Below are 57547 nucleotides of genomic sequence, written 5' to 3'. Positions count from 1 at the left end.
GAGCCTCGATCTGCTGCGTACCGCCAACGAGGCCGGGCGGTCGCTGCAGCGCGGGACCGTCGGGGACAACGTCATGTATTTCGAGACCGGCCAGGGTTCGGCGCTGAGCGCGCACGCCCACCTGGGCAGCGGTGGCCGGCCGGTCGATCAGCAGACCCTGGAGACCCGGGCCTACGCGGTGGCCCGCGAATTCTCACCGCTGCTGGTCAACACCGTGGTCGGGTTCATCGGACCCGAATACCTCTACGACGGCAAACAGATCGCTCGGGCCGGGCTCGAGGACCACTTCTGCGGCAAGCTGCTCGGGCTGCCGATGGGGGTGGACGTCTGCTACACCAACCACGCCGAAGCCGATCAGGACGACGTGGACACCCTGCTCACGCTGCTCGGCGTCGCCGGGTGCAACTTCGTCATCACCGTCCCCGGAGCCGACGACGTGATGCTGGGCTACCAGAGCATGTCCTTTCACGACGCGCTCTATGCGCGACGAGTGTTGGGCCTGCGCCCCGCGCCCGAGTTCGAGACCTGGCTACAGGGGATCGGTATCGCCGATGAGTCCGGCCGGGTGCTGCCCAGTGCGGTGGAGCGCTCGCCGTTGCGGTCGCTGGCGGCACCGGCATGAGCGCCTTGCATTCGAAGCCGCCGGGTTCTTGCGGCGGTCCCAGCTTCGGCTCTCCTTCGTCGAGCCTCGCTGAACCGCCGGGTTCTTGCGGCGGTTCCAGCTGCGCCTCTCCTTCGTCGAGCCTCGCTAAACCGACTGAGTCGCAGGACCTCTGGCAGGACCTGCGCCGCCACACCCAGGCGCGGATCGGGCTCGGGCGTTCCGGCGACGCCCAGCCGACCCGCAGCGTGCTGGAGTTCCGGGCGGCGCACGCCCTGGCCCGCGATGCGGTGCGCCAACCATTCGACGTCGGGCGGCTGGCCCAGAGGGTGGCCGGCGTAGGGCTCGGCGAGCCCGTGGCGGTGACCAGTCGAGCGAGCAGTCGCGAGGAGTATCTGCGGCGCCCCGACCTTGGTCGCCTGCCCGATGATTTGACTGAAATCCCATGCAGTACAGCGCAGGTGGGCTTCGTGCTGTGCGACGGACTGTCCCCGGCGGCGCTGACCGAACACGGTGTTGCGTTACTGCGCGCGCTGACCGATGTGGTGGGTGCTCACCGCACTATCGCCGCACCGGTGATCGCCACCGGGGCCCGGGTAGGGCTCGGCGACCATATCGGCCAGGCGATGGGCGTGCAGACCGTGGTGGTGCTGATCGGTGAGCGACCGGGATTGTCGGTGGCCAGCAGCCTCGGGCTGTATCTGACACACCAGCCGCGGCCGGGACGCACCGACGCCGAACGCAACTGCGTGTCCAACGTGCATCCTCCGGACGGTCTGGGCTACCTCGAGGCGGCCCGCGTCGTCGACGCCCTGATCACCGGTGCGCGCAGACTCGGTCGATCAGGAGTCGACTTGAAAGCCACCTCGGTGGCTGCGCTCGACGGGCTAGGTTCATGCGGCGATCCCGGCTTCGCCTCGCCTCCGGCGAGCCTCGTTTAACCGCTGCGGCTCGATCGAACCGGTCTCGACGGGCTGTTCTGTACTGACACGCTTGCTGGAGTCATTACGGCGCCCCGCTTCGCCGGCTCCGACGCGCTTGCAATGGCCTGCAGGAGTGTCGAACGACTGGCTGCGGTGGGGTAGTCGGGGTAGCAGGGCGATTTGGACCTTGAAGTCTTCGTGTTGACGTGGCAGCTGGGCCGTGTCGTCACCAGGTACCGGCGTTGTCGGTGGGCCGTGGAAACCAAACCAACAAAGTTGTTCGACACGCTTTAAGATCGGGCACCATAGACATCAACACGCGAAAGTTGCGCCACTTCGTGGTGGCTGCTGAAGAACTGCACTTCAGTCGGGCGGCAGCGCGTGTCTTCCTGGCGCAGCAGGCACTGAGCCGCCAAATCAAAGAACTCGAAGACGAACTCGGCGTCAAGCTGTTCGAACGGACCACCCGCAACGTGGCGCTCACGCCCGCCGGCGAGGTCTTCCTGGAGGGAGCGCGCACCGTCTTGGCCGCACTGGACGGTGTGGCCGCCGCCGCCCAACAGGCAGCGCGCGGGGTGGTGGGCACGCTGCGGCTGGGCTACGTACCGGGCGCCGCGCTCGAACTGACCGCACCGATCCTCGCCGAGTTCCGGGAACGTCACCCCGAAGTCACCATCGAGATGCGGGAATTTCAGGTCAGCGATCCGTCGGCCGGGTTGGCGTCGCGGGCCACCGATGTGGCATTCCTGCGGCTGCCGCAGAGCACGCCGAACATCAGCACCGAGATCCTGGCAGTCGATCCCGTCGTCGCGATGGTGTCGACCTCGCACCGGCACGCCAGACGGAAGTCGGTGTCGGTGCGGGACCTTCTCGACGACCCGATCACCCAGTCGTCCAGCGTCGACCAGGCCCATCACGCGTTCTGGAGCCTGGCTGCGGCGCGGACCGCTGCGACGAAGGTGCACGTGGTGCGCTCCGATTCGATCACCGAGGAGGCGCAGGTGGTGGCCGCCGGAGCGGCCATCGCCATCACCGGTGCGGCGGCCGCGCACTTCATGCCGTTGAGCGGGGTCCGGTTCCTGCCGATCGACGACTGGCCCGGCTCGGCCATCGCGGTGGGCTGGACCGACGGCGAGCCGTCGCCGCTGGTCTCCCGCTTCGTCGACGTCGCCTGTTTGGTGCGGGACAGGGAGCGGGACATCGTGCACGGCATCGAGCACCGGCTGTTGGCGGGTTCACCGTAAAATCGAGGACGGCCGTAGCTGTTCGAAGCAGGAGGTGAGCACCCGTGGGCGTGGCTGATGATCGCCGCCTCGAGGTACTGCGTGCCATCGTCGCGGACTTCGTTGCCACCAAGGAGCCGATCGGCTCCAAAGCCCTGGTCGAACGGCACAACCTGGGGGTTTCGCCGGCCACCGTCCGCAACGACATGGCCGTGCTGGAGGCCGAGGGGTACATCGCCCAACCGCACACCAGTTCCGGGCGGGTGCCCACCGAGAAGGGCTACCGGGAGTTCGTCGACCGGATCGACGACGTCAAGCCGCTGTCGGCCGCGGAGCGCCGGGCGATTCTGTCCTTCCTGGATTCCGGTGTCGATCTCGATGACGTGCTCCGCCGCGCGGTGCGCACCCTGGCGCAGCTGACCCGCCAGGTGGCCGTCGTGCAGTACCCGACCCTGTCGGTGTCGACGGTGCGCCACCTCGAGGTGATCGCGCTGACCCCGGCGCGGCTGCTGCTGGTGGTCATCACCGACTCCGGCCGGGTCGATCAGCGCATTGTCGAACTGGGCGAACCGATCGACGAGCATCAGCTCAGCCAGCTGCGGGAGCTGCTCGGCGCCGCGCTGGAGGGCAAGCGGATCTCGGCAGCCTCCACCGCGGTCGCCGAACTCGCCGGGCACCTCGACGGGCGCAGCGGGCTGTCGCCCGGCCTGGCCAACGCGGTGGGTCGCTCGGCGACCGTGCTGCTGGAATCGTTGGTCGAGCACCGCGAGGAGCGCCTGCTGCTCGGCGGCACGGCCAACCTGACCCGCAACGCCGCCGACTTCGGCAGTTCACTGCGGTCGGTGCTGGAAGTTCTCGAAGAGCAGGTTGTGGTGCTGCGGCTGCTCGCCGTGCAGCAGGAAGCCGGTAAAGTCACGGTGCGCATCGGTCACGAGACCGAGGCTGAGGAGATGGCCGGCGCCTCGATGGTGTCCACCGCTTACGGGTCGCTGGGCACCGTCTACGGGGGCATGGGGGTGCTGGGTCCCACCCGGATGGACTATCCGGGAACGATCGCCAGTGTTGCAGCTGTTGCTATGTACATCGGTGAAGTGCTCGGGGCTCGCTAATCTCCGGCTGGCAGAAGTTGGGAAGGGCTAGGCGTGGCACGCGACTATTACGGCTTGTTGGGCGTCGATAAGGACGCGACCGACACCGAGCTCAAGCGCGCCTATCGCAAGCTGGCGCGCACCTACCACCCCGACGTCAACCCCGACGAGGCGGCGCAGGCCAAGTTCAAGGAGATCAGCGCCGCCTACGAGGTGCTGTCCGACCCGGAGAAGCGCCGCGTCGTCGATCTCGGCGGCGACCCGTTGGAGAGCGGCGGCGGCGGTAACGGCTTCGGTGGCGGTTTCGGTGGCGGTTTTGGGGGCCTCGGGGACGTGTTCGAAGCGTTCTTCGGCGGCGGGGCAGCTTCGCGCGGCCCGATCGGACGGGTCCGGCCGGGTTCGGACTCGTTGCTGCGCATGCGCCTGGACCTCACCGAGTGCGCAACCGGGGTGACCAAGCGCGTCACGGTCGACACCGCGGTGCTGTGCGACCGCTGCCAAGGCCGCGGAACCCACGCTGACTCGCGCCCCATGACGTGTGACACCTGCCATGGCCGCGGCGAGGTGCAGAGCATGCAGCGCTCGCTGCTGGGCCAGGTCATGACCTCGCGGCCCTGCCCCACCTGCCGCGGCGTCGGAGAGGTGATTCCGGACCCGTGCCACCAGTGCGGTGGCGACGGCCGGGTGCGCTCGCGCCGTGAGATCAGCGTCAAGATCCCGGCTGGAGTCGGCGACGGCATGCGCGTGCGGCTGGCGGCCCAGGGCGAGGTCGGCCCGGGTGGGGGACCGGCCGGTGACCTCTACGTCGAGGTGCACGAGCAGCCTCACGACATCTTCGCCCGCGACGCCGACGACCTGCACTGCCACATCTCGGTGCCGATGGTCGACGCGGCGCTGGGCACCACCGTGACCGTGGACGCGATCCTCGACGGTGCCACCGACATCACCATCCCGGCCGGCACCCAACCGGGGGCCACCATCGTGCTGCGCGGCCACGGCATGCCGCAGGTGCGGACCGGTGTGCGCGGTGACCTGCACGCTCACATCGAGGTGGTGGTTCCCGAGCGCCTCGACAGCCACGACACCGACCTGCTGCGCAAGTTCAAGCAGCACCGCGACCGCGAGATCGCCGAGGTCCGCTCGGCGCACACGCAGAACAGCGGCGGGCTGTTCAGCCGACTGCGCGAAACCTTCACCGGCCGCTGAGCCCGCGGTGGCAGGCCTGTTCTATGTCGACGCGCTGCCCGAGGTGGGTGCGCTGGCCGTGCTCGGTGGCGACGCCGGGTTCCATGCCGCGACGGTGCGCCGGATCCGGCCCGGTGAGCAGCTGACCCTCGGTGACGGCGCCGGGCTGGTGGCGCAATGCCAGGTCGAAGAGGTCGACCGCGGTGGGCTGCGGGCCCGGGTGCTGGAGCGTTCCCAGTTCGCGCCGCCGGCCCCACCGGTGACCGTGGTGCAGGCGCTGCCCAAATCCGAGCGTTCCGAGCTGGCGATCGAGCTGGCCACCGAGGCCGGCGCCGACGCTTTCATGGCGTGGCAGGCCGACCGGTGCGTGGCCCGCTGGGACGGCCCGCGAGCCGATAAGGGACTGCGGCGCTGGCAGGCGGTGGCCCGAGCGGCCGCCGGGCAATCCCGCCGGGCCCACATTCCGCCGGTGGATGGGGTGCTCAGCGACGCCGAGCTGGTGTCGTGGGTGCGCGACCAGGTGGCCGCCGGCACGACCGTGCTGATGCTGCACGACGCGGCCGGCGTCGCCTTGGCCGACGCGGTGGAGCCCACCGCCGCGGCATTGGCGCTGGTGGTGGGCCCCGAGGGCGGGATCACCGAGGCGGAGCGGACAGCGCTGACCGGCGCTGGTGCCGTCGCCACCCGGCTCGGTCCTGCTGTGCTGCGCACCTCGACCGCGGCGGCAGTCGCGCTGGGCGCGCTCGGGGTGCTGACGCCGCGCTGGGGGAGTGAATAGCCGGGCGGCCTCGGTGCCGTCGCTGAGCATCAGCGACGGCTACGCGGTGTATCGCGGCCCGGTGGGCGGCGGCGGCCCGATTCACCGTCACGGGGCCTTCCAGATCGTGGTGGCCGGGCGAGGCGAAGTGACGATGGTGGATCTCTCCGGCAGCTGCCATCAGGCCGCCGCACTGGTGGTGTCACCGATGGCGCCGCACCGCATCCTGGCCATCCGCGACCTGATCACCTACTTCATCGAGCCGCATTGCCTGTTCGCCGATCGGTTGCGGCAACGCTACGACGCCGGGATCGCCGCAGCCCCCGAGCTGGGCGAGCTGCGCGAGCCCGATGTCGCAGCCGCCTGCCGGGGCCAGTCGGAGGAGCTGGATCCGCGCCTGGTGTCGGCGCTGGCCCTACTGGCCGACAGCAACATCACGATGCCGAGCCTGGCTGCCGAGATTGGCCTCTCGCCGCAGCGCCTGCGCGCGCTGGCGCGCCGGGAACTGGGGATGCCGCTGGCCCGCTGGCGGGTCTGGTCGCGGCTGCGTCGCGCCGTCGAAGCCCTGCAGTCGGGCATGCCGTTGGCCGACGCCGCCATTGCCGCGGGGTTTGCCGATCAGGCCCACTTCACCCGCCAGATGCGGGAGATGATGGGCCTGACGCCGTCGGTGGTGCTGAACGCCCTCGTGTGATCACTGTTTGCGGGCGGTATAGATCGAGATCGTTCCGTTGATGGTGGCCACCACGTCGGCTTCGCGAACCTCGGTGAAGCCGGCGGCCGAAATCAGCTCCGGGAGAACACCATCGGCATTCGGTTGGGTATCGGTCTTGCCGTCGGCGAACTGGACGAACCGAAACGCCAGGCGCATCAGCGGCGTCCGTTGCAACCCGAAGTCGGCGATCACCAGCCGCCCGCCCGGCCGCAGCACCGCGAACATCGACGCGAGGATGGCGCGCTTGATGTCCATCGGACATTGGTGCAGTACCAGAGAAGACGTCACGCCGTCCATCGATTCCGCGCCCACCGATGCCACCAGGTCGTCGCCCATCCCGGTCAGCCAGCGGACCCGGCCGGCTGACTCGGACTCCGCATCCTTTTGCCGCGCCACCGCCAGGATCTCCGGATCGGGGTCCAGGCCCACGATGTTCGCCTGCGGCTCCACCCGAGCGGCCAGCAGCGCCAACGAACCGGTGCCGCAACCCACGTCGAGAATCGTGTCGCCGGGACGCGGCGCCAGGTGCATGACGGTCAGGCCTCGCCACAGCCGCTCGCGCGTCAGCGCCACCACGTAGTCGAAGAACCGGGCCGGCGCCAGGCGGCCCAGGGCAGGGGTGAAGGTTTCCTCGCTCATACCCGGCAGTTTCGCGCGCGCGGCACCGCCTCGTCTTGAACGAACCGCTCATCGGTGACGGTAGGCGGTAGACTCAAGCGTCCGACTCATCGTCGTACCCACGGCACAAACCCCCAGGAAGCAGGCATCGGAAACCCCGTGACGCCCCGCGATACCCCCGCTGCCGGGCCGGCCTCGCAGGTTCGCAGCAGCGTCGATATTCCACCCGACCTGGTCGTGGGCCTGCTGGGTTCCGCAGATGAGAACCTGCGCGCCATTGAACGCCTGCTCAGTGCCGACCTGCATGTGCGCGGCAATGCCGTCACCATCTCCGGAGCGCCGGCCGATGTCGCCCTGGCCGAACGGGTGCTCTCCGAGCTGGTGGCGATCGTGGCCGGCGGGCAGTCCCTGACGCCCGAAACGGTGCGGCACAGCGTCGGGATGTTGGTGGGCACCGGCAACGAATCACCCGCCGAAGTCCTCAGCCTCGACATCTTGTCGCGGCGCGGTAAGACCATCCGGCCCAAGACGCTCAACCAGAAGCGTTACGTCGACGCCATCGATGCGCACACCATCGTCTTCGGTATCGGGCCGGCCGGCACTGGCAAGACCTATCTGGCGATGGCCAAGGCGGTCAAAGCGCTGCAGACCAAACAGGTCACCCGCATCATCCTGACCCGGCCGGCGGTGGAAGCCGGTGAGCGGCTGGGGTTTTTGCCCGGCACCCTGAGCGAGAAGATCGACCCGTATCTGCGCCCGCTGTATGACGCGCTGCACGACATGATGGACCCGGAGCTGATCCCCAAGCTGATGAGTTCCGGTGTCATCGAGGTGGCGCCGCTGGCCTACATGCGCGGCCGGACCCTCAATGACGCGTTCATCATTCTCGACGAGGCGCAGAACACCACCGCCGAACAGATGAAGATGTTCCTGACCCGGCTGGGCTTCGGCGCCAAGATCGTGGTCACCGGTGACGTCACCCAGATCGACCTGCCCGGCGGGGCGAGATCCGGGTTGCGGGCCGCCGTGGACATCCTTGACGACATCGACGACATCTACGTCGCCGAGCTCACCAGCGTCGACGTCGTGCGGCACCGGTTGGTGTCGGAGATCGTCGACGCCTACGCCCGCCATGAATCCGAACAGGTCCAGCCGGGGCTGGCCATGAACCGAGCGTCGCGGCGCGCATCGCAAGGCAGGTCACGCCGATGAGCATTGAGGTCTCCAACGAATCCGGTCTCGACGTCTCCGAGGTCGAGCTGGTCAGCGTCGCCAAATTCGTGCTGGCCAAGATGGACGTCAATCCAGGGGCCGAGCTGTCGATGGTGCTGCTGGATACCGCCGCGATGGCCGACCTGCACATGCGCTGGATGGACCTGCCCGGGCCCACCGATGTCATGAGCTTCCCGATGGACGAGCTGGAGCCCGGCGGCCGCCCGGACGCTCCCGAGCCCGGGCCATCGATGCTCGGCGACATCGCATTGTGCCCGGAGTTCGCCGCCGAGCAGGCCGCGGCGGCCGGGCATTCCCTGGGCCAGGAGCTGGCGCTGCTCACCGTGCACGGCGTGTTACATCTGCTCGGCTACGACCACGCCGAGCCGGACGAAGAAAAAGAGATGTTCGCCCTGCAGCGCCGCCTGCTCGAGGAGTGGGTCGCCGACCAGGTGGAGACCTACCGGGCCGAGACCCAGAGCGAGAAGGACCGCCGACTCCTCGACAAGTCCAGGTATTTCGACGAATCGTGACCGGAACACCGCTGCTACTCGGCGTGATTGCGCTGATCGGTCTGGGTGGGTTGTTCGCGGCGATCGACGCCGCGGTCAGCACCGTCTCGCCGGCACGGGTGGAGGAACTGGTCCGGGCGAAACGGCCCGGTGCGGTCTGGTTGGTCAAGCTGATGGCCGAACGTCCTCGCTACATCAACCTGGTGGTGTTGTTGCGGATCACCTGCGAGGTCACCGCGACCGCGCTGCTGGTGTATCTGCTGAGCGCGGTGCTCGGCCTGGACTGGGGACTGTTCGCGGCCGCGGCGGCCATGGTGGTGGTCAGCTTCGTGGTGATCGGGGTGGGGCCGCGGACTCTGGGCCGGCAGAACGCCTATTCGATCGCGCTGGCCGCAGCGCTTCCGCTGCAAGTCTTGTCGGTGTTGCTGGCCCCGATCAGCCGCGTGCTGGTGGTGTTGGGTAACGCGCTGACCCCGGGGCGCGGGTTCCGCAACGGGCCGTTCGCCTCCGAGATCGAGCTGCGCGAAGTGGTCGACATGGCGCAGCAGCGCGGGGTGGTGGCGGCCGACGAGCGCCGGATGATCCAGTCGGTCTTCGAGCTCGCCGACACCCCGGCCCGCGAGGTGATGGTGCCGCGCACCGAGATGGTCTGGATCGAAAATGACAAGACCGCCGGGCAGGCCACGTCTTTGGCGGTGCGCAGCGGGCATTCCCGCATTCCGGTGATCGGCGAGAACGTCGACGACATCCTCGGTGTCGTCTACCTGAAAGACCTTGTCCAGCAAACCTATTACTCGGTCACCGGAGGGCGGGACACCACGGTGGCGCAGGTGATGCGCCCGGCGGTCTTCATGCCCGATTCCAAGGCGCTCAACGCGCTGCTGGAAGACATGCAGCGCAGTCGCTATCACATGGCCCTGCTGGTCGACGAATACGGCGCCATTGCGGGTCTGGTCACCATCGAGGACGTTCTGGAGGAGATCGTCGGCGAGATCGCCGACGAGTACGACCAGGGCGAAGTCGCCCCGGTGGAGGAGCTGGACGGCAACCGATTTCGGGTCTCGGCGCGGCTGCCGATCGAAGACGTCGGGGAGCTCTACGGGGTGGAGTTCGACTCCGGTCTCGACGTCGACACGGTCGGTGGGCTGCTCGCGCTGGAGCTGGGCCGCGTTCCGCTGCCGGGTGCCGAGGTAGTGTCACACGGCCTGCGCCTGCGGGCCGAAGGCAGCCGCGACAGCCGCGGGAGGGTGCGGATCGGCACGGTTCTGGTCAGCCCCGTCGAACCCACCGGCGAGGAGGCCGCAGTTGAGCAGTGACGCACACGTTGTGCGCGCGTCGAACGTGCGCCCAGCGCGACAACGCATCCGAAATCTCACGCTGAGAACACGTTCGGCGAAAGGCGGCTCGTGACCGAGTTCCATTCCGGCTTCGTATGTTTTGTCGGCCGGCCAAACACCGGCAAATCGACGCTCACCAACGCCCTGGTGGGTGCGAAGGTGGCGATCACCTCGAACCGCCCGCAGACCACCCGGCACACCATCCGCGGCATTGTGCACCGCGATGACTTCCAGATCATCCTGGTCGACACCCCCGGCCTGCACCGTCCCCGGACGCTGCTGGGCAAGCGGCTGAACGAATTGGTCAAAGACACCTATTCCGAGGTCGACGTCATCGGCTTGTGCATTCCCGCTGACGAGGCCATCGGGCCGGGGGATCGCTGGATCATCGAGCAGATCCGTGTCGTCGCACCCAGAACCAAGCTGGTTGTGGTCGTCACCAAGATCGACAAGACCACCCGCGACAAGGTGGCCGCGCAACTGGTGGCGGTCGGCGAGCTGGCGCCGGAAGCCGAGATCGTGCCGGTATCGGCGATCAGCGGCGAGCAGGTCGACGTGCTGATCAACGTGCTGGCCGCCGCGCTGCCCGTGGGGCCCGCCTTCTACCCGGACGGTGAACTGACCGACGAGCCCGAAGAGACCCTGATGGCCGAGTTCATCCGGGAAGCCGCCCTGGAGGGGGTGCGCGATGAACTGCCGCATTCGCTGGCGGTGGTGATCGAGGAGGTGCGCCCGCGCGACGATCGCGAGGACCTGATCGAGGTATATGCGCTGCTGTACGTGGAGCGCGACAGCCAGAAGGGGATCGTGATCGGTCGCGGCGGCGCCCGGCTGCGCGAGGTGGGTACGGCCGCGCGCACTCAGATCGAGAAGCTGTTGGGTACCAAGGTCTTTCTCGACCTGCGGGTCAAGGTGGCCAAGAACTGGCAGCGCGACCCCAAGCAGCTCGGGCGGCTGGGCTTCTAGAGTGGCGGCGGATCGGCGCGGATCGCGCCCGAACGCCGATGGCCACCGCCCGCGGCCGGGGAATCGGCATTGGTAGATTCCTTGGATGCCCGTACGCAAGTCATTGCTTGTCTCCTCGGTTGGCTTCCTCGTGTGTGCGCAAGCACTGGCCGGCTGTGGGGGATCCCAGAAGCCGGTCGACACCACCAAGCTGTTCAACGTCCAGTCGACGTTCGGCTCGGATTTCAAGACCCAGACCAAGGGTCCCAACGACATCGACCCGAAGATCCTCGGGCCGCAGAAGATGCCGCCCGGCGTCACGTTCGATCCCTCTGACTGCGCCGAGTACGCCGCCAACACCGGCCGGCCGCCGAAGGGCATCCGGGGCAAGATGTCGATGGTCTCGATCCTGGGCAACGGCAACCAGCTGGTGGCGATCGCCATGCAGGCCGACCAGGACCTGCCGTATGACGATGCCGACGCCGAGAAGTGCAAGCACGTCTCGTTCAACGCCGGGAAGCTCACCGGTTACCTCGACGACGTGGACGCCCCGAAGATCGACCACGCCAAGACGGTGGGTTCACACTCGGAGATCGAGATCACGGGCAAGGACGGGCAGCAGCAGTCCCGCGAGTCCTACACCTTCACCGCCTACCTGGGCAGTGCGCTGGTGCAGGTCACGGCCAACCCGCAACCGGTCCGCGGCCAGCCGCCGAGCATGGTCGACGCCGACCGGGCGCGCCAGTTGCTGGTCGACGCGGTCGCGGCGTTGCGCGACTAGCCCATGCCGAAGAAGCAGTCGGTCGGCAACGCCCGAGTGCTGATCACCGGGGGCGCCCGCGGGATCGGGGCGGCCACCGCCAAGCTGCTCGCCGCTCACGGTGCACGAGTGTGGATCGGTGACGTCGACGAAGACGCCTGCCTGCACACCGCCGCCGAACTCGGCGTCTGCGGCGGCCGGCTCGACGTGACCAGCGCGGCGTCCTGGCGGGACATGCTCGCGCGCATCGAGACGGACTCCGATGCCGGCGGCCCGCTGGACATCCTGATCAACAACGCCGGGGTTATGCCGCTTGGAGCGTTCGAAGCCGAGACAGAGCAGGTCAGGGACCTGATTCTGGACGTCAACATCCGAGGCGTGCTCAACGGTATGCAGGCGGTGTTGCCCGGCATGGCCCGACGTGGCCGTGGACATGTCGTCAACGTCGCCTCGATGGCCGGCATGATTCCGGTGCCGGGCATGGTCACCTACAACGCGAGCAAATACGCGGCCCTGGGCGCGTCGCTGTCCGCGCGGCGCGAGTACGCCGGAACCGGTGTCGCGGTGTCGGCGGTGCTGCCCTCGGCGGTGCGGACCGAGCTGACCTCGGGTGCCCCGCTGGGCGGCGGGATGCCCACGGTCGATGCGGATGATGTGGCTGCGGCGATCTGGGCGGTGCTGCGAACACGTGCCGCTCGCCGGTCGGTGCCCCGTTGGGTGGCTCCGGCGTGGTCGATGACGGCGTTTGTGCCCGAGTGGCTGCAGAGTCTGGCCCGGCGGCTGATCGACGACCGGCGGGCCTTGACGTCCATCGACACCGCTGCGCGCAGTGCCTACATCGAGCGGGTGGACCGACAGGCCCGCACACATCATGACGAGACGGCGTCGTGACCGGGCGTGAGCCCCGCGTCATCATCATCGGGGCGGGCGTCGCGGGTATCACCACCGCCCACGTCCTGCGTGAGCAGGGTTTCACCGATATCACCGTGCTGGAGAAGGGCTCCGACGTCGGCGGGGTCTGGTACTGGAACCACTATCCGGGTCTGCGGTGCGACGTACCCTCGCAGATCTATCAATTCGGGTTCGCGCCCAAACCCGACTGGCAGCATGCCTGGGCCACCGGCACGGCTATTCAGCGCTATCACCGAGACGTCGTCGAGCAACTCGGTCTGGCGGAGCTGATCCGGCTCGACACCGAGGTGACCGACGCGCAATGGGACGAGCGTCGGCACTGGGTTGTCACCACTGCTGCCGGTGAAGAGTTGGTCGCCGACTTTCTGATCTGCGCGACCGGCGTCCTGCACCACCCGTTTGTTCCCGACATCCCCGGACTGGCGGACTTCGCCGGCCCGGTGGTGCACACCGCCCGTTGGGACGACGCGCTGGAGACCGATGGAAAGCGGATCGCGGTGATCGGCACGGGTTCCACCGGCGTACAGGTGGTCTCCGCCCTGCAGCCCGATGCCGTATCGATCGATCACTATGTTCGTTCGGCGCAGTGGATTCTGTGGGCGCCCATGTCGCTTCGACAGTTTCCCGGCGTCGCCGCCGTCTTGGCACGGTTCCCGACGTTGCATCGCACGCTCTACCGGCTGATGGCATTCGGCGGTTCGCGAGTCTTGACCGACGTCACCACCCGTCCGACCTGGCGGCGCCGGGCGGTGCAGGCCTACGCCCGGGCCTGCCTGCGAATCCAGGTGCGTGATGAAGCGCTACGAGCCAAGCTCCGGCCTGACTATGAGCCGCTGTGCAAACGTCAGGTGGTGTCGGGAAGCTACTACCGGGCCATCCGCGCCGACAACGCGGAGTTGGTCACCGACGGCATCGCCGAGGTCACCCCGAACGGCATCCGCACCGCCGAGGGCGCCCACCGGGACACCGACGTCATCGTGCTGGCCACCGGCTTCCACGCCCACAACTACATGCGCCCCATGCGGTTGCACGGCCGGGACGGCGTCAGCATCGATGACGCTTGGGCGAAGGGGCCGCGGGCCTACCAGATGACCGCGATTCCCGGCTTCCCGAATCTGTTCACGGTGTTGGGTCCCAATTCGCCCACCGGGTCGATCTCACTGCAATACACCTCGGAGTTGACCGCGCGCTACATCGGGCAGTGGCTGGCGAAGTTCCGGGCCGGCGAGCTGACCACGATCGAGGTCACCGATCAGGCCACGACCCGGTTCAACGACGACGTCGCGATCGCGATGGGTCCGACAGTGTGGAACACCGGCTGCAATTCGTGGTACCTCACCGAGGGCGGCACCGTCGATCTGTGGCCGTTCGACCGCGCCACGATGAAGGCGATGTTGGGCAGCCCCGATCCGGCGGACTTCCACCTCAGCTGACCCAGCCGCCTCGGCTGATGCGGCCCCTCAGCCCTCGCCGCGTGCCACCGGACGGGACGGATCCGCACTCCACTGCGACCACGACCCCGGGAACATGGCCGCCGAGCGGCCTCCGGCGGCCAGTGCCGCGACGATCACCGTGGCGCTGATCCCCGAGCCGCAGTAGGCGCCCACCGTGTCGTCGTCGCCGACGCCGTGGTCGGCCAGCAGCCCGGCGATCGTATCGCTGGGCAGGAACGTTCCGTCGGCGGCCAGCAGTGCGGTGAACGGCAGGTTCTTCGCGCCCGGGATGTGACCGGCGGCCGCATCGATCGGCTCCACCTCTGCGCGGAACCGCTCGGGGGCGCGGGCGTCGAGCAGTGCCAGCGAGCCGGACTGAGCGCCGTCGCCGGCCTGGTCGGCGGTCAGCGTGGGCCGCAGGCCCTCATAGAGGTCCTCGGGCAGCAGAGTGACGTTGCCCGGCTCGGGGCAGACCTCGCCGGTCTGCAGCTCACCGCCGGCGGCGGTCCACGCCTGCAGGCCACCGTCGAGGATGCGGACGTCCGCCACGCCGGAGGTGGTCAGCAACCACCACAATCGTCCGGACGCGGCCCGGTTCCAGTCGTCGTAGACCACGACCGGCTGGTTGCGCCGTACCCCCCAGCGGCGGGCGGCGGCCTCCAGATTGCGGCCGGTCGGCAGGGGATGGCGACCCCGACCGGGCACGGTGTGGTCGGACAATTCGTCTTCGAGTGAGACGTACACCGCGCCCGGAAGGTGGCCGTGAAGATATGCCTGATGCCCGTCTGGCGCTTCCAGACTCCAACGGACGTCGAGGAGGGTGACCGGATCACCCGCCCGCAGGAGCTCCGTGAGCTCCGCGGCCGTGATCAGGACCTTACTGCGCGGACCCACCGCGGGGATCCGCTCAGTAGTTGTTGCAGGAGTTGGCGACCGAAGTGATGGTGCCGACGTACTGCTGAGCCTCCGGCATGGCCTGGACCATGCCGGCCAGCTGCTGCCGCTTGGCCGGCGGCGAGTTCAGGAACATCTGCAGCATGCCCGGCCCGTTCGGGCTGGCGTCGAACTCCGCGGCGGCGGAGGGGTTCTCCGCGACCAGCGCCGCATGCACCTGCGAGTAGCTGCAGGTGGTGTTGATGATCGGGCCGAGGTCAGGGCTCGCGGATGCGAACCCAGCTCCGGCGGAGAGCGACAGAGCCAGACTGCCAGCTGCGACAGCGAACCTGGTCAACGACAGAGAGGCCATTTTTCGGACGCCTTTCACCAGTGCACCTTTACGGGGATATGAAGACCTAAGTCAAGACTGGCCAAGCTTAGCCGACCTCCGCGCGACCCGCTGAAGTCGCAGCTAGCGGCGTTCTGGGGCGCTTATGAGCCGTGTCCGGGCTCGGTACGCCACCACGGCGTGGGTTGCCGGGCCGCCCAGCCGTTGATGCCCTCCAGCTCAGCGGCCAGTGACACCAACAGCCCTTCGCTGTTGGCCGGGCCCATCAACTGCACTCCGATCGGCAGCCCCTCGGAGGTGAACCCGGCCGGCACACTGATCGACGGCCAACCCAGCAGGTTCCATGGCCAGGTCACCGGGCAGGCCGCGATCATCGCGCGATCGGTCTCCCAGCTGCCCAGGTCGTCGAAGGTGTGCACCAGCGGTGGCGGCTGGGCGGTGGTGGGCGCCAGAACCACGTCGACGATGCGGAAGATCGAGCCCACCCGGCGCTGATCCTTGGACTCGTGGGCACGGGCTTTGCGCAGCACAGCCTGCGAGAGCAGCCGGCCGGTGCGCATGTTGGCCAAGGTCCGCTGGTCGAGGTTGACGGCGCTGCCGAGGCCGTTGGCGGCGGCCAGCACTCCGGCGGTGGACCGGGACAGGAAATTCCACGACAGTCGCATCCCGTAGTCGGGGTTGCCCGGAACCACGGTGTGCCCGAGCAACCGCAGCTGCTCGGCGGTACGTTCCAGCGCCGCCCTGATCTCCGGATCCAGCCGAGCTGGGAATCCGGTGTAGGGGAACTGGGTCGACAGCGCTATTCGCAGTTGCCCCGGAGCCGTCCGCACATAGTCCGAGACCGTCATCGGCGGTGGCTTGTGCAGGTCTCCGTCGGCATTGCCGGACACCGCGTCCAGCACCAGCGCCGCGTCCTCCACGGTGCGGGCCAGTACGCCGTTGACGGTGAGGCCATTGAATGCCTCCGGCTGCGGCCAGGTGGAGATGCGGCCGCGCTGTGGCTTGATGCCGACCAGGTGCGTCCACGCGGCGGGGATGCGCACGCTGCCGGCTCCGTCGGATCCGATGGCCGCGGCGACCAGGCCCGCGGCCACCGCGGCGGCGCTGCCCCCGGATGACCCGCCGGGGGTGTGCCGGCGGGACCAGGGATTGCGGGTGTGGCCGAATCCCGGGCCGCTGGTGAACGGCCACTGGCCCAACTCGCAGGTGTTGGTCTTGCCGACGATCACCGCGCCCGCCGCCCGCAGTCGGCGCACCACCTCGGCGTCGTGGCCGGCGGGTTCGATATATCCGGAGGCGCCGAACGAGGTGGCCACACCCGCGATATCGGTGTCGTCTTTGATCGCGATCGGGAGGCCCAGCAGCGGGGCCCGGTGGCCTGCGGCCCGACGCCGGTCGGCTTCGGCGGCGCTGAGCAGCGCCGACTCGGTGAATACCACCCGGAAGGCGTTCAGTGTGGACTGGCTGGCGTCGATGGCGTGCAGCGCCCGACGCACCAGGTCGACGGAGGTCGTCTCGCCGCTGGCCAGCTGGTAGAGCTGCTCGGTGAGGGTGGGGAAGCGGGTGCCAGACGCCGCGGGCGGGTGGGTCATCGGTGAAGAGAGTATCGGCGTGCCACGCCGGTGGGTGTTCTCGAAACACCCCCTCGCGATGCGAAACTGGTCCGATGCGGCTGTACCGGGACCGGGCGGTGGTGCTGCGCCAGCACAAGCTCGGCGAAGCCGACCGGATCGTCACTTTGCTCACCCGCGACCACGGGCTGGTCCGCGCGGTGGCCAAGGGGGTGCGCCGTACCCGCAGCAAGTTCGGTGCCCGGCTGGAGCCGTTCGCCCACATCGATGTTCAGCTGCATCCTGGCCGCAACCTCGACATCGTCACCCAGGTGGTGTCGGTGGACGCGTTCGCCACCGACATCGTCAGCGACTACGGCCGCTATACCTGCGCCTGCGTGATCTTGGAGACCGCGGAACGCCTGGCCGGTGCCGAGCGGGCCCCGGCGACGGCGTTGCACCGGCTCACCGTCGGTGCGCTGCGCGCGGTGGCCGATGGCCGACGCCCCCGCGAGCTGGTGCTGGACGCCTATCTGCTGCGTGCCATGTCGGTGGCCGGGTGGGCGCCGGCGCTGACTGAGTGCGCCCGTTGCGCCACCCCAGGCCCGCATCGGGCATTTCACGTCGCGGCCGGTGGCAGCGTCTGCGGGCACTGTCGCCCGGCTGGGGCGACCACCCCGCCGATGGGTGTGCTGGATCTGATGTCGGCGCTGCACGACGGCGACTGGGAGGCCGCTGAGATTTCCACGGCGGCGCATCGCAGCCATGCCAGTGGCTTGGTGGCCGCGCATCTGCAGTGGCACCTGGAGCGGCGGCTGCGGACGTTGCCGTTGGTGGAGCGGGTCCAGCAGCGGCCGGCCGGGCGCGACGTCGAGGCCGAGGCTGAAGTTCAGCCTCAGGCCACCGGCAGCGACGGCTGATCCCCCCGGGTACCGACCTGGGGATTGCGTCCGTTTCGGTGGACTTTGCCAGTGTCGGCGGTAGGCTGATGCGACTTCACGATCCCTAGGTTCAATCAGGAAGGCAGGCCGAATGTTTCACGACACCGGGTGGGGGCGCTGGGCGCACAGAACGACACCGGGATTCGGAGCCGGTATCGGTGCGGCGGCCGGAGCGCTACTCGTCGTGGGAATGATCCCGGCCGTGGCTTCCTGCGCGCGGGCCGCCGAACCCGGTCCGGCTGCCGGGATTACGGCGCCGCTGCCGATGAACGGCCCCGGAGCTGACGGTGCCGATGGCGCTGATGGTGCTGATGGTGCCCCCGGCGCGGACGGCGCCCCGGGCGCCGGTGGCCTGGGTGGCCAAGGCGGCAAGGGCGGCCAGGGCGGTAAAGGTGGCCAGGGCGGTAAGGGCGGTGCCGGCGGTAAGGGCGGCGCCGGCGGCCAGGGTGGCCATGGCGGCCACGGCGGTGCCGGCGGCGCTGGTGGCGCCGGCGGCGCGGCGGGCCCCGGTGGCCAGCCCGGCGAGGGTGGTGCCGGCGGTCTGGGCGGTGCGCCCGGCCCGGGCGGAAAGCCGGGCCAGCCCGGTCAGCCCGGTCAGCCCGGGAGTGCCGGCTGAATCAGCCGCAACCGATCGTTTCGGTGCACTGGGCGCTCCACTCGGAGTCGCCTCCCAGCGCGCCGGCATAAACAGCCCCCGCTAAAGTCTGATCCGATCCGGCGGGGGGCAACTTGACAAGGAGCCACAAAGAAGTGACCGAGAATCCACGCGCAGACGTCGTCTCCCGGCAGTACGAGCGGTGGACCTACCCGCCGCCCATCCACGACCTGCAGGCATGGTCGGCCGGGAACTGGGAGTGGTTCGACCCGAGCCACGCACACCGGGTGCTGTGGCCGGATCGTGAGTACCGCCCCGACCTCGACATTCTGATCGCGGGCTGCGGCACCAACCAGGCGGCGGTCTTCGCCTACAACAACCCGCAGGCCAAAGTGGTGGCCGTCGACATCAGCGCGTCGTCGCTGGGCCACCAGCAGTACCTCAAGGACAAGCACGGCCTGTGGAACTTGGAGCTGCACCAGCTGCCGATCGAAGAGCTGTCCACGCTCGGCCGGGACTTCGACCTGGCGATCTCGACGGGCGTGCTGCACCACATGGCAGACCCCAAGGTCGGCATGAAGGCGATCGCGGACCAGCTGCGGCCCGACGGCGTCGCCGGCATCATGCTCTACGCGCGCTATGGCCGGATCGGTATCGAAATCCTGGAGTCGGTCTTCCAGGACCTGGGGCTGGAGCAGAGCGACGACTCGATCCAGACGGTTCGCCAGGCCATCCGACTGCTGTCGCAGGACCACCCGGTCCAGCCGTACCTGCGGATCGCCGGTGACCTGGCCTCGGACTCGGGTCTGGTGGATACGTTCTTGCACGGTCGGGCGAAGAGCTACGACGTCGACGGCTGCATCGATCTGGCCAATTCGGCCGGGCTGGACTTCCAGGGCTGGCTGCTCAAGGCGCCGTACTACGCCCACGATGTGGCGGTGGCGTCCGGCGGCTTCTACGACAAGGTGAACGCGCTGCCGGAGGAGAAGATCTGGTCGGTGATGGAGCGCATCCACACCCTCAATGCGCGGCACTTCTTCATCGCCACTCGGCCCGAGCGGCCCAAGAGCAGCTACACGATCGATTTCTCCTCGCCGGAGAGCCTCGACTACGTGCCGCTGTTCCGCTGGAAGTGTGGCCTGAACGGCAACGAGATCTTCCGTTCGGGCTGGCGTATGCCGCTGAACCCGGCCCAGCTGCCGTTCGTCCAGAGCATCGACGGGCGTCGTAGCATTCGTCAGATCGCTGCGGACCTGGCGCAGGCCGCCGGCCCGGCCCGCGGGAGCGCCGCGGACCTGGAGAAGTTCGGTCGCAAGCTGTTCCAGTCGCTGTGGCGTCTGGACTTCGTCGCGATCGATCTGAGTGCCGGTTCCTGATCGCAGGTACAGCCGGTAAGCCGCCGCGGCGACCACATGGTCGCCGCGGGCGGCGCCGGTCCGGTCGGGCAGGATAGGGCGCATGGTGTTGAATCGGGTCAATCGGAAGGTTGCCTTCCCACAATTGCCCGCGGCACCCGAGGACTATCCGGTGTTCCCGGACAAGTCCACCTGGCCGGTGATCTTCCCGCAGCTGCCGTCGCCGCCGGGCGGGGGGCCGTGCCGGCCCCCACAGCACACCTCCAAGGCCGTCGCCCCGCAGATTCCCGCAGACGCGCTACCCAACCACGTTGCCGTCGTCATGGACGGCAATGGCCGCTGGGCGACCCAGCGCGGGTTGGGTCGCACCGAGGGGCACAAGATGGGCGAGGCGGTGTTGATCGACATCACCTGCGGCGCCATCGAACTCGGTATCAAGTGGCTGACGGTGTACGCGTTCTCGACCGAGAACTGGAAGCGCTCCGCCGAAGAGGTCCGCTTCCTGATGGGCTTCAACCGCGAGGTGGTCCGTCGACGTCGGGAGAACCTCAACGCGATGGGCGTGCGGATGCGCTGGGTGGGTTCGCGGCCGAAGATGTGGCGCAGTGTCATCAAAGAATTCGAGATCGCCGAAGCGATGACCGTCGGCAACGACGTCATCACCATCAATTACTGCGTCAACTACGGTGGGCGCACCGAGATCGCCGAAGCCGCCCAGGCCATCGCGCAGGAGGCGGTGGCGGGCAAGCTCAACCCGAGCCGGATCAACGAGGCCACCATCGCGCGGCATCTGCATCGGCCCGACATGCCCGATGTCGACTTGCTGATCCGTACCTCGGGGGAGCAGCGGTCATCCAACTTCATGCTCTGGCAGGCGGCCTACGCGGAGTACATCTTCCAAGAGAAGCTGTGGCCGGACTACGACCGCCGCGATCTGTGGCAGGCCTGCGAGCAGTACGCCTCGCGGCAGCGCCGGTTCGGAACGGCATGATGGCAGCCCTGGCCGACCGCCTCGCCACGGTGCTCGCCGAGGTGCTGACCGTTGATGCCGAGCCCGACGGCGCGCTGACTGTGCGGCACGATGGCACACTGGCGTCGTTGCGGGTGGTGCCGATCGCCGAGGACCTCGAGCTGGTGTCGCTCACTCAGATCCTCGGGTGGGATCTGCCGCTGACCAAGGCGCTGCGCAAGCGCGCCGCCGAACAGGCGAGTCTCAGCCAGCTCGGGACCGTCACGCTGGTCGAGAAGGATGCCGAGTCCGCAGATGTGATGCTGCGCTACAACTTTCCCGGATCGGGCCTGACCGACGACGCGCTGCGCACGCTGGTCCTGCTGGTGCTGACCAAAGGTGTCGACATCCGGGACGTACTCAGCGCCTAAGGCGTGCGGCGATCACTTCCGGCAGTCGGCGCAGGTGCCGAAGATCTCGATGGTGTGGCCGACGTCGGAGTAGTCGTGCTCGGCGGCGATGCGGGCGGCCCACTCCTCGACTTCGCGGTCGCCCACTTCGACGGTCGCCCCGCAGTCCCGACACACCAGGTGGTGGTGGTGGTGCTCCGAGCACCGCCGGTACACCGATTCGCCGGTGTCGGATCGCAGTGTGTCGACCTGTCCGGCCGTTGCCATCGCCTGCAACGTGCGATAGACGGTGGTCAAACCGATGTTCTCGCCGCGTTCGCGCAGGGCGTCGTGCAGCTCTTGCGCCGACCGGAAATCGTCGACGGTCTCCAGCAACGCCGAGATCGCCGCCCGTTGCCGGGTGGAGCGCACGCCGGGGGCGGTCAACGGTCCTCACCGGCATGGGCCACTGCGTCGATGGCGATGTGCGCCAAGTGATGATCGGCCAGCCGGTAGAGCACTTCGCGGCCGGAACGTTCCCCGGCGACCACCCCTGCTGCCTTGAGGATCTTCAGGTGCTGACTGACGAGCGGCTGGGGGACTCCCAGCGCGTCGACGAGTTCGTGCACGCAGCGGTGCGACTCCTGCAGCTGCAACACGATCGCGATGCGCACCGGGGCGGCCAGGGCGCGCAGCAATTCCCCCGCGGCGTCGAGGATCTCCCGCGGCGGTGTCGCGGGGAAGGCAGGACCGCTGTGTTGGTGGCCGTCGGCCACCAGACCCGACACTGAGGAGGGCACAGCATCACCTCCGCACGCATTGGAAATCGTTTTCACTTGGCACCCACTGTTCCATGCGTGATGACGCATGTCAAAGAACCCCGGCGGTATCGATACGATGACTGATGTTTTGCGTGTCGGCGTTGCCGGCGCGGTCCCGTCAAGACAGGAGTGCACCCCCTCGTGGCGTCCATCATCGACACCGTTGCCAACCTGGCCAAGCGACGTGGCCTGGTCTTCCAGTCGGGCGAAATCTACGGCGGCACAAAGTCGGCGTGGGACTACGGCCCACTCGGGGTGGAACTCAAGGAGAACATCAAGCGACAGTGGTGGCGCTCCGTCGTGACGTCCCGCGACGACGTCGTCGGCCTGGACAGCGCGATCATCCTGCCGCGTCAGGTGTGGGTGGCCTCCGGGCACGTCGCGGTGTTCAACGACCCGCTGGTGGAGTGCCTCAACTGCCACAAGCGGCACCGGCAGGATCACATGCAGGAAGCGGTGGCACTGAAAAAGGGTGGCAACCCCGATGACGTGCCGATGAGCGAGATCTCCTGCCCGGACTGCGGTACCAAGGGGGAGTGGACCGAGCCCCGTGACTTCAACATGATGCTCAAGACCTACCTGGGTCCGATCGAGTCCGAAGAGGGCCTGCACTACCTGCGGCCCGAAACTGCGCAGGGCATCTTCGTCAACTTCGCCAACGTGGTGACCACGGCGCGTCGCAAGCCGCCGTTCGGAATCGGCCAGATCGGCAAGAGCTTCCGCAACGAGATCACCCCCGGCAACTTCATCTTCCGGACCCGTGAGTTCGAGCAGATGGAGATGGAGTTCTTCGTCGAGCCGTCCACCGCGCCCGAGTGGCACAAGTACTGGATCGACGCGCGCCTGCAGTGGTACATCGACCTGGGCATCAATCCGGAGAACCTGCGCCTCTACGAACACCCGCTCGAGAAGCTGTCGCACTACTCGGCCGGCACCACCGACATCGAGTACAAGTTCGGTTTCACCGGCAACCCGTGGGGTGAGCTGGAGGGCATCGCCAACCGCACCAACTTCGACTTGACCACGCATTCGGAGCATTCCGGTGTGGACCTGTCGTTCTACGACCAAGCATCCGACACCCGCTACGTGCCCTACGTGATCGAGCCGGCAGCCGGCCTGACCCGCTCGCTGATGGCCTTCCTGGTGGACTCGTACCACGAGGACGAAGCCCCCAACGCCAAGGGCGGGGTGGACAAGCGCACGGTGCTGCGGCTCGACCCGCGGCTTGCACCGGTCAAGGCCGCCGTGCTGCCGCTGTCGCGCAATGCCGACCTGTCGCCGAAGGCCCGGGACCTGGCCGCCGAGTTGCGCCAGTCCTGGAACGTGGAGTTCGACGACGCCGGCGCGGTCGGCCGGCGTTACCGGCGCCAGGACGAGATCGGTACCCCGTTCTGCATCACGGTCGACTTCGACTCGCTCGAAGACCACGCCGTCACGGTGCGTGAGCGCGACACGATGTCTCAGGAGCGGGTGGCCATCGACGCGGTCTCCGACTACCTGGCCGTGCGCCTCAAGGGCTGCTGAGCGCTGCTCGCAGGCTCTGAGCCGTTGCTGGCCGGGGTCTTCCGTGGCGAATCGCCGTGGGTTGACCTCTCGCAACCGCATTCGGTGCGGTCCGCCGCTGGTTTGCCCCCGAGAGTGTTTGGGTTTCGCGCCTCCTGAGAGTCCGACGCTTTAGGTTGATGCGCTGTCGTGTTCGGCATTAACTTATGAAAGTCTGTATCTCGTAATGGCTTTCTGAAAGTCAAGTGCTAGTCCACACCTGGGAGGTAGGTAGATGGCTATCAGTGAACGCAGCGCGGAGCATCAACATTCACTTGGCGCGAGGGCGCGCCGTCGTGTGGTCGGGGTGGGGAGCACGGCGGCCGCATTCTTGGCATTCGGGATGGCTCCATTGGGCGCTGCGGCGGACGCGCATGCCGACGGGTTCGACTGGCTGTTGGACATGTTCGAACCCAGCGATGTCGCGGGCGTGGCGGCGGACACCTCCGGGGTCGACGGCGTTTTCGGCGATTCGCCTTTCTGGGACCAACTGTTGCTGGCCAACCCCGCGCTCGACCCCGCGAGTGTGATCGAGCAGTGGATGTACGCGCCGTGGCACACCGCCATGGAGGCCTGGATCACCAGTGACCTGGGCCAGCAGATCAACGACGCCATCAACGTGGCTTATGTGCAGATGAACGGCGTAGACAGTCTCGATGGTGCGTGCGGCCTGATCTGCAATGGGGTCGACGGCACCGAGACCGACCCCGACGGCGGCGCCGGCGGACTGTGGTTCGGCGACGGCGGCGACGGCTGGGACTCCACTATGCAAGGCGTGGCTGGTGGTGACGGTGGTGCCGCCGGGTTCTTTGGTAACGGCGGCGCGGGCGGTGACGGTTGGGATTCCACCGTGGCCGGCGTGGACGGTGGTATCGGCGGTGCCGGCGGCACCGGCGGCACGGTCATGGGCGACGGCGGGGTCGGAGGTGCCGGCGGCGCCGGGTATCTGGCTACGGCCAACGGCGTCGACGGCACCGCGGTCGGCTCCAACGGTGGCGCCGGTGGTGTCGGCGGCGACGCCATCGCTTCGGTCTTCGGCAACGGCGGTGCGGGTGGTGCCGGTGGTGCCGGCGGCGCGGGGACTGCTAACGGGGCCAGCGGCACTGTCACCGGCGGTAACGGTGGCGTCGGCGGGACTGGCGGTAACTCGGCCGCACCAATCGGCAACGGCGGTGAAGGCGGCGCCGGCGGCGCAGGCGGTGCCGGCGGTGAAGGCACCTCCAACGGCTTCAGCGGTGACTCGACCGGCGGCAACGGCGGTGAGGGTGGTACCGGTGGTGTAGCCGAGAACGGACACGGCGGCACCGGCGGGGTCGGTGGTGCCGGTGGCGAGGCCACATCCAACGGCTCCCAGGGCGTCGCCAACGGCGGTGACGGCGGGACCGGCGGTACCGGCGGGCAGGGCCTTATCGCCGGGACCGGCGGTGACGGTGGTGCCGGTGGCGAAGCCCGGGCCAACGGCGCCGGGGGCACCGCGACCGCCGGTGACGGTGGTACCGGCGGCGTTGGCGCCGAGGGTGCAACAGGTGCAGCAGGTACTGCGGGAGGTAGCGGCGGCAGGGGCGGTGCCGGTGGTATTGGTGGCGACTCCACCACCCACGGTTCGGGTGGCGTCTCGACCGCGGGTGACGGCGGCGACGGCGGTGCCGGTGGCAACGGAGGGACCGGAGGCACCGGCGGCGCGACCGGAGGGGCCGGCGGACAGGGCGGTGCCGCTGGCGCCGGTGGCAAGGCGACGGCGACCGGCAACAGCACGGCGACCGACGGTACGGCCGGTACGGCCGGACCGGACGGCCAGCAGGGTGCGACTGGAGCAGCCGACGCCCCCTGACACCTCGTGGTGTGAAAGTGCCCGCAGGCCTTTGGCGTGCGGGCACTTTCGCTGTGGTGTCTGAGCAGTGCCGAACAGCGCCGGCGTGCTGAGCGCGGTCAGTCGCCGGCGGCTTCGGGGGATATCGACCTGAAGGGCTTGAACCAGTCGGTTCGTGCGCGCCAAGAAAGCTCGGATGCGTAGGCGAATGCCATGGTGCTCACGCCCGCGAAAATCCAGGTGGGCAACGTGACCGCACTGCCGAGCAGCACGCTGGTCAACTGCGCGAGGATCGCCGCGACTTTGAAGACGACCCACACCAGGTAGTACTGCGCGGAAGCCGCCGAGCGCGGATCACCGCGCAGGGCCAGCAGCACCCGCCCGGTGAACCCGAACAGATAGAGCGCCAAGGCGCCGATCAGCGCCCAGTACACCCCGAACCACGGACCTCGGGGTGCGAAGACATCCAGATACCCGGGTTGCCCGCGATCGGCTATGCAGAACACGATGACTATCAGCGGCAGGCCCAGTTTCAGCGGCATCATGATGTGGCGCCGCTTGAGCAGCCTGGCGTGATCGTCGTCGGCCAACCGCGTGGTCAGGTGCTCGAACATCGCCGCCACCGCGCCGAACATGCAGAGCACCGCCAGCAGGCCGGCGACATTCCACAGTCCGAACACCCGGTAGACGAGCGGGTCGAAAAGTGTTGGACCCAACGGGGACATCAGCAGACCCGCGCAGACGATGAGAACCAGGACGCGCGAGGGATTGGCGTCCCAGCGTGAGCCCCAGGTGTGACGGCGCGCCCACAACGCGTATCCGCACGCCGCCAGGGCCGCCACCAAGGCGACATTGATCAGATCCAACATAGGTTCACCAGCAGACTAGAACCGGCCACCGCCGCCGAAGAATCCTCCCCCCGACGAGGAGCCGCCGAACGAGGTCGGACTCCAACCGCCCCCTCCGCCGCCACCGCCGAAGCCGCCGCCACCACCGGAGAGGATGTTGCCGATGATGATGCCGCCCAGCATGGCGCCGGTGTCGTTGCCGCCGCGGGGATCATTGCCGTAACGCCCGTAGTAGGCCCGCTGCGCGTCCTGTACGTCGGCCTTGGCCAGCGACTGCGCCGCGGCGGCCAGGGTGGCCGCGCCGTTGGCCTGGGTGATGGCTCCGGCGACATCGGTGGCGCGTTTGTCGTTGGCGGCGTCGAGGCGGCGCCGTGCCTCGGCCAGCCGGGTGCGCGCCTCCGGGCCCACGCTGCCGCGACGGGTGTCGATGTATTCGGACACCGCGCGAATGCGCGACGACGCCGTGAACAGGGCCTGCTCGAGCGTGCGGGCCAACCGCTCGGCGGCTGCGCGTTCTTCGGCCACGGTGTCCAACAGCTGGTCCAGGTCGGCGTCGGCCTTGATCAGCGCGGTGAAGGCCCCCAGGGGATCTCCGGTGGTGCGGGCGGTGGCGACGGCCTTGACCACGGTGTCGCGGGCGGCGGTCAGCTCGGACTTGTGTGTGCCGACTCCGCGTTGTAGCTGGGCGGCGGCTTGGGCGATGCCGGCCTCGGCGTCGGCGATGCTCGCAGGCAGGGTGGCGACCGCGTGGCGGATGTCGCTGGCGGCGTTGTCCACCGCGTCGAGCAGCGCCCGGCCCTGGCCCAGCCCCGACTCGGCGGCACGCACCGCATCCACCAGGTCGCTCTGTCCGCCGGTCACCGGGTGGTCGGCCAGGCTGCGCGCCCGGGTGATGTTGCGTTCGGCGAAGGCGGCCCGGTCCTGTGCGGTCTTGACGTTGCCGGACACCGAACTGAGCGCGGTGGCGTCGAACTCGGTATGCAATTGGACTAGGCGCTGCTCGGAGGCCGGAATGCGGCCGGTCAGCTCGACCAGTTGCTGGGTCAATGTGTTGAGGCGGTCGGCGGCGCCCAGCACCAGATCCCGCAACTGCTCGAACGCGGCGCGCTGGGTCTCCAGTTCGCGGTCTGCCTTGGAGGCGGTGACGATCACCCCGGTCAGCAGATCGCGCTGTTGGGCCGGCGTCTCGGGGATGTCGTCGTCGAGTTGCTGGCGAACGGTGAAGGCGTGTTCCATGGCCGCCTTGGCCGAGGCGACGGCCTGCGCGAACGGCCGGGTGCGCTCGTCGCCGAATTCCTCGACGGCCAGCTCCAGTTCGTTGGCGCTGGTGCGCACCGCGTTGTCGACCTCGACTACTTTCTCTCGCGACAGGGCGTCCAGGGCGAACACCGGCACGTCGGTGAGCGCGTTGGGATCGGTCGGGTCGACTCGCCGGGCCGCCGCCAATGCCGCGGCGTGGCGCCGGCGCCGCAGGTGACGAACCACCAGCAGCAACACCAGGCCGGCGGCCGCCACCGCGGCCAGGGCGAGCAGGATCGGTGCCCAGCTGACCTCGGTGGGTGCGGCGGCGGCATCGAGTCCGGTGGCGGCAGCTGAGGCTGCGCCGGCCCAGTTGCCCAGGTGCAGGGCCGGTTCGATCTGGTTGCGCCGCAACGCGTCGACCTTGCCCGAGCTGATCTCGGAGATACCGTTGGACACCAGGAAGGCGTAGCTGCGGTCGGCGGTGGCTACCGCGAGCAAGGCGTCGTTGCTGCCCAGATCGCTGAGCCGCGCCGTGCTGCGGCCCCAGTCCTCGGCGGTCTGCCCGGAGAACACGTCGACGTAGACCACCCACAGCCGAATGTGCCGGTCGGCATAAAGCTTGTCGATCGCGTCCTGCACCCCGGCGCGCTCCGATTGCGAGAGCGCCCCGGCGCTGTCGGTGATCAAGGTGGGCAGACGCAGCGCAGGCTGCGCCGCAGCGCTTGGAGCTACCAGCAGCACTGCGATCAGAAACGCTAGGGCGGCGCTGGCCAGGCGGGGGATGCGCATGCCGGTAAATCTATATGCGATCCGGGGGCGATCGACGCCAATTCTGCGACCGGCTCACCCGGTTCCGCCGGGTTGGGTGCCGAACTTCGGCCCGGCGTGTCACGGTCCCGGCCGGGGTCAAAATAGACTGGCGGCGGTGGCCACAAACTCCTGCGACAGCTACGACGCGCACGACCGCGACCGCGTGGTGGCGGAGCCGTCGAAAACCGCCGGCCTGCCCGGAACCGGCGGCCAATATCGCACCGATTTCGCCCGCGACCGGGCCAGGGTGCTGCACAGCGCTGCGCTGCGTCGGCTGGCCGACAAGACTCAGGTCGTCGGCCCCCGCGACGGCGATACCCCGCGTACCCGGCTGACCCACTCGCTGGAGGTGGCGCAGATCGGGCGGGGGATGGCGATCGGACTCGGCTGCGACCCTGATCTGGTGGACCTGGCCGGGTTGGCCCACGACATCGGCCACCCGCCCTACGGTCACAACGGTGAGCAGGCGCTCAACGAAATCGCCTCGAGCTGTGGTGGATTCGAGGGAAATGCGCAGAATTTTCGAATCCTGACCAGTTTGGAGCCCAAGGTCCTGGCGCCTGACGGTGCCAGTGCGGGGCTGAATCTGAGCCGGGCGGCGCTCGACGCGGTCACCAAATATCCGTGGCGCCGTCGCGCGGCGGACGGCTCGGTACGGACCAAGTTCGGCTTCTACGACGACGACCGGGCGGCCGCCGAATGGATGCGTCGCGGGGCTCCGGAGGGGCGGGTCTGCCTGGAGTCGCAGATCATGGATTGGGCCGACGACGTCGCCTACTCGGTGCATGACGTTGAAGACGGCGTCATTTCAGGTCGGATCGATCTGCGGGTACTCGCCGATGCGTCGACCGTGGCCGAGCTGACGCGTCTGGGCGACCCCGACGGGGTGCACGATCTGGCTGGGGCGGCTCGCCGACTCACCGAATTGCCGGTGGTGGCCGCCGTGGGTGATTACGACGCGACCCTGTCGGCGTCGGTGGCACTCAAACGGTTGACCAGTGAGCTCGTCGGGCGCTTCGCCTCCGCGGCGATCACCGCCACCCACGCTGTCGCCGGTCCCGGGCCGCTGACCCGCTACCAGGCAGACCTCGCGGTGCCCGAACTGGTGCGAGCCGAAGTGGCCGTACTGAAAACCCTTGCGGTGCAGTTCATCATTTCGTCGGATCAGCATCGCAGGATTCAGGCCGCTCAGCGCGAGCAGGTGCACGAGGTCGCGCATCGGCTGCTCGCCACGGCACCGGACAGTCTGGACCCGCTCTTCATTCCGGCGTTCACCGCCGCGGCCGACGATGGTGCGCGGCTGCGGGTGATCGTCGACCAGATCGCATCGTGCACCGAGGGGCGGCTGGAACGCCTGGTCGCGGGCTAGTGACACAGCGGCGCCCCGGCTGCACCCGGCTTCGCCGCGCTTGCGAGCACCGCGGGTGAACTCAGCCGAGCTTGGCGACCTTGTCCATCATGGCCCGCACGACATCGGTGCTGCTGGTCTGCGGGTCACCGGAGCCACTGGCGTTCTCGGTTCCGGTGAAGGCGATCAGAACTCCGACGATGCAGTTGTCCTGCAGGCCGATGGCGCGGGTGTCGGGTGCCTTGGGGCTCTTGTCGAGGACGATCGACGCGGCCAGCACATCGTCAGTGACCCGCACGTCGGTGATGTGCATCTCGGTGCCCGGAAGGTGCGGGGATCCGGCGGTGTCCGGGTCGGCCGCGTTGACCGGTTGTCCGTCGCAGTGCTTCCACTGCTCGGTGAACTTGTCGAACAGCTGCCGGGCGTCCGCGGCGGTGGGCAGGGCGACCACGGCCTCCTTGACGAACATCACCCGGGTGTCGAGCGGCTTGAAGCCGTCGCGGGTGGGCGCGGAGTCGATCCACGTCTCACGCGCGTAGCTCTGGACCGGGGCCGACGCGTACACGCTGCGCTGCGCGACGTCCAAGACCCCGACGCAGTCGCCGGGGGTCGCTGAGTCGTCCATGGCCTCCAAGCCGCCGTAGGACGGCGGGCCGGTGACAGTGGTGAAGGGCTGATCCAGCATGGCGGTCAGCTCGGTGCCGTTGAGCAGCACCTGCTTGACGGTCTCGCCGCTCACACCGGCCGCACCACGGGACCGGTCGGGCAGCACCAGCCAGGTCGTCACCGCGGCCGCGGCGAGCACGGCGACGGCGACAAGGGTCACCAACCAGACCCGTTTCGAGTTCATTTACGCCCCTGACGCAGCAGTTGACCCGTCATTAAAGCATGGGCAGTGCCGGCATCAGGGGGCTAGGCGCAGGGCGCGCTCTAGACTGACCCAGTGCCAGGCCGTATCTCCGATCGCGACATCGCCGCCATCCGCGAACGTGTCCGAATCGAGGACGTGGTCGGTGACTATGTGCAGCTCAGGCGCGCCGGCGCGGACTCGCTGAAGGGTCTGTGCCCGTTTCACAATGAGAAGTCGCCGTCCTTCCACGTCCGGCCCAACCACGGCCTCTTCCATTGCTTCGGTTGCGGGGAGGGTGGCGACGTCTACGCCTTCGTGCAGAAGATCGAGCACGCCAGCTTCGTCGAGGCGGTGGAACTGCTGGCTGACCGGGTCGGCCACACCATCACCTACACCGGTGCGTCGGCGACCAACATCCAACGCGAGCGCGGTGGCCGCAGCCGGCTGATCGCCGCCAACACGGCGGCCGCGGAGTTCTACGCCGCGGCACTGAGCACCCCCGAGGCCGCACCGGCGCGAAAGTATCTCACCGAGCGAAACTTCGATGCCGCGGCCGCCGAACGCTTCGGCTGTGGTTTCGCCCCGTCCGGGTGGGACGGCCTGACCAAACACCTGCTGCGCAAGGGCTTCGAGTTCAAGGAACTGGAGGCTGCGGGACTGTCCCGGGAAGGGCGCCGCGGCCCGATGGACCGATTCCACCGCCGGCTGCTGTGGCCGATCCGTTCGTCGGCGGGGGAGGTGATCGGGTTCGGCGCCCGCCGGTTGTTCGATGACGACCCGATGGAGGCCAAGTACGTCAACACCCCGGAGACCACGCTCTACAAGAAGTCCAACGTGCTGTTCGGTCTCGACCTGGCCAAACGCGACATTGCCCGTGGACACCAGGCCATCGTCGTCGAGGGGTACACCGATGTCATGGCGATGCATCTGGCAGGTGTCACCACCGCGGTCGCCTCGTGCGGTACCGCGTTCGGTGATGAGCACCTTGCGATGCTGCGCCGACTGATGATGGACGACAAGTTCTTTCGGGGCGAACTGATCTACGTCTTCGACGGTGACGCGGCGGGCCGCGCCGCCGCGGTCAAGGCGCTCGAAGGTGAGCAACAGCTGGCCGGTCAGTCCTTCGTCGCGGTCGCCGCCGACGGCATGGACCCGTGTGATCTGCGTCTGGCGCACGGCGACGAGGCGCTGCGTGACCTGGTGGCACGCCGTACCCCGCTGTTCGAGTTTGCGGTGCGCACCGCCCTCACCGAAATGGACCTGGACACGGCCGAGGGCCGAGTCTCCGCGCTGCGCCGCTGCGTGCCGATGGTCGCCCAGATCAAGGACCCGACGCTGCGCGACGAGTACGCGCGTCAGCTGGCCGGCTGGGTGGGCTGGGACGACGTCGCACAGGTGATCGGCCGGGTGCGTGCACAGGCCAGGAACGAGGCCAAGGGCGACACCAGGGGCACCGGACCGGCCAGGGAACGACAGGCGGCTCCGTCAGCTGCCAAACCCGCCGAACAACCGGCGGTCGCACGTCCTAACCCGGCCGATCCGACGTTGTGGCCGCAGCGCGAGGCACTAAAGGCGGCACTGCAGTTCCCGGCGTTGGCCGGGCCGGTGTTCGACACCTTGACGGTGGAGAGTTTCACCCACCCCGGTTATGCCGCGGTGCGCGCTGCGATCGATGCAGCCGGGGGGACCGCGGGAGTGGCCGGCGCCGGCGGTGCACAGTGGATCGAAACAGTGCGCGAGCAGACGCCCTCGTCACTGACCACCGCGCTGATCCACGAGCTGAGCGTGGAGGCCGTCTGCGTCGACGAGGACAAGCTGCCGCGCTATATCGGCGGGGTGCTGGCCCGGCTGCAAGAGGTGTGGGTGGGCCGACAGATCGCCGAGGTCAAGTCCAAATTGCAGCGCATGTCGCCGGTGGAGCACAGCGACGAATACCACGCGCTCTTCGGCGACCTGGTCGCCATGGAGGCCTACCGGCGCAGTCTGCTGGAGCAGGCCAGCGGCGACGATCTGACCGCCTGATGGCAGTGCGTGCCCCGGCGCGCTGACGGCTCACCGCTGCGGGTCGTCGTCCGGTTCTTCCGGTCGCACCACCGTGATGCCGTCCTCGAGTTCGGTCAGCGTCACCATCGTCGGATCGGGATGGATCCGGTCGGCGATGCTGCGCCGTCCCTTGTCGATCAGCGCCTTGGCGACCGGACTACTGGTCACCGCGTGATAGGTGCCGACAATCTGCTCGTAGCGGCGGCGGCCGGCTTTGGTGCCCATCACGTAGCCGACCCCCATCACCACGACATACCCGATCAATGCGGCCCCTTAGAACAGTCGATGCAGTGCTTCCATCCTGCCTCACGCGGTGCAACGGGGGCCGGGTGCGACCCCCGTTGCACGGCGGTGATTTGGGTATGCGCTAGAGTCTTGCAAGTCCGCGAGGACAGCAATCCCCTGTAGCTCAATTGGCAGAGCATTCGGCTGTTAACCGGAGGGTTGGTGGTTCGAGTCCACCCGGGGGAGCCACGTTTGAAACCGGCGTTAGTCCAGCCGGGGAATCACTGACGGACCCGCCTGCGAAGGCGGCTGCTGCGGTGCGAACATCCCAGGCACCTGTTGTTGCTGCGCTCCCTGCTGCTTGGCGGCACGGGCCTGGGCGAGCGCGTTGACCAGCGGGTTGTTGGCCATCATTTCGCGGCGTTCTTCTTCGCTGAGCTCGTAGATCGCCCACGCGCCCCAGGCGGCCGGACGCACATACACGGTGACCTGCTGGCGGCCGTTGTTGAAGACGGCCGGAACCGCTACGGCCCGGTCGGTGGCCGCGAAGGTGGCCATCTCCTCGGTGATCCGCTCGAGATCGGCGGTCTCGTGCAGCTCATAGGTAGGCGCTTGCACGCCTTTGGTGGGGGTGGCATTCAGGGCGAGGAACCACGCCATGAGAGGTACTCCTTTGTTCGGTCTGGGGTCCAGACAGCCTATAAAGACGGCTACCCGGTGGACGCACCGGCGGGCGGTAGCGACAAGTGTTCCGGATGCAGCATTTCGGCGTACCGCAGTTGTTCGGGGATGCCGAACCCGTCGATCAGGGTCTGCGCGTGTGGGCGCAACTTTCGGCACCGGTCGTTGATCCCGCGGGTGACCGCCTTGGCCCGATCGGTGGACAGATACCGGTGCTCGATGTACCAGGCCTTGTCGTCCTCGATGACGCTGAGCGCGTACAGGTCGCACACCAGCTCCAGCAGATCGCGGGCCTCGGGATCCTGGCAGGAGTCGATTCCGGCGACGAACGCCTCCAACACGACTCGGTCGATGTGAGCGGTGGCCGCATGCAGCATGTGGTCCTGGACCGCGTTGAAGGCGTCGAAGTCGCTCATGTCCTGGGCCTTGCCTCTGAGCCGCCGTGCCACCGAGGTCAGCAGATACTCCTCGCGATCTTCGAACATGTGCACCTGGGTGCCCCGGTTGAACAGGCTGCCCTCCTCCTCACTGTCCTGCCTGGCGTCCACGATGGTCTGGATGATCGTCTCGGCCGCAGTGCGTTTGAGCACCCGATCCCCGACGGCTTCGGCCGCGAACCGCACCCACCCGACCGGACTCATATCGGCGATGTCATCGGCGTACGTGGTCAGCAGCTGCTTGGCAACCAGTTGCGTCAGCACGTGGTTGTCGCCCTCGAAGGTGGTGAACACGTCGATGTCGGCGCGCAGGGCGATCAGCCGATTCTCGGCCATGTACCCGGCGCCGCCGCACGCCTCTCGCGCCTCCTGGATGGCGCGGGAGGCGTGCCAAGTATTGGCTGCCTTCAGTCCGGCGGCTCGTGCCTCCAGCTCCCGCTGTTCCTCGGCGTCGGGCTCATCCGCGGTCTGCAGATCATGGCAGCGGCCCACCAGCTCGTTCTGGGCGAACTGCAGCGCATAGGAGCGGGCAATCAGCGGGAAAAGCCGGCGTTGGTGCACCAGATAATCCATGATCAGCACCTCGCGTTCGGCCCCGTCGTCGCTCGGTGCGCTGAACTGCCTGCGCTGCAACGCATATCGGGTGGCGATATCCAGTGCGACCCGGGCGGCCGCACCCGCGCTGCCGCCCACCGAGACCCGCCCGCGGATCAGGGTGCCGATCATGGTGAAGAACCGCCGACCGTCGCTCTCGATCGGCGACCGATAGTTGCCGTCGGGATCCACCTCGCCGTAGCGATTCAGCAAGTTCTCCCGTGGGATCCGGACGTGGTCGAAGACAATGCGCCCGTTGTCCACCCCGGGTAGGCCACCCTTGTAGTGGCAGTCCGAGGTGGCGACACCGGGCAGGTCGTTGCCCTGCGCGTCGCGGATCGGTACCAGGAAGCAGTGCACGCCGTGGTTCTCGTTGCCGGTGATGAGCTGGGCGAAAACCGCTGCGACGGCCGCGGTTTCGGCGGCGCCGCCGATGTAGTCCTTGCGTGCCGAGCCGGTGGCGGAGTCAATGACGAATTCCTGGGTGGCGGGGTCGTAGGTGGCGGTGGTCTCCAGCGACTGCACGTCGCTGCCGTGGCCGGTCTCGGTCATCGCGAAGCACCCTAGGAGGTCGAGGTCGATGACCTTCTCGACGTAGGCGCGATGGTGGCGCTCGGTGCCGAGGTTCTCCACGGCCCCGCCGAACAGCCCCCACTGCACTCCGGCCTTGACCATCAGCGACAGGTCCGACATCGCCAGCATCTCGATCATGGTGATTGCCGCGCCGACATCGCCGGTGCCGCCGTGTTCCTTGCGGAAACTGTCGGCCGCCACGCCGGATCCGGCCATGATCTTGAGTTGCTCGGCGACTTTGGCTCGGGCGATCACCGTGTTCGGCGTGTAGTGCGGACGGAATTTCTCATCGCACAGAGTGGCCCGGACCTGGTTTTTCACCGTCCGCCAGCGGCCGTCCAAAGTGTCGCGCAGGGCATCGGAAGTGGTCACCTCACCCACCGTATCCAGGCGGGGCCGCCGATAAACCGGGTTTAGATTACGGATGTGGGTGGGAAGCGCAGTCGGCTGCCGGCGCTATGCGGTGTGCTGCTCGCCGGCGGCGCCGCACTTGCGGGTTGCGCACCGTGCGATACCCCGGCGGCGACCACCGGACTGCAGTACCTCGGCCAAGCTCAACTGGCGTCGAACAGCACGTTTGCCGGCACCGTCGTGGGCGGCCTGTCCGGAATCAGTTACGACCCCGGCCGCGACTGCTACTACGTGATCAGCGACGACCGGTCGGCCAAAGGACCGGCCCGGTTCTACACCGTGCGGCTCTCGGTGTCCGACCGCGGCGTCGATGACGTGGCGATCAGCGCCATGCATCCGCTGCTGGACGAGGGCGGGCGCCCGTTTGGGCCCCAGGCCTTCGATGCAACGCCGCCGGTCATCCCGCCCGACCCCGAAGGCATCGCGTTCGATTCCGGCCGGCAGCGGTTGTATTGGTCGTCGGAGGGGGAGCGGCGAACCGACGGCCCGCGCGGTGCGGTGCTGGCCGACCCGTGGGTGCGGACCGCCGGGCTCGACGGCAGCTACCTCGGTCGGTTTCCCATCCCGCCGCAGCTGGCGATGTCGGCGGAGCCCACCGGGCCGCGCCGCAATACCACCCTCGAAGGCCTGACGGTGACCGCCGACGGGCGGATGCTGTTCGCCGCTATGGAAGGCCCGGGCTATGACGACGGACCGCTGCCGGATCGCGTCCACGGCGCGCTGACCCGCGTCACCGCCTACCGGCTCGATTCCGACGAGGGCCCTGGCGCACCGGTCGCGCAGTACGCCTACCCGCTGGAGCCCGCCACCGGACCGGCCAGAACCAACGGTCTCACCGACCTGGTGGCACTGTCGGACACCGCGTTCCTGGTGATCGAGCGTGCGTTCAGCGATCGTCCGACGGTGCGGCTGTTTCGCGCCGAGATCGCCGGCGCCACCGATGTGCTCGATATGCCGGCGCTCGCCGGCGTGGCCGTGACTCCGATGGCCAAGACATTGTTGGCCGACCTGTCCGACACGCCCGGGCTGGACCCGCTGGACAACATCGAGGGGCTGACGCTGGGGCCGCGTCTGTCCGATGGCCGGCAGACGGTAGTGCTGGTCAGTGACGACAACTTCTCGCCGCGCGAGGTCACCCAGTTCGTCGCGTTCGCCATGCCCGCCGACTAGCTCGGACAGCAGTCAGCGCCGACGCGACAGGCCCAAGCAGACCGAATGCAATCTGGCGCCACAGAATTGACGTTTTCCGAATGTCATCAGAGGTGAATGACGATTTCAAGTATAGAAATGAGTCACCTTCGGCATTCGACTGATACCGTAACCCGGGTGTGGTACGACTGCTGGTCAGCGACGAGGCTGAGATCACGCGTTGGCTGAGTCGACCGACCGGCGCGCCGATGCGACGCGTCAGCAGATCATCCGTGCCGCTGCGCATCAGTTCGCCCAGCGGCCCTTTCACGACGTCGGCCTGGACGACATTCTGTCTGAAGCGGAATTGACCAAGGGCGCGATGTATTTCCATTTTCGATCTAAGCATGCGCTTGCCTTGGCTGTCATCGACGAACAACTCGCGAGGACCGGCACTGCGATCCGGGGTTTGGTGGACCGCAAGCTTTCTGGCCTGGAGACGATGCTGGACGTGGGCTACCTCATGGCGGTCGAGGACCTCACCAGTGACAGTGCCCGGGCGATGCTGCATCTGCTCCCCGTGGTCGGCGGTGCTGAGGGGCTGCAGGCCACCGTGCTCAACAACGCGATTCAGGCGTTGAGCGTGGTGACCGAGCGGGCCATCGCCGAAGGCGATGTCCTCGACCGCGACCCGCACGATGTGGCCCGGATGATGGTGGCGCTGTATCTGGGTCTGCGGCAGGCGGGCAATCTCGATGAGCCCGAACAGTTCCTGCGGGAGCTGGAGCGGATCTGGTCGGTTGTGCTGCCCAGTGTGGTGCCTGCCGATCGCATCGACTATTTCGTTCAGTTCGTACGGCGCCGTACTGCGTTGGCAGTCAAGACCACATCGGCGGGAGCGAAGTCAGCGGCACCCGACAGCGAGGTTGGCTGATGGCGCGCCAGGTCCGGTCCGAGGCGACCCGCCGCAAGCTGCTCGATGCGGCCATCGACGTATTCGGCGAGGCCGGATACGTCGCCGCCGGGCGAACCGCGATCATCGAGCGGGCCGGGGTGACCAAGGGGGCGCTCTACCACCATTTCGACTCGATGGACTCGTTGGTCACGGCCATCATCGAGGGCGGTTTCGCCACCGTCTTGACCACATTCCGGAGCATGTGCCAGCCGTCGTCGCCCGCATTGGAGGGGATGATCCACGGCATGTTCGCGGTCACGGAGGTGCTGTCCGTCGACAAGGAGGCGCGCGCCGCGGGTCACCTGGTCTTCGCGCTGGCCGAATCCAACGAATTGGGGGCTGAGGTCGGCGGCGAATGGGCAGACGCCGTCGCCGATCAGACCGCGCGAGCAATCGCCGAGGGCGACCTGTGCGAGGAACTCGATGCCCGCCAAGTTGCCGAGTCGATCACCTCGGCGATGCTCGGGACGTGGCTCATGACGCACTACGCAGGTGACAGCATCGGCCGGGTCACCCGGATGTGGGAGACGCTGCTGCCCGCGATCGTGGTGGCCGACTCGCTGCCGTATTTTCGGCAGTTTCTGGCCCGCGACGCGCTGCGCTATCAGAACGGCAGTGACGGCGGATCAGCCGTCGAACCCTGACGGCGCTAGCGCTCCTCCAGCCACAGCTGCTCGGTGAGGTCTTGGAACGTCGCGAGCGCAACCCGGTCGTCGGCACGTTCGAGCGCTGACTTGCTCATCAGGGCGCGCACCGTCGAGCCGTCCCGATGTTCCAGGGAAACAACGAGATTGGCCAGGGAGTGCATCACCGACAGCGCGGATTCCTCAGCCGGCGGAACCTGACCGAAGATCTGTCGGAACTCCAGGGCCAGCACCTCTTCCTGGGTGTAGCCCAGCATGGCGGCGAACCCGGTGTTGGCGAACAAGATGGTGCCGTCGTCGGCGATCGCGAGCACCGGAACCGGGATCCGCTCGAGAGCGACCAGGGCCGGCAGCTGCCGCAGAGTATCCATCGGTGCCAGAGGGGTTTGCGTGTTCCGCCGTCGCTCCATAGGTCTGATTATGACGGCCACCGCCGGTGGCGCGGGCGTTGTTCGCCGCCGCCGCGTGCTGAGAGCGGCGCCGGCAACAACTACGGCGTCAACGTGACCTGACGCACAGTCTTGTATAGATTGAACACCATCCAAAAGGTATGTACTATCTCCGGTTATGCGAGGGACGGGTTTGTACGGATCGGGCACGCTGAGGCGTGCGCCGGGTCCGGCGCCGGTGAGTTCCTCCCAAAGCTTCGCCCGGGGCACCTTGAGGGGTCCGCATCGCCACTTGCCGCCGCATGCCGAGCCGCGTTGGTGCACCGCACCGACCGCAGCGCTCGCCGGCAGGCAGCCGGGGGTGCGGTTGTGTGCCGCTTTCTACCGGGCGATGTTCTTGTCAGATCACCAAAGCCTGGCTGTCGGCCAGGAAGGGCATCGCCATCCAGCGTGACGCCAGCATTGCTTCGGCGGCGGGACCCGGTACCGGGCGGGAGAACAGGAATCCCTGCGCGCGGTGACAGCCGTGCCGCATCAAGGTGAGCGCGGCCGCTGAGGTTTCCACGCCTTCGGCGACCACCTGCAGGCCGAACGCCTCGGCCAGCGCGATGATCGCTCGGACGATCGCGAGGTCACCCGGGTTGACGCCCAATTCCCGGACGAACACGGTGTCGATCTTCAGGGTGTCGACCGGCAGATCCTTCAGGTGTGACAGGACGGCGTAGCCGGTGCCGAAGTCGTCGATTGCGATCTGCACCCCGGCTTCGCGCAGTTCCGCCAGGGTGCGACGGGTGCTTTCGATGTTCTGCACCACCGCCCGCTCGGTGATCTCCAGACACAGCGAGCCGGGGCGTAGGCCGAATTCGTGGATGGTTTCGACCACGTTCTGGACGAAACCGCGGGCGGCCAACTGGACCGGCGAGACGTTGACCCGCAAGGTGGCGTTGGTCCGGACGCCGTTGGCCTGCCATTGACTGAACTCCGCGCACGCGGTGCGCATCACCCAGCGGCCCAGATCATCAGCCAGGTTGGCGGATTCGGCGATGCTGATGAACGAACTCGGCAGCAGCAGTCCGCGGGTGGGATGACGCCAGCGGACCAGCGCTTCCACCGCGACGATGGCGCCACTCCACAGATCGACCTCGGGCTGGTAGTACAACAGCAACGACTCATCGTCGATCTTGCCCTGCATGTGCAGTTCGATGTCCTTGCGGAACAAGCTCTTGAGCGACATGTCGTCGGTGGAGCTGACGGTCTGGTTGCCGCCGCCGCGTTTCGCCGCCAGGACGGCCTCGTCGGCGCGGTGCAGCAGACCGGCGCTGGTGTCCTCGCCGGGCAGCCCCACCGTCACGCCCACGCTGACCGTGCTGTTGACCGTGTGGCCCTGGATCTCCACCCGCTCGCGCAGTGCGCCTTGCAGCCGGTCGGCGAACGTCTCGGCGCTGGCCATCGACATCGGCCAGTCCGGGATGACGACGAACTCGTCCCCGCCGATCCGGGCCGCCATGGTCCGGTTCCCGGCGTACGCGCGCAGCCGCCGGGCGAAATCCTGGATGAACCAGTCACCGGCGGCGTGACCGAGGTAGTCGTTGATCGGCTTGAGCCGGTCGAGGTCGATGTAGAAGACGCCGACCGGTCCGGGGTTGCCGGCGACGAGTCGCTCGGACAGGTGCGCGACCAGCGCACGGCGGTTGTGCAGGCCGGTCAGGTCGTCGTGATCGGCCAGATAGCGCAGCCGCTCCTCGGCGGCGACGCGGGCCTGCAGCTGCGCGAACAGCGATGCGATCGCCTCGATCGTGTTGAGTTCTTCGGGTCGCCACTTGGGTCGGCGGAACTTGACCAGGCCGAGCATGCCGATGGTCACCGGCCCGGAGATCAGCGGCGCGGTGGCTACCGACAGCGATTCGATGGCATGGTCCATCGCCATCTGGCGCACATAGCCGGACTCGTCCGGCTCCGGCCGGATTACTGCCACCCGCTTGCCGTGGGCGCAGGTGGTGAAGACCGGGTCGGCGGTGGTGAAGGAGACGACCGCCAAAGGGTCGGGCTCCGGGGCGTCGGTGCGCGGCGGCCATTCGGCCACCAGCTTGGAGGCCCTGATCTCGTGATCATTGTGGCGAAGGAATCCGGCGTCGACATTGAGCTGTTCCACCAGCGTCTGCAGCACGCGTTCGCTGACCGCGGCAGCCGTCGATGGTGTGGTGGCCATCAGTTGGGCGGCGATCGAGGTGACCAGCGCCAATCTATCCGCCACGATGTCCTTCCCCCGAAGACCGGCAGCCCAGTGGGCGAGCCGAGGGGGCCGCAGGAGGCCTAGGATCGCTTCGGGCCGATGCCGCTGTCGAGCATATTCGAAAAGCCCGTCAAGCTGGAAACTTCTCAGCCGAATTGCGGCTGCTAGAGCGATCGGCGCGGCCGGATGGCGTCGACCTGCTGCGCCCCGCGCTAGCGCACCGGTCGGGTCGGGGCGGCCTCGGCCAGGAATCGGTGCAGGACCTCAACCGCGTCGGCGAGCGTCCGGCGGTCCTCGTCAGACAGCCGGTCCAGTTCCGGGTCGAGCGCCGCCGCCCGGTCCTGGCGGACCCGCGCCATGGTCTCGACGCCCTTGTCGGTGATTCGGATCAACACGGCGCGGGCGTCGAGCGGGTCGGGGGTGCGTGTGGTCAGACCCGCGTCCTCGAGTCGGCGCACCTGGGTCGTCATCGTCGGCTGGGAGCAGTGGTCCACCGCCGCCAGATCGGAGATCCGGGCCACATCCAGGTCCTCGATAGTGGACAAAAGTCGAGCCTGTGCTCCCGGGATGGGCAGCGCCACTCGCTGGGTAGCGAGCCGGTTGAGCCGGGAGACAACGCAGAGCAGATCGGCGCCAAGGCTGACTTCGACGGGGGCTACCATCGGGCGAGTATTTCACAACCGTGAACGAAAGTGGACCAGCTTGGTCCGCTCAGCGTGGGGCGCTCCGAGCGACTGGCAGAATCGACGGGTGACCAAGACCGGCCAGGGCGTTAACCGAGTCCGGGCGCGGTCCATGCAGCCCGTCGAGATTGCGCAGGCCGCCGTGATGGCGGCACTGTGTGCGGCGACCGCGATCATCGCGGTCGTGGTGCCCTTCGCCGCTGGCTTGTCGCTGCTGGGCACCGTCCCGATGGGACTTCTGGCCTACCGCTACCGGATCCGCGTGTTGATCGCCGCCACGGTCGCCGCCGCGATCATCGCATTCCTGATCGCCGGGATGGGCGGCTTCATGACCGTGGTCAACAGCGCCTACATCGGCGGGTTGACCGGCGTCATCAAGCGCCGTCGCCGTGGCCTGCCCACCGTGGTCATGGCCTCCGCTGTGGCCGGCGGCATCTTCGGCACCGCCATGGTGCTGGCACTGACCGTGTTGTCGCGGCTGCGGCACCTGATCTTCGACGCGATCACCGCCAATGTGCACGGCGTCGCGGCCGCCCTGTCGCGCATCCCGCTACCGGAATTCCAGCAGGTCGCCCAGGATCTGAACGGATTTCTCGGTGCGCTGCTGCACTACTGGCAGTGGCTCATCCTGGCCCAGATGACCATTGGCGTCATGATCGTGTCGCTGCTCGGGTGGTGGGCGTTGTCGCGGGTGCTCGACCGGCTCCGCGGGGTGCCCGACGTACACAAACTCGACCTGCCGGTCGAGGCCGGTCCGGTGGCGCCGGTCCCGGTCCGACTGGATCAGGTGCGGTTCCGTTATCCGCAGTCCGATCATGACGCCCTGGGGCCGGTCAGCCTGGAAGTGGCCGCCGGCGAGCACGTCGCGATCACCGGTGCGAATGGGTCGGGCAAGACCACCTTGATGCTGCTGCTGGCGGGGAGGTCGCCTACTGCGGGCACTGTTGAGCGTCCCGGCGCGGTGGGGCTCGGTGCGCCCGGAGGCACCGCGGTGGTCATGCAGCATCCGGAGAGCCAGGTTCTGGGCACCCGGGTCGCCGACGACGTGGTGTGGGGCCTGCCGCCGGGCACCAGCACCGACGTCGACCGGCTTCTCGGCGAGGTCGGACTGACGGGGTTCGCCGAACGCGACACCGGTGGCTTGTCCGGCGGGGAACTGCAACGGTTGGCGGTGGCGGCGGCGCTGGCCCGCGAGCCCGCGCTGCTGATCGCCGACGAGGTCACCAGCATGGTCGACCCGCAAGGGCGCGAGGCGCTGTTAGGCGTGCTGTCGGAGCTGGCCGGGTGCTCTGAACGACGCTGCACGTCCTTGGTGCACATCACCCACTACAACGACGAGGCCGGCAGCGCCGACCGGACCATCGACCTGTCCGGGTCCCGTGACAACACCGCCATGGTGGAGACCGCCCAGGTGCCCGTCGCCTCCGGCGGCCAGGGGGCAGCCCGACGTGTTGGCCCGCCAGTGCTCGAATTGTCCGGCGTGGGGCATGAATACGCCAGCGGCACGCCGTGGGCCAAGACCGCGCTGCGGGACATCAGCTTCAGCGTCGACGAGGGCGACGGTTTATTGATCCACGGCGGAAACGGTTCGGGCAAGTCCACCCTGGCGTGGATCATGGCCGGCCTGACGACCCCGACCACCGGTAGCTGTCTGCTCGGGGGCCGGCCCGCCGACCAGCAGGTGGGGGCTGTGGCGCTGTCGTTCCAGGCGGCCCGGTTGCAGCTGATGCGCAGCTACGTCGGTTTGGAAGTGGCTTCTGCGGCAGGCTTTTCGCCGCGTGACCATGCCAGGGTCAGCGCCGCACTGGCCGCCGTCGGGCTCGACGCGGCGCTGGCTGGCCGGCGCATCGACCAACTCAGCGGCGGCCAGATGCGCCGCCTGGTGCTGGCGGGCCTGTTGGCCCGGTCTCCGCGAGCGTTGATCCTCGACGAGCCGCTGGCCGGCCTCGACGCCGCCAGCCGGGACGGCCTGCTGCGACTGCTGGAGGATCTGCGGCGGGAGACCGGTCTGACGGTGGTGGTCATCTCGCACGATTTCGCCGGCCTCGGCGAGTTGTGCCCGCGAACCCTGCACTTGCACAACGGTGTCCTGGTGCCGGCGCCGGCAGGTGCGGCGTGACGGGGGAGACGCGCAGCACCCCTCGGCCGGTGGTGTTGCTGCGGCCGGTTCCCGGCGACTCCGCCGTGCACCGACTGTGGGCCGGGACGAAGCTGATCGTGGTCTTCGGCATCTCGGTACTGCTGACCTTCTATCCCGGCTGGGCAACGATCGGTGCGGTGGCGCTGCTGGTGTTCGCCGCGGCCAGGATTGCCCACATCCCTCGAGGTGCGCTGCCCTCGGTACCTCGCTGGCTGTGGGTGCTGCTGTTGGTCGGAGGTGCGACCGCGGCCATGTCCGGCGGTGACCCGGCCGGCTTGGGTGGGCTGTTGTACTTCCTGCGGATCACCGCGCTGTCTGTCGTGCTGCTGGGGCTGGGCGCAATGGTGTCGTGGACCACCAATGTCGCGGAGATCGCTCCCGCGGTGGCCACCCTGGGTCGACCGCTTCGGCTGCTTCGGATTCCCGTCGACGAGTGGGCGGTGACGGTGGCGCTGGCGCTGCGCGCGTTCCCGATGCTGGTCGATGAGTTCCGAGTGCTCTACGCCGCGCGGCGCCTGCGGCCCCGGTCCCGTCCGCGCACCCGACGGCAACGTCGGCGCCGCTGGGCGCGTGAGGCCATCGATCTGATCACCGCGGCCATTACCGTCACTCTGCGCCGGGCCGACGAGATGGGGGACGCGATCACCGCTCGTGGTGGCATCGGCCAGATTTCGGCGTCGCCGGCGCGCCCGGGGTTGGCCGATCTGGCGGCCCTGGTGATTGTGGTCGTGATGTGCGGCGCGGCAGTGGCTCTTGAACTGACGGTGTTGCCCACAGCTGTCTGACGACGCGCCGCTTCCTCCGCGAGATTGCACTCACGCAGGCTTTTTGCCGGATTTTCCTGCATGGTTGCAATCTCGGGGGAGCTGTCGGTGCCTACGAGCATCCTTGCGCGTCATGGACGCATTTCTCGGCAGCGAAGCAGTCGCCGCGGGTGAAGTATCTCGGGATCGGCTGGCGCGCCGGTGCCGACGGATTTTCCCCGACGTCTACCTTCCCGCTGACCAGACGGTCCCGTCATTACGGGACCGCGTCGGCGGAGCCTGGCTCTGGTCGCGTCGCCGCGGCGTCATCGCCGGTGTTGCGGCGTCCGCGCTGCACGGAGCGCGCTGGGTCCGCGACGACACGGTTGTCGAGATGTTGCTGCGCAACGGCCGGCCACCGAGCGGGGTGATCACGCGTAACGAGGCCGTCGCCGATGACGAGCTGACGTTTGTCGGGCGCCTTCCGGTGACCACGCCGGCACGTACCGCTTTTGACTTGGCGCGCCACCTCCCGCGCGGGCAGGCCCTCGCGCGGCTGGACGCCTTGATGCGGGCGACCCCGTTCGCGGTCGAGCGTGTCCTGATGCTCGCCGATCGCTATTCAGGTGCCAGGGGATTGCGCCAAGTTCGGGAACTGATGCCGCTCGTCGACGGTGGTGCGGCGTCGCCTAAGGAAACGTGGTTGCGACTCCTGCTCCTTGACGCCGGATTACCCACGCCCACAACGCAGATTCCCGTGCACATCAACTATCACCTGTTTGCGATGCTCGACATGGGCTGGGAAGAGTTCCGCGTCGCGGCTGAGTACGACGGGGACCAACACCGTACCGATCGCCGCGAGTACGTCCGTGGTGAACGCCGCCAGCGCAAGCTGCCGCAATTGGGTTGGCTCAACGTCAAGGTGATCGCCGAGGATCGGCCGGCCGAGGTGATCGAACGCGTCTACCGTGCGCTGAGATCGCGGGGATGGAGAGGCGCCGTGACGCCGAGATTGCAAGCACGCAGGTGATTTCGCGGATTTTCCTGCAGGGTTGCAATCTCGGGGGCTGGAGATCGGCCGCCGGGCAACTACCGGCGTGCGGCCGCGTTCGCGGCGTCCTGTGCTTGAGATAGGGCCGTGCTGACGTCGGAGCGGCCGAGGAACATCTCATCGAAATAGGGCTTGATGGCCTGGTTTCCGGCGGGAAACCCTGCACCGCCGCCCGGCGCCGGGATGCGGGGCCCGTTGAGCACCGAGAAAAAGGGTGTGACGTCGACCCCGCGCCGCGCCCAGTAGTCGAAGTAGACCCGCTGTGCGCTGAGTACCGCCGGTATCGCCGCACCCTGTCGCCCCAGGAATGCATTGCCGTCGCGGCTGCCGAGCCAGGCCAGAACCTCGCGCACCGCCGCGGGATGCTGCGATGCGGCGTTGCCGACGGCGGCGATCCCATTGGTGACGCTGACCCGTCCGGCCGGCCCGGCGGGCAGCATCGCCACCCCCCAGGCGAACGCGGCCTGCTCGGCAACGGCCGCCAGGTTGTAGGTGCCCGACTGAAACAGCGCCATCTTCCCGGCCAGGAACTGATTGCGGGAGAAGTCGCCGTTGGTGTTGGTCTCCGAGGCCGGCGGTGCCACGTGGTCGCCGTTGATCAGCTGCACCAGGTAGTCGAACGCGCCGATCGCTGCCGGGTTGTCGAAGGCGAAGTCGTCGCCACGCTGGAACACCCCGCCGGCCGAGCCGATGTAGTTCAGATAGATCCCCTGTGGGTCATTGGCGGCGTTGTAACCCCACTGCCGGATCCGTCGCTCGTCGAAGCCCGAGGTGCTCGCGCTGCGCCCGGCGTTGTCAAGGGTGAGCCGGGCCAGCAGCGGGCGCAGCGTGTCGTGTGCGCCGTGCGGATCCCAGCGCAGTTGGTCCAGCTGAGCAGGAGCGATCCCGACAGCGGCTAACAGATCCGCGTTGTAGTACACCGCGATCCCAGCGTCGGTCAGTTGCGGGACTCCCCATAGCGTCGCGTCGCGGGTGAACTGCGTGACCACCGATGGTTCCCAATCCGCGCCCGCCGCATCGATCTTCATCAGCCGCCCGTTGTCGGCGTAGCCGGCCAGGTAGGCGTCGGAGAGCCAGAAGATGTCGTCGGCGCCGCCACCGGCGACATCGGTGCGCAACGTGTCGAAGTAGGTCCCGTAGGAGACGACGTTGACGCGTACTTCGATCTCGGGGTGGGTGCGTTGGAACGCGGCGAACGACTGCCGGTAGGCGGTTGCGACCTGCTCGTCCCACAGTCGTACCGTCACCACCGTCGTGCCGGTGGCCGACCGGGTCGAGGCGCCGTCGAGCAGCACCGCCGCGGCGCCCAACAGCGCGGCCAGGACAACCGCCGCCGCGGCGAACAGGGTGGAGAACCGCGGCCGGCTCACTTGATCCCCGTGACGACGATCGACTGCACGATCCGGCGCTGGAACACCATGAACAGCACGATCAGTGGAATCATCGCCACCGTGGTTGCCGCCATCACCAGCGTCCATTGCGCGTTGTAGCGGGACTGCAGGGCGGCGGTCGCCACGGTGAGCACCCGCCACTTGTCGCCGCTGGTGATCACCAGCGGCCACATGAAGTTGTTCCACTGCGAGACCACGGTGATCAACCCGAGCGTGACCAGGATGGGCCTGCTGGCAGGCAGCATCACGTGCACGATCACGTCCAGAGTGTTCGCTCCGTCGAGGCGCGCGGCGTTGATCAGATCATTCGGGACGGTGCGGAAATGCTGACGCAACAGGAAGATCGCGTAGGGGGAGCCGAACATGAACGGCAACACCAACGCCCAGAACGTGTTCCGTAGACCCAGCTGCGCCATCATCAGATACAGCGGCACCACGGTCACGCTGGCCGGCACCATCAGGGTCGCCACATACACCCAGAACAACTTGTCGCGACCCGGGAACTCCAGCCGCGCGAAAGCGTAGGCAGCCAGCACCGAGAAACTCAGCTGTCCCAACACGATCACCGCCGTCATCAGCGTCGTGACCGCCGCCGCCCGACCGAATCCGGCAACGCCGAGGTCACCGTAGTTGTCCAGCGTCGGTGGGTGGGGCCAGGACAACGGGGTACCGGTGGCGAATTGGCGTGCCGGAGTGAACGACGTCAGCAGGCCGAGCCCGAAGGGCGCCAGCGTGATGAGGGCGCCGAGTGTCAGCAGCGCGTAGATCGCCGAGGCGCGAATGTGCTTGTGCGGACGAAGTAAGTTGTTGATCAACATCACCTGGGGTAGCTCACGGGGACTTTTGGTAAGCGTAGGCGGCGGCCTGGGTGCGGTTGTGGACGCCGAGTTTGGCCATGATGGCGCAGACGTGGGTGTTGGCGGTTTTGGTGCTGATGTACAGCGCGGTGGCGATCTCGGCATCGCTGTGGCCGGCGGCGAGGAGATCGAGGACGTCGCGTTGGCGTTTGGTGAGACCGTGGGGGTCCGTGCTGGTGTCTTTGCGGCGACGGTCAGGATCGCGGCCGCGCAGTTGGGCGAGGCGTTGCTTGGCGCGCCGGGCCGCGCAGCGGGCACCGAATTGGCGGAACGTACCCAAAGCGGCCTCGACGGCGTCGGCGTCGCCGCCGAGTTGAGCGATGGCGGCATCGTAAGGGCAGCCCCGGAGGACCCAGTCCTGTGCCGCCGCGCGCCAATCCCCGTTGATCTCACGTTCATACGGCGTGGCAGCGATGACGCCGACACCCGACCCGCCGCCGGCCAGATGAGCCCAGCGCAGCAGGGAGCCCCCGAGCCACGCGTACGCCGGGCGGGGCAGCGTGAGGATTTCGGCCGCGCAGCGGCGGGCCGCCTCGTCGTCGTCGGCGAGCCAGGCCGCCTCGGCCCGCGCGGCGCAAACAGGCAGGCGCAGCAGGCTGCCCGTGGCGGACTCAAGGGCTTCGTCGAGCAGCGGCCAAACCGGTTCCTCGCCGCGGCGTGCCCGGATCAAGGCGATAGTGATCAACGGCGCGATCCGATGTTGCGGGGCCAATTCGGACTGGGTCAGGATCTGCTCGGCCGCCAGCGCGGCAGACGTCCAGTCGTCGCCCGCGAGGCCGGTCAGCGCCTGCAGCCCCACCACCAGGGCCTCGAACATGCCGAGGTCGCGGTGGTCGAGGTAGGCCGCAACTTCGGCAAGGTGACGCTGGGCGCGGCCGAATTCGCCGCGCACGACGGCGAACGTGCCGAGGAGAATGCCCAAAATCGCGCTGTGTTCCTCGATTCCAGGGGTCGCGGCCGCTTCTCGCCACACCTCCTCGAATTCATCCCAGCCGGTGTCGCTGCAGAACACCGTGGTGAGCGCCGCATATCCGCGGGCGTGGACTACCACGGCCGGGTCGCTAAATTGGGCACCGAGGGCCTTCGCTCGGGCCGCGTATCGGGCACAGGCGGGGTCCAGGGCCAGAGCGGCGATATGAGCCATGTTGATCAGCGACCAGGCCAACTGCGGGGAAGGCCCAAGGCCTTCGAGCAGCCGTAATGACGTGTGCGCTGCCGCCGTAGCTTCGGCGTGACGTCCCAGCAGCTGCAGAACGTGCGACAGCCGTCGCAGATCCTCAGCCTCCTGGCGGGGATCCGCCAACCGCTGGTGCAGCTCGATTGCCTGTTGCCATGACAGCGCCGCAGCCTTGGCGTGACCGGCCAGGTAACTGCTGTATGCGTGCTGTTCGAGCCACAGCACCTCTTGTTCGACGGGGATGGTGTCGGCGTGGCGCAGTACCAACGCATAGAGGTCGGCGGCCTGCCGATTGGCGCCCGATCCTGCGGCGCGTTCGGCGGCCACCGGGCCGTAGCCGATGACTGCATCGGTGTCGCCGGCATGTTCGGCGTGAAACGTCAACGCCGCCAGCGTGTCCGGGTCGATAGGGGGTTCGGCCAGCACGGTCAAGGCTCGCTTGTGCAGCACGCGCCGCTGATAGTCGGGGATCTGTTCGACGACGGCGCGGCGGGTCAGTTCGTGGCGGAAGCCCACTGCCTCTGCGCTGGCTATCAGCACCCCGGCGGCAAGGCATTCGTTCAGAGTGCCTGCCGCACCCGGCGATACCGCCTCGAGCAGAGCGGGGTGCACCCGAGGCCCGCAGATCGCTGCCGCTTGCGCGGTTTCGCGCCCAGCGGCCGACAGCCGCGCGAGTCGGCCCCGCACGGCCTCGGAAATGCTGCACGGCAGGCGGCCATTGCCCAGCGCGTCAGGCCCGGCGGCCACCATCTCCGTGACGAAAAACGAGTTCCCCTCGGTAAGCCGGTACAACGCTTGGGAGTTGATGCCGCTACCGGCGGCCAATGCGGTCACCGCGCCGGCACTGAGCGGTTCCAGCGTCATGCGCGTCAGCGTCGCCCAGGTCGCCACATCACCCAACAGCACGGCCAACGGGTGGGTCGGGCCGATCTGATCATCGCGATAGGACGCCAGCAACAACACCGGCATCGTGTCGATCCGCCGGGCTAGATGACGCAGCAGATCCAGGGCGGCGCTGTCGGCCCAATGCAGGTCTTCGATCACACACACCGCGGGGTTGCCATCGCCGACGGCCCCCACCAGTCGGTCGTAGATCGCCTCGGTGTCCCTGGCGTCGATGGCGGCCCTTATCGAGGTTGCCTGATCAGCCGGAAGACCGGCGAGCATGTCGATAAATGGGCCCAACGGCCGAGGCGTGGCTGACCCGTCGCACCAACCCCGCAGCACCCGCGTGCCCGGATCGAGCCCGGTGAGAAATCGGGCGATCACCGTGGTCTTGCCCGCCCCGGCTTCCCCCCGCAGCAACGCCAGCTGCCCGTCTCCTCGGGTGGCGGCTCGATAGCAGCGCTGCAGGGTTGTCAGTGTCGACTCGCGTTCGAGCAGAGGGCTAACCACGGTCAACCCCCTCCCGCCCCAGGTCTGAGACCGCGTACCCCGGAGCAAATATCAGGTAATTACCTGATGCGCCGAGGTTCGCCTGCCCAGCACACTCCCAAGTGAGCGTGGCGGGTGGTCTGCCACGGGCATCAGCACTCTGCCATCTGATCAGGATGCGGAGTAAAGCCTAGCCCGCGAGCCCCCGCCTGCGCCCACGAAACAGCACGAAACAGGCGCGTGACCACCCACAACAAAGGAGTACCGGTGAAGCGTTCAGTAACGGTTGCCGCGGCGGCGGCAGCAATCGCGGTCCTAGGTCTGTCTGGGTGCTCCAGCGAGAAGAAGACGGAAAGCGTCCACGAATCCCACTCAAGCACCTCGAGCTCCTCGAGTGAATCCAGTGCGTCGGTGAGTGTGGGCGGCGCCGCCGCAAACACGAAAGTCACCATCGACGGTCAAGACCAGAACGTCACCGGCACGACTGTGTGCACCACGATGGCCGGCGACGTCAACATCGCGATCGGCGGAGCAGCCACGGGAATCGCCGCAGTGCTCACCGATGCCAACCCTCCGGAGGTGAAGTCGGTCGGGCTGGGCAACGTCAACGGTGTGACGCTGGCCTACACCGCGGGCACCGGTCAGGGAGAGGCCAAGGCGACCAAGGACGGCAACGAATACAAGATCAGCGGTACCGCGACCGGGATCGACACCGCTAACCCGATGCAGCCCGTGAACAAGCCGTTCGAAATCGACGTGACTTGTTCTTAACCCGGTTCGCCGTGTTGTAACCCGTTGCGCCGGGCGGGGCGTGTTCAATGATGGACACGAACCGTCCAGCTAGGGGCACCAATGTCAACGCCGGCGCTCAGCATGTCACGGCAGATGCTGCGGCGTCGGCCGGTGAATGGTGCACCGATGGCCACCGGGGGCACGAACCACCTGCGACGCAGGCTCGGCGGCTTTCGGCTCACCATGTTCGGAGTCGGCTCGACGGTCGGCACAGGGATCTTCTTTGTCTTCCCGGTGGCGGTGCCGCAAGCCGGCCCGGCAGTGGTCGTTTCATTCATCGTCGCCGGGGCCGCTGCGGGCCTGGCCGCGATCTGCTACGCGGAGTTGGCTTCGGCGGTGCCAGTTTCGGGGTCGGCATACTCATACTCCTATGCCACCCTCGGTGAGTTCATGGCCGTGGTTGTCGGGGCATGCCTACTGCTCGAATACGGGGTGTCCACTGCCGCGGTGGCAGTTGGGTGGAGTCAGTACCTGAACAAACTGTCGCTCAATGTCTTCGGATTCGCCGTACCGCAGGCGATTTCATCGGCACCATGGGATTTCGAAGGTGGTTTCGTTAATCTGCCAGCTATCGTCTTGGTGGCAATTTGTGCGGCTATGTTGATCGGCGGCACCAGTGAATCGGCCAAGGTCAATGCCGTCATGGTGGTGATCAAGCTTGGCGTGCTGCTGATGTTCGCGGTGATCGCGTCAACGGCTTTCAGCGCGAACCACTTCACTGACTTCGCCCCTTTCGGATTCTCGGGAATCAGCTGGGCAGCGGGCACGATCTTCTTCTCCTACGTAGGTCTTGACGCGGTATCCACCGCCGGCGAGGAGGCCAAAGACCCGCAGCACACGATCCCGCGGGCAATCATCGCGGCGCTGCTGATCGTGACCGGTGTCTATGTGATTGTCGCGGTGGCCGCGATGGGCAGCCAGCCGTGGCAGAACTTCGAGGCGCAAAGCGCGGGCCTGGCCGTGATTGTGGATCACATCACCGGAAACCGCTTAGGCAGCACCGTCTTGGCGGCGGGCGCGGTGATCTCGATCTTCTCTGTCACTTTGGTCACGATGTACTGCCAGACCCGCATCCTTTTCGCGATGGGACGCGACGGCCTGCTGCCGGCGACGTTCGCCAAGGTCAACCCGCGCACCCGGACACCCGCTACCAACACCATGATCGTCGCGGTCGTGGCGGCAGCCCTCGCCGGTCTGGTGCCGCTTCAGCGTCTGGCCGAAACGGTCTCCATCGGCGCCTTGACCGCGTTCATTGTCGTGTCCGTGGCGGTGATTGTGCTCCGGGTCCGGGAACCGGATCTGCCCCGCGGATTCAAGGTGCCCGGCTATCCGATCACACCGATCTTGTCGGTGGTGGTTTGCGGATGGATTATGTGCAGCCTGCACCGGTACACCTGGATCGTGTTCGCCGGCTGGATAGCGGTCGCGTTGATCTTCTACCTGCTGTGGGGTCGCCGTCACAGCGCGCTCAACGGCGGTTAGGACACAAGCACAGCAAGGACGCGGGCTCACGTGAGGTCGTAGCTGACCCGCCGGCCCAACGACAGCTGCTGAACGACAGTCACCCCGACCAATACGGCGAACAGCACCAATGCCATCACCGCGGCCCGGCCGATCGCCGCAGCCCCGAACGCCTCTTCGTAGATACGGTGCGCGATCAGGTCGGTGCGACCACCGGGCCCGCCGCCGGTCAGCGCGTACACGGTGTCGAACACCTGTGCCGCGCTGACCACGCCGGTGACCAGCACGAAGAACATGGTGGGCCGCAGCATCGGCAACGTGACCCGCCAGAACCGCTGCCACCCGTTCGCCCCGTCGATGCGCGCCGCCGAGAGCACCTGGGTGGGGATGGCCAGGATGCCGGCCAGGAAGAACAGGGCGACGTAGCCGACGTTGGTCCACACCACCACCGCCGAGGTCACCGGCAGTGCCAATCCGGGATCGGTCAGCCACTCGATGCGGTGCCCGAGCACGGTGCTGACCGCGCCGTCGGTGGGGCTCAGAATCCAGCGCCACAGCACCGCGATCGCCAACGGTGCGCAGATCCACGGCAGCACGTACACGGTGCGGAACAGGCCGCTACCCGGCAGCCCGCGGGCCAGCAAGACCGCCACACCCAGCCCCAGCACGGTCTGCAGCGGAACGACGAACGCGACGAAAAGCACCGTCACCACAAGAGAATTGCCGAACACCGGATCGGTCAGCACCGATCGCCAATTCTCCGCGCCGACATAGCTGATCGGTCCCAGCAGATCCCAGCGATGCAGGCTCAGCCACACCACCACCAGCATCGGCAGCAGCAGGAACGCCACCACGCCGAACAGGCTGGGGGCGAGCAGCGCATAACCCAGCGCCGCAGAACGGGGAGCGCGGCTCATAGGTGTATTAAAGCGCTTGCGCCGACTCAAAATCGGGTCTTCATCCGCTCGAGCACCCCGGGCACGTCTTCGAAGGAGTGGGACTCGCCGGCCAGGGACGTCACCGTGCCGCGATAGGTACCGGCGAGCTGCCAGTAGTCGATCGCGGCCGCGACCAGATTGACCTTGACCGCTTTGCGCCCCGCGGGCGTGAACATCACATCGAGTCGGCGGTCGCGATCACGGACATGCACGGTCGACAGCGGATCGTCGGAGCCGAAGTCGAACTGGACTCCCGCGAGTGGTTCCACCGCACCGGGAACCCAGTTCGACGACTCGTCATCGTCGTCGCTGAACTCCGGCCGGTCGACGAAGTTGGAGCCCACCACACCACCAGCCATCGCGACGGCAAAGGTGCCCCACGTCCAGAAGGTCGAATACGGGAACTGCGAACGATGCTCATCGAGGATGGCGAAATCGCGCGCTCGCTGGAACACATAGGTTCGGTCGCCCACGGTGAGTGTGCCGCTGACCGGAAACGGCTGCTTGAACGTGTAGTAGTCGATCGCAGAGGTGAGCTTGGCGCTGATGCTCAGCGGTGGTGCCGCGTCCTGCGCGTGCAGTGTCAGCGCACCGGTGATCGCGGGCCCGCGCTGGTCTGCCGCACAGTCGATCCGCACGGTGACCGTGCCGGCGCCGGCACCGAAGTCGTAGTCGAGCAGATAGCGGCGCGTCTTGACCCGGCACCGGCCGCCGTGCAGCAGGTCGTCGGGCAGGCGCAGGCTGGCGCCCCGCAACCGAGCATTCTTCTCCACCAGGACACCGGTCGCCTGGTCGCGGACGAACAGCTCCGACGATGCCAGGTATTTCACGTCCTGCATGATCATGGCGCCCGACATCTCGGGGTGGATCAAGGCGAAGCCGACCCACTCCTTGAGCCGGAACTCGCGCCAGAGGCGAGACAGGCCGGAGTGCGCGTCGACCGGGTTGGTGTCGCGGACCCGGCCATCGAACCGGCCGTAGTGTCGAACACCGTCTTGAACCAGTCGCTGGGGCGCTGTCACGCCGTGATCATGAATTGACACCTATGCCGTGGTCAACCATCGGCACGTCGTTACGGTGGACTGGTGACAGCGAACCGGGAGATCGACGCCGAGTTTCTGGCCCTGCCTCGCCACGAGCTGGCCGACGCCGCGTTGTCGGCGGCCAGAGCGGCCGGCGCCGAGCATGCCGACCTGCGGATTCACCGGATCGCGACCGAGGTCATCCGGCTGCGCGACGGTGAGTTGGAGACCGCCGTCGTCAACCGCGAGCTCGGCTTCGCGGTGCGGGTGGTCGTCGACGGCACCTGGGGCTTCGCCTCGCATGCCGAACTGGCCCCGGATGTCGCAGCGGACACCGCCCGCCGCGCCGTTCAGGTCGCCAAGACGTTGGCTGTCCTCAACGCCGAACGTGTCGAGCTGGCCGCCGAGCCGGTGTACCGCGACGCGATGTGGGTGTCGGACTATTTGATCGACCCGTTCGAGGTACCCACTGCTGACAAGATCGACGTGCTGGAGGACTACTCGGGCCGATTGCTCGCCGCCGACGGGGTGCATCACGTGACCGCGGCGTTGACCGCGGTCAAGGAGCAGACCTTCTACGCCGATGTGTTCGGATCGTCGATCACCCAGCAGCGAGTGCGGCTGATGCCGGTCTGCGACGCGGTCACCGTCGGACCGGACGGCTTCGACTCGATGCGAACGCTGGCGCCGCCGACGGCGCGCGGTTGGGAGGCGGTGGCCGGCGACGACGTGTGGGACTGGTCGGGTGAGCTGACCGAACTGCCGGTGCTGCTCGCCGAGAAGGTCAAGTCACCCAGCGTGGTACCGGGACCCACTGACTTGGTGATCGACCCGACCAACCTGTGGCTGACCATCCACGAATCCATCGGCCATGCAACCGAATACGATCGTGCCATCGGTTACGAGGCGGCCTACGCGGGGACGTCGTTCGCCACCCCGGACAAGCTCGGCACGCTGCAATACGGCTCGCCGGTGATGAACGTGACCGCCGACCGCACGGTGCCCTACGGGCTGGCCAGCATCGGCTACGACGATGAAGGCGTGGCCGCCCAGACTTGGGACCTGGTACGCGATGGGCGTTTCGTCGGGTATCAGCTGGATCGGGTGTTCGCGCCCAGATTGGGGCAGTCTCGTTCCAACGGGTGCTCCTACGCCGACTCGCCGCATCACGTTCCGATCCAGCGGATGGCCAATGTGTCGCTGCAGCCGGGGACCGATGACCTGTCCACCGCAGATCTGATCGCTCGGGTGGACAACGGTATTTACATCGTCGGAGACCGATCGTGGTCGATTGACATGCAGCGCTACAACTTCCAGTTCACCGGGCAGCGGTTCTTCCGGATCCGTGATGGCCGCCTGGATGGGCAGTTGCGCGACGTGGCGTATCAGGCGACCACCACCGATTTCTGGAACGCGATGGAGGCCGTCGGCGGCGCCTCGACATGGCGACTGGGCGGGGCGTTCAACTGCGGCAAGGCGCAGCCCGGTCAGGTGGCCGCGGTCAGCCACGGCTGTCCGTCGGCGCTGTTCCGGGGGATCAACGTGCTCAACACGCGCAGCGAGGGGGGCCGGGAATGAGGATCGGACCGCAGCAGGTCATCGACACCGCGCTGGCGGCGGCCAAGAGCGACAACACCGAGACCATCGTGCTGGTCACCGATCGGACCGAGGCGTCGCTGCGCTGGGCCGGTAACTCGATGACCACCAACGGGGTGTCGAGCAGTCGAACCACCACCGTCATCTCGATCGTCTCCGACGACGAGGGCTCGCGGGTCGGCTCGCTGTGTTCGGCGGAGGTAGACCCGGCACTGATCCCGGAGTTGGTCGCGGCCTCGGTGGAGGCGGCCGCGGGCGCACCGGAGGCCCGCGACGCCGCGGAACTGTTGGGCGGCACCGCCGTACCCGACGATTGGGACGCCCCCGTCCCGCAGACCGGCGCGGAGGCCTTCGCCGATCTGGCCACCTCGCTGAGCCGGGGCTTTCGGGGTGCCGACCAGCTCTACGGTTTTGCCCGCCATGAGGTGCAGACCACGTTTCTGGCGTCCTCGACCGGGTTGCGGCGGCGTTTCACCCAACCCACCGGGACGGTGGAGATCAACGCCAAACGCGACGGGGCCAGTGCCTGGGCGGGGATCAGCGCTCCGGATTTCGTTGACGTGCGATGCGATTCGCTGCTGGAGCAGCTCTCGACGCGATTGGGCTGGGCGGCGCGCTGTGTCGAGTTGCCGGCTGGGCGCTACGAGACATTGATGCCGCCTTCCACGGTCGCCGACATGATGATCTATCTCGGTTGGACGATGGGCGGCCGCGGCGCGCAGGAAGGCCGTACCGCGCTGTCGGCGCCCGGCGGCGGCACCCGGGTGGGGGAGCGGCTGTCCGAACTGCCGCTGACGCTGTACTCCGACCCGCACGCTTTCGGGCTCGAGTGCGCGCCGTTCGTGGCGACCGGCACCTCGTCGGAGACCGCATCGGTGTTCGACAACGGCCTGGACATCGGTTGCGTGGACTGGATCCGCGGCGGGGTGATCAACGCGCTGGCCTACCCGCGTGCCGCGGCCGCCGAGTTCGGTGTACCGGTCGCCCTGGCCGCCGACAACCTGTTGATGACGGGCGGTTCGGCCAGCATGGACGAGATGATCGCCTCGACCGAGCGTGGTCTGCTGCTGACCACGCTGTGGTACATCCGCGAGGTCGATCCGACCACGTTGCTGTTGACCGGGCTGACCCGCGACGGCGTCTATCTGGTCGAAGACGGCAAAGTGACTGCGGCGGTGAACAATTTCCGGTTCAACGAGAGCCCGCTGGACCTGCTGCGCCGTGCCACCCAGGCCGGTATCGCCGAGCCGACTCTGCCTCGGGAGTGGGGTGACTGGGCGACTCGGGCGAGCATGCCGTCACTGCGGATTCCCGACTTCCACATGTCGTCGGTGAGCCAGGCTCAGTGAGTTCTCCAACGCCGGTCTCGGTCAACTGAGCTCGTCGAACCGGGCCAGTGCGGCGTGCAGGTCGTCGTGGTCGAACAGTTCGCAACGATCGACCAGGTTGCCGTCGACGGTCAGGACGTTGATATCGCGCCATTCGGCGTCGAATCCGTCTTGTGAAATCCCCT

At 67.8% G+C, this 57547-nt stretch carries 54 protein-coding genes and 1 tRNA gene (2 of these 55 cut by a window edge); 34 read left to right on the top strand and 21 right to left on the bottom strand.

Translation table 11 applies throughout. The annotated features are described in order from the left end of the window. The 7 genes from ACJH5R_RS11415 to ACJH5R_RS11385 all read left to right on the top strand — a co-directional run. Positions 1-622, top strand: partial view of an ethanolamine ammonia-lyase subunit EutB gene (locus tag ACJH5R_RS11415; RefSeq protein ID WP_406781960.1) — the end only. Its footprint begins 791 nt before the window's first position; the window shows 622 of its 1413 coding nt (coding positions 792-1413); its start codon lies beyond the left edge, outside the window; the stop codon is at positions 620-622. Further along, positions 619-1542: an ethanolamine ammonia-lyase subunit EutC gene (gene eutC, locus ACJH5R_RS11410; protein ID WP_406781959.1), complete on the top strand. Its 924-nt coding sequence runs from the start codon at positions 619-621 to the stop codon at positions 1540-1542. The genes ACJH5R_RS11415 and eutC overlap by 4 nt, the downstream gene beginning before the upstream one ends. 188 nt (positions 1543-1730) lie before the next feature. Continuing rightward, on the top strand, positions 1731-2768 hold the full coding sequence (locus tag ACJH5R_RS11405; RefSeq protein ID WP_406781958.1) for a LysR substrate-binding domain-containing protein: 1038 nt from the start codon (positions 1731-1733) through the stop codon (positions 2766-2768). 44 nt (positions 2769-2812) lie between these two features. Next, entirely contained in the window at positions 2813-3856 is a 1044-nt protein-coding gene (gene hrcA / locus ACJH5R_RS11400) for a heat-inducible transcriptional repressor HrcA (RefSeq protein ID WP_406758595.1), read from the top strand. A gap of 33 nt (positions 3857-3889) precedes the next feature. Next, positions 3890-5041: a molecular chaperone DnaJ gene (gene dnaJ / locus ACJH5R_RS11395; RefSeq protein WP_406758596.1), complete on the top strand. Its 1152-nt coding sequence runs from the start codon at positions 3890-3892 to the stop codon at positions 5039-5041. Between the two features lie 7 nt (positions 5042-5048). Beyond that, positions 5049-5798, top strand: coding sequence for a 16S rRNA (uracil(1498)-N(3))-methyltransferase (locus ACJH5R_RS11390; RefSeq protein ID WP_406758597.1), 750 nt, complete (start codon positions 5049-5051; stop codon positions 5796-5798). Beyond that, entirely contained in the window at positions 5791-6471 is a 681-nt protein-coding gene (locus tag ACJH5R_RS11385; protein ID WP_406758598.1) for a helix-turn-helix domain-containing protein, read from the top strand. The genes ACJH5R_RS11390 and ACJH5R_RS11385 overlap by 8 nt, the downstream gene beginning before the upstream one ends. Here ACJH5R_RS11385 and ACJH5R_RS11380 read toward each other — a convergent pair whose 3' ends face one another. Continuing rightward, the gene (locus tag ACJH5R_RS11380; protein WP_406758599.1) at positions 6472-7131 is read right to left on the bottom strand and encodes a class I SAM-dependent methyltransferase; all 660 of its coding nucleotides are present in this window, start codon (positions 7129-7131) and stop codon (positions 6472-6474) included. Positions 7132-7269: 138 nt separating this feature from the next. On the opposite strand from ACJH5R_RS11380, the gene ACJH5R_RS11375 reads away from it, so the two are divergent. The 7 genes from ACJH5R_RS11375 (at position 7270) to ACJH5R_RS11345 (ending at position 14221) form a co-directional block, all read left to right on the top strand. Then, entirely contained in the window at positions 7270-8322 is a 1053-nt protein-coding gene (locus ACJH5R_RS11375) for a PhoH family protein (RefSeq protein ID WP_406758600.1), read from the top strand. Further along, positions 8319-8855: an rRNA maturation RNase YbeY gene (gene ybeY / locus ACJH5R_RS11370; protein ID WP_406758601.1), complete on the top strand. Its 537-nt coding sequence runs from the start codon at positions 8319-8321 to the stop codon at positions 8853-8855. Before ACJH5R_RS11375 ends, ybeY begins: the two co-directional genes overlap by 4 nt. After that, entirely contained in the window at positions 8852-10150 is a 1299-nt protein-coding gene (locus tag ACJH5R_RS11365) for a hemolysin family protein (RefSeq protein ID WP_406758602.1), read from the top strand. The genes ybeY and ACJH5R_RS11365 overlap by 4 nt, the downstream gene beginning before the upstream one ends. A gap of 90 nt (positions 10151-10240) precedes the next feature. Beyond that, positions 10241-11137: a GTPase Era gene (gene era, locus ACJH5R_RS11360; RefSeq protein ID WP_406758603.1), complete on the top strand. Its 897-nt coding sequence runs from the start codon at positions 10241-10243 to the stop codon at positions 11135-11137. A gap of 85 nt (positions 11138-11222) precedes the next feature. Further along, positions 11223-11897, top strand: coding sequence for a DUF5642 family protein (locus tag ACJH5R_RS11355; protein ID WP_406758604.1), 675 nt, complete (start codon positions 11223-11225; stop codon positions 11895-11897). Positions 11898-11900: 3 nt separating this feature from the next. Further along, on the top strand, positions 11901-12767 hold the full coding sequence (locus ACJH5R_RS11350) for an SDR family oxidoreductase (RefSeq protein ID WP_406758605.1): 867 nt from the start codon (positions 11901-11903) through the stop codon (positions 12765-12767). Then, positions 12764-14221: a flavin-containing monooxygenase gene (locus ACJH5R_RS11345; RefSeq protein WP_406758606.1), complete on the top strand. Its 1458-nt coding sequence runs from the start codon at positions 12764-12766 to the stop codon at positions 14219-14221. Before ACJH5R_RS11350 ends, ACJH5R_RS11345 begins: the two co-directional genes overlap by 4 nt. Before the next feature lie 27 nt (positions 14222-14248). Here the strand turns inward: ACJH5R_RS11345 and ACJH5R_RS11340 are convergent, their stop codons facing one another. The 3 genes from ACJH5R_RS11340 to ACJH5R_RS11330 all read right to left on the bottom strand — a co-directional run bounded on the left by ACJH5R_RS11340 (position 14249) and on the right by ACJH5R_RS11330 (position 17038). After that, positions 14249-15115: a sulfurtransferase gene (locus tag ACJH5R_RS11340; RefSeq protein WP_406758607.1), complete on the bottom strand. Its 867-nt coding sequence runs from the start codon at positions 15113-15115 to the stop codon at positions 14249-14251. Positions 15116-15128: 13 nt separating this feature from the next. Continuing rightward, the gene (locus ACJH5R_RS11335; RefSeq protein ID WP_406758608.1) at positions 15129-15467 is read right to left on the bottom strand and encodes a hemophore-related protein; all 339 of its coding nucleotides are present in this window, start codon (positions 15465-15467) and stop codon (positions 15129-15131) included. Positions 15468-15589: 122 nt separating this feature from the next. Further along, the gene (locus ACJH5R_RS11330) at positions 15590-17038 is read right to left on the bottom strand and encodes an amidase (RefSeq protein WP_406758609.1); all 1449 of its coding nucleotides are present in this window, start codon (positions 17036-17038) and stop codon (positions 15590-15592) included. A gap of 74 nt (positions 17039-17112) precedes the next feature. Here ACJH5R_RS11330 and recO point away from each other — a divergent pair, with 74 nt between their 5' ends. The 5 genes from recO to ACJH5R_RS11305 all read left to right on the top strand — a co-directional run bounded on the left by recO (position 17113) and on the right by ACJH5R_RS11305 (position 21267). Continuing rightward, positions 17113-17916 carry a DNA repair protein RecO gene (recO, locus tag ACJH5R_RS11325; protein WP_406758610.1) on the top strand — a complete coding sequence of 268 codons (804 nt, stop codon included), beginning with the start codon at positions 17113-17115 and terminating at the stop codon, positions 17914-17916. A 112-nt stretch (positions 17917-18028) separates the two neighbouring features. After that, on the top strand, positions 18029-18553 hold the full coding sequence (locus ACJH5R_RS11320; RefSeq protein ID WP_406758611.1) for a hypothetical protein: 525 nt from the start codon (positions 18029-18031) through the stop codon (positions 18551-18553). 134 nt (positions 18554-18687) lie between these two features. Next, positions 18688-19908 carry a class I SAM-dependent methyltransferase gene (locus tag ACJH5R_RS11315; RefSeq protein WP_406758612.1) on the top strand — a complete coding sequence of 407 codons (1221 nt, stop codon included), beginning with the start codon at positions 18688-18690 and terminating at the stop codon, positions 19906-19908. Between the two features lie 82 nt (positions 19909-19990). Continuing rightward, entirely contained in the window at positions 19991-20878 is an 888-nt protein-coding gene (locus ACJH5R_RS11310; protein ID WP_406758613.1) for a decaprenyl diphosphate synthase, read from the top strand. Next, positions 20878-21267: a hypothetical protein gene (locus tag ACJH5R_RS11305; RefSeq protein ID WP_406758614.1), complete on the top strand. Its 390-nt coding sequence runs from the start codon at positions 20878-20880 to the stop codon at positions 21265-21267. The genes ACJH5R_RS11310 and ACJH5R_RS11305 overlap by 1 nt, the downstream gene beginning before the upstream one ends. A 12-nt stretch (positions 21268-21279) precedes the next feature. Here ACJH5R_RS11305 and ACJH5R_RS11300 read toward each other — a convergent pair whose 3' ends face one another. Then, positions 21280-21672 (bottom strand): Fur family transcriptional regulator, encoded by a 393-nt coding sequence (locus ACJH5R_RS11300; protein WP_406758615.1) that lies wholly within the window; start codon positions 21670-21672, stop codon positions 21280-21282. Then, entirely contained in the window at positions 21669-22025 is a 357-nt protein-coding gene (locus tag ACJH5R_RS11295; protein WP_406758616.1) for an ArsR/SmtB family transcription factor, read from the bottom strand. Before ACJH5R_RS11295 ends, ACJH5R_RS11300 begins: the two co-directional genes overlap by 4 nt. A 150-nt stretch (positions 22026-22175) precedes the next feature. Here ACJH5R_RS11295 and ACJH5R_RS11290 point away from each other — a divergent pair, with 150 nt between their 5' ends. Together ACJH5R_RS11290 and ACJH5R_RS11285 are read left to right on the top strand one after the other, a co-directional pair. Beyond that, entirely contained in the window at positions 22176-23570 is a 1395-nt protein-coding gene (locus tag ACJH5R_RS11290; protein WP_406758617.1) for a glycine--tRNA ligase, read from the top strand. Positions 23571-23895: 325 nt separating this feature from the next. Beyond that, positions 23896-25419, top strand: a complete 1524-nt coding sequence (locus tag ACJH5R_RS11285) for a PGRS repeat-containing protein (RefSeq protein ID WP_406758618.1) — start codon at positions 23896-23898, stop codon at positions 25417-25419. 98 nt (positions 25420-25517) lie between these two features. Here the strand turns inward: ACJH5R_RS11285 and ACJH5R_RS11280 are convergent, their stop codons facing one another. Both ACJH5R_RS11280 and ACJH5R_RS11275 read right to left on the bottom strand, forming a co-directional pair. Continuing rightward, complete coding sequence (locus ACJH5R_RS11280) at positions 25518-26267, bottom strand: hypothetical protein (protein WP_406758619.1); 750 nt, start codon at positions 26265-26267, stop codon at positions 25518-25520. A 15-nt stretch (positions 26268-26282) separates the two neighbouring features. Beyond that, positions 26283-28277 carry a TPM domain-containing protein gene (locus ACJH5R_RS11275; RefSeq protein WP_406758620.1) on the bottom strand — a complete coding sequence of 665 codons (1995 nt, stop codon included), beginning with the start codon at positions 28275-28277 and terminating at the stop codon, positions 26283-26285. Between the two features lie 136 nt (positions 28278-28413). On the opposite strand from ACJH5R_RS11275, the gene ACJH5R_RS11270 reads away from it, so the two are divergent. Continuing rightward, positions 28414-29667, top strand: a complete 1254-nt coding sequence (locus tag ACJH5R_RS11270) for a deoxyguanosinetriphosphate triphosphohydrolase (RefSeq protein WP_406758621.1) — start codon at positions 28414-28416, stop codon at positions 29665-29667. Positions 29668-29728: 61 nt separating this feature from the next. On the opposite strand, the gene ACJH5R_RS11265 is transcribed toward ACJH5R_RS11270, so the two are convergent. Then, positions 29729-30496, bottom strand: coding sequence for a sensor domain-containing protein (locus ACJH5R_RS11265; protein ID WP_406758622.1), 768 nt, complete (start codon positions 30494-30496; stop codon positions 29729-29731). Between the two features lie 93 nt (positions 30497-30589). Here ACJH5R_RS11265 and dnaG point away from each other — a divergent pair, with 93 nt between their 5' ends. Then, a complete protein-coding gene (gene dnaG / locus ACJH5R_RS11260) occupies positions 30590-32518 on the top strand; it encodes a DNA primase (protein WP_406758623.1) in 1929 nt (642 codons plus the stop codon). A 30-nt stretch (positions 32519-32548) separates the two neighbouring features. Here dnaG and ACJH5R_RS11255 read toward each other — a convergent pair whose 3' ends face one another. After that, positions 32549-32803, bottom strand: a complete 255-nt coding sequence (locus tag ACJH5R_RS11255) for a hypothetical protein (RefSeq protein WP_067971485.1) — start codon at positions 32801-32803, stop codon at positions 32549-32551. Between the two features lie 134 nt (positions 32804-32937). Here ACJH5R_RS11255 and ACJH5R_RS11250 point away from each other — a divergent pair. Continuing rightward, positions 32938-33013, top strand: a tRNA-Asn gene (locus tag ACJH5R_RS11250). Positions 33014-33028: 15 nt separating this feature from the next. Here ACJH5R_RS11250 and ACJH5R_RS11245 read toward each other — a convergent pair. Then, positions 33029-33424 (bottom strand): hypothetical protein, encoded by a 396-nt coding sequence (locus ACJH5R_RS11245; RefSeq protein WP_406758624.1) that lies wholly within the window; start codon positions 33422-33424, stop codon positions 33029-33031. A 50-nt stretch (positions 33425-33474) separates the two neighbouring features. After that, on the bottom strand, positions 33475-35421 hold the full coding sequence (locus ACJH5R_RS11240) for an acyl-CoA dehydrogenase (RefSeq protein ID WP_406758625.1): 1947 nt from the start codon (positions 35419-35421) through the stop codon (positions 33475-33477). A gap of 54 nt (positions 35422-35475) precedes the next feature. Here ACJH5R_RS11240 and ACJH5R_RS11235 point away from each other — a divergent pair, with 54 nt between their 5' ends. The 3 genes from ACJH5R_RS11235 (at position 35476) to ACJH5R_RS11225 (ending at position 38187) form a co-directional block, all read left to right on the top strand. Beyond that, positions 35476-36630: an esterase-like activity of phytase family protein gene (locus tag ACJH5R_RS11235; protein ID WP_406758626.1), complete on the top strand. Its 1155-nt coding sequence runs from the start codon at positions 35476-35478 to the stop codon at positions 36628-36630. A 199-nt stretch (positions 36631-36829) separates the two neighbouring features. After that, a complete protein-coding gene (locus ACJH5R_RS11230; RefSeq protein ID WP_406781957.1) occupies positions 36830-37522 on the top strand; it encodes a TetR family transcriptional regulator in 693 nt (230 codons plus the stop codon). Continuing rightward, positions 37522-38187 carry a TetR family transcriptional regulator gene (locus tag ACJH5R_RS11225; RefSeq protein ID WP_406758211.1) on the top strand — a complete coding sequence of 222 codons (666 nt, stop codon included), beginning with the start codon at positions 37522-37524 and terminating at the stop codon, positions 38185-38187. The genes ACJH5R_RS11230 and ACJH5R_RS11225 overlap by 1 nt, the downstream gene beginning before the upstream one ends. A 5-nt stretch (positions 38188-38192) precedes the next feature. On the opposite strand, the gene ACJH5R_RS11220 is transcribed toward ACJH5R_RS11225, so the two are convergent. The 3 genes from ACJH5R_RS11220 to ACJH5R_RS11210 form a co-directional block, all read right to left on the bottom strand. Next, entirely contained in the window at positions 38193-38558 is a 366-nt protein-coding gene (locus ACJH5R_RS11220; RefSeq protein WP_406758212.1) for a PAS domain-containing protein, read from the bottom strand. A 418-nt stretch (positions 38559-38976) separates the two neighbouring features. Next, entirely contained in the window at positions 38977-40785 is a 1809-nt protein-coding gene (locus ACJH5R_RS11215; RefSeq protein ID WP_406758413.1) for a putative bifunctional diguanylate cyclase/phosphodiesterase, read from the bottom strand. 236 nt (positions 40786-41021) lie between these two features. Next, a complete protein-coding gene (locus ACJH5R_RS11210; RefSeq protein ID WP_406758213.1) occupies positions 41022-41471 on the bottom strand; it encodes a MarR family winged helix-turn-helix transcriptional regulator in 450 nt (149 codons plus the stop codon). Between the two features lie 133 nt (positions 41472-41604). Here ACJH5R_RS11210 and ACJH5R_RS11205 point away from each other — a divergent pair, with 133 nt between their 5' ends. The 3 genes from ACJH5R_RS11205 (at position 41605) to ACJH5R_RS11195 (ending at position 45405) form a co-directional block, all read left to right on the top strand. Beyond that, a complete protein-coding gene (locus ACJH5R_RS11205) occupies positions 41605-43611 on the top strand; it encodes an ATP-binding cassette domain-containing protein (RefSeq protein ID WP_406782026.1) in 2007 nt (668 codons plus the stop codon). Next, positions 43608-44417, top strand: a complete 810-nt coding sequence (locus ACJH5R_RS11200; protein WP_406758214.1) for a CbiQ family ECF transporter T component — start codon at positions 43608-43610, stop codon at positions 44415-44417. Before ACJH5R_RS11205 ends, ACJH5R_RS11200 begins: the two co-directional genes overlap by 4 nt. 112 nt (positions 44418-44529) lie before the next feature. Continuing rightward, on the top strand, positions 44530-45405 hold the full coding sequence (locus ACJH5R_RS11195) for a hypothetical protein (RefSeq protein ID WP_406758215.1): 876 nt from the start codon (positions 44530-44532) through the stop codon (positions 45403-45405). Positions 45406-45464: 59 nt separating this feature from the next. Here the strand turns inward: ACJH5R_RS11195 and ACJH5R_RS11190 are convergent, their stop codons facing one another. Genes ACJH5R_RS11190 through ACJH5R_RS11180 form a run of 3 tightly spaced genes read right to left on the bottom strand, consistent with a single transcriptional unit; the run spans position 45465 to position 50246 of the window. Further along, positions 45465-46796: an extracellular solute-binding protein gene (locus ACJH5R_RS11190; RefSeq protein WP_406781956.1), complete on the bottom strand. Its 1332-nt coding sequence runs from the start codon at positions 46794-46796 to the stop codon at positions 45465-45467. After that, on the bottom strand, positions 46793-47635 hold the full coding sequence (locus tag ACJH5R_RS11185) for a carbohydrate ABC transporter permease (RefSeq protein ID WP_406782025.1): 843 nt from the start codon (positions 47633-47635) through the stop codon (positions 46793-46795). The genes ACJH5R_RS11190 and ACJH5R_RS11185 overlap by 4 nt, the downstream gene beginning before the upstream one ends. Positions 47636-47648: 13 nt before the next feature. Beyond that, positions 47649-50246 (bottom strand): AAA family ATPase, encoded by a 2598-nt coding sequence (locus ACJH5R_RS11180; RefSeq protein ID WP_406781955.1) that lies wholly within the window; start codon positions 50244-50246, stop codon positions 47649-47651. Between the two features lie 246 nt (positions 50247-50492). Between ACJH5R_RS11180 and ACJH5R_RS11175 the strand changes: the two genes are divergently transcribed. Then, positions 50493-50996 carry a lipoprotein LpqH gene (locus ACJH5R_RS11175; RefSeq protein ID WP_406758219.1) on the top strand — a complete coding sequence of 168 codons (504 nt, stop codon included), beginning with the start codon at positions 50493-50495 and terminating at the stop codon, positions 50994-50996. A gap of 81 nt (positions 50997-51077) precedes the next feature. Continuing rightward, the gene (locus tag ACJH5R_RS11170; protein ID WP_406758220.1) at positions 51078-52499 is read left to right on the top strand and encodes an amino acid permease; all 1422 of its coding nucleotides are present in this window, start codon (positions 51078-51080) and stop codon (positions 52497-52499) included. A 26-nt stretch (positions 52500-52525) separates the two neighbouring features. On the opposite strand, the gene ACJH5R_RS11165 is transcribed toward ACJH5R_RS11170, so the two are convergent. Continuing rightward, positions 52526-53395 carry a carbohydrate ABC transporter permease gene (locus tag ACJH5R_RS11165; RefSeq protein WP_406758221.1) on the bottom strand — a complete coding sequence of 290 codons (870 nt, stop codon included), beginning with the start codon at positions 53393-53395 and terminating at the stop codon, positions 52526-52528. Positions 53396-53421: 26 nt separating this feature from the next. Beyond that, entirely contained in the window at positions 53422-54438 is a 1017-nt protein-coding gene (locus ACJH5R_RS11160) for a DUF2804 family protein (protein WP_406781954.1), read from the bottom strand. Between the two features lie 63 nt (positions 54439-54501). Between ACJH5R_RS11160 and ACJH5R_RS11155 the strand changes: the two genes are divergently transcribed. Then, positions 54502-56016 (top strand): TldD/PmbA family protein, encoded by a 1515-nt coding sequence (locus tag ACJH5R_RS11155; protein WP_406758223.1) that lies wholly within the window; start codon positions 54502-54504, stop codon positions 56014-56016. Continuing rightward, positions 56013-57383, top strand: a complete 1371-nt coding sequence (locus tag ACJH5R_RS11150) for a metallopeptidase TldD-related protein (protein ID WP_406781953.1) — start codon at positions 56013-56015, stop codon at positions 57381-57383. The genes ACJH5R_RS11155 and ACJH5R_RS11150 overlap by 4 nt, the downstream gene beginning before the upstream one ends. 21 nt (positions 57384-57404) lie before the next feature. On the opposite strand, the gene ACJH5R_RS11145 is transcribed toward ACJH5R_RS11150, so the two are convergent. Continuing rightward, a protein-coding gene (locus ACJH5R_RS11145; protein WP_406758225.1) for a BTAD domain-containing putative transcriptional regulator crosses the window boundary here: on the bottom strand, positions 57405-57547 show its 3' end. Its footprint extends 7321 nt past the window's final position; 143 of the gene's 7464 nt are visible here — the last part of the coding sequence; its start codon lies beyond the right edge, outside the window; its stop codon occupies positions 57405-57407.

It is taken from the genome of Mycobacterium sp. SMC-19 (assembly GCF_045310815.1).
Lineage (GTDB): Bacteria > Actinomycetota > Actinomycetes > Mycobacteriales > Mycobacteriaceae > Mycobacterium.
The sequence above is the reverse complement of the archived record's forward strand: the minus strand, read 5'-3'. Positions and strand labels throughout refer to the sequence as shown.

Coding starts and splice junctions, on each gene's coding strand:
- eutC (WP_406781959.1), top strand. CDS start 619: ATGAGCGCCTTGCATTCGAAGCCGCCGGGTTCTTGCGGCGGTCCCAGC.
- ACJH5R_RS11380 (WP_406758599.1), bottom strand. CDS start 7,131: ATGAGCGAGGAAACCTTCACCCCTGCCCTGGGCCGCCTGGCGCCGGCC.
- ybeY (WP_406758601.1), top strand. CDS start 8,319: ATGAGCATTGAGGTCTCCAACGAATCCGGTCTCGACGTCTCCGAGGTC.
- ACJH5R_RS11355 (WP_406758604.1), top strand. CDS start 11,223: ATGCCCGTACGCAAGTCATTGCTTGTCTCCTCGGTTGGCTTCCTCGTG.
- ACJH5R_RS11350 (WP_406758605.1), top strand. CDS start 11,901: ATGCCGAAGAAGCAGTCGGTCGGCAACGCCCGAGTGCTGATCACCGGG.
- ACJH5R_RS11335 (WP_406758608.1), bottom strand. CDS start 15,467: ATGGCCTCTCTGTCGTTGACCAGGTTCGCTGTCGCAGCTGGCAGTCTG.
- ACJH5R_RS11330 (WP_406758609.1), bottom strand. CDS start 17,038: ATGACCCACCCGCCCGCGGCGTCTGGCACCCGCTTCCCCACCCTCACC.
- recO (WP_406758610.1), top strand. CDS start 17,113: ATGCGGCTGTACCGGGACCGGGCGGTGGTGCTGCGCCAGCACAAGCTC.
- ACJH5R_RS11320 (WP_406758611.1), top strand. CDS start 18,029: ATGTTTCACGACACCGGGTGGGGGCGCTGGGCGCACAGAACGACACCG.
- ACJH5R_RS11310 (WP_406758613.1), top strand. CDS start 19,991: ATGGTGTTGAATCGGGTCAATCGGAAGGTTGCCTTCCCACAATTGCCC.
- ACJH5R_RS11305 (WP_406758614.1), top strand. CDS start 20,878: ATGGCAGCCCTGGCCGACCGCCTCGCCACGGTGCTCGCCGAGGTGCTG.
- ACJH5R_RS11280 (WP_406758619.1), bottom strand. CDS start 26,267: ATGTTGGATCTGATCAATGTCGCCTTGGTGGCGGCCCTGGCGGCGTGC.
- ACJH5R_RS11275 (WP_406758620.1), bottom strand. CDS start 28,277: ATGCGCATCCCCCGCCTGGCCAGCGCCGCCCTAGCGTTTCTGATCGCA.
- ACJH5R_RS11265 (WP_406758622.1), bottom strand. CDS start 30,496: ATGAACTCGAAACGGGTCTGGTTGGTGACCCTTGTCGCCGTCGCCGTG.
- ACJH5R_RS11245 (WP_406758624.1), bottom strand. CDS start 33,424: ATGGCGTGGTTCCTCGCCCTGAATGCCACCCCCACCAAAGGCGTGCAA.
- ACJH5R_RS11225 (WP_406758211.1), top strand. CDS start 37,522: ATGGCGCGCCAGGTCCGGTCCGAGGCGACCCGCCGCAAGCTGCTCGAT.
- ACJH5R_RS11220 (WP_406758212.1), bottom strand. CDS start 38,558: ATGGATACTCTGCGGCAGCTGCCGGCCCTGGTCGCTCTCGAGCGGATC.
- ACJH5R_RS11215 (WP_406758413.1), bottom strand. CDS start 40,785: ATGGCCACCACACCATCGACGGCTGCCGCGGTCAGCGAACGCGTGCTG.
- ACJH5R_RS11210 (WP_406758213.1), bottom strand. CDS start 41,471: ATGGTAGCCCCCGTCGAAGTCAGCCTTGGCGCCGATCTGCTCTGCGTT.
- ACJH5R_RS11205 (WP_406782026.1), top strand. CDS start 41,605: ATGCAGCCCGTCGAGATTGCGCAGGCCGCCGTGATGGCGGCACTGTGT.
- ACJH5R_RS11195 (WP_406758215.1), top strand. CDS start 44,530: ATGGACGCATTTCTCGGCAGCGAAGCAGTCGCCGCGGGTGAAGTATCT.
- ACJH5R_RS11185 (WP_406782025.1), bottom strand. CDS start 47,635: ATGTTGATCAACAACTTACTTCGTCCGCACAAGCACATTCGCGCCTCG.
- ACJH5R_RS11170 (WP_406758220.1), top strand. CDS start 51,078: ATGTCAACGCCGGCGCTCAGCATGTCACGGCAGATGCTGCGGCGTCGG.
- ACJH5R_RS11165 (WP_406758221.1), bottom strand. CDS start 53,395: ATGAGCCGCGCTCCCCGTTCTGCGGCGCTGGGTTATGCGCTGCTCGCC.
- ACJH5R_RS11150 (WP_406781953.1), top strand. CDS start 56,013: ATGAGGATCGGACCGCAGCAGGTCATCGACACCGCGCTGGCGGCGGCC.